The 56,836-nt window shown below is 67.0% G+C and carries 48 protein-coding genes; 12 read left to right on the top strand and 36 right to left on the bottom strand.

Features of this window, described 5'->3' with window-relative positions:
• Positions 1–343: 343 nt before the first annotated feature.
• Both AC3WOB_RS10980 and AC3WOB_RS10975 read left to right on the top strand, forming a co-directional pair.
• Complete coding sequence (locus tag AC3WOB_RS10980; RefSeq protein ID WP_013393619.1) at positions 344–1,246, top strand: dihydrodipicolinate synthase family protein; 903 nt, start codon at positions 344–346, stop codon at positions 1,244–1,246.
• A 16-nt stretch (positions 1,247–1,262) separates the two neighbouring features.
• Positions 1,263–2,228 carry a Bug family tripartite tricarboxylate transporter substrate binding protein gene (locus AC3WOB_RS10975; RefSeq protein ID WP_013393618.1) on the top strand — a complete coding sequence of 322 codons (966 nt, stop codon included), beginning with the start codon at positions 1,263–1,265 and terminating at the stop codon, positions 2,226–2,228.
• Positions 2,229–2,292: 64 nt separating this feature from the next.
• Here the strand turns inward: AC3WOB_RS10975 and AC3WOB_RS10970 are convergent, their stop codons facing one another.
• The 3 genes from AC3WOB_RS10970 to araD are packed head-to-tail and all read right to left on the bottom strand — an operon-like array spanning position 2,293 to position 5,839.
• Positions 2,293–3,282 carry a Bug family tripartite tricarboxylate transporter substrate binding protein gene (locus AC3WOB_RS10970; RefSeq protein WP_492274989.1) on the bottom strand — a complete coding sequence of 330 codons (990 nt, stop codon included), beginning with the start codon at positions 3,280–3,282 and terminating at the stop codon, positions 2,293–2,295.
• A gap of 58 nt (positions 3,283–3,340) precedes the next feature.
• The gene (locus AC3WOB_RS10965) at positions 3,341–4,051 is read right to left on the bottom strand and encodes a ribonuclease activity regulator RraA (protein WP_013393616.1); all 711 of its coding nucleotides are present in this window, start codon (positions 4,049–4,051) and stop codon (positions 3,341–3,343) included.
• 57 nt (positions 4,052–4,108) lie between these two features.
• Positions 4,109–5,839 carry an L-arabinonate dehydratase gene (araD, locus tag AC3WOB_RS10960; RefSeq protein ID WP_013393615.1) on the bottom strand — a complete coding sequence of 577 codons (1,731 nt, stop codon included), beginning with the start codon at positions 5,837–5,839 and terminating at the stop codon, positions 4,109–4,111.
• Between the two features lie 123 nt (positions 5,840–5,962).
• Between araD and AC3WOB_RS10955 the strand changes: the two genes are divergently transcribed.
• The gene (locus tag AC3WOB_RS10955) at positions 5,963–6,652 is read left to right on the top strand and encodes a GntR family transcriptional regulator (protein ID WP_013393614.1); all 690 of its coding nucleotides are present in this window, start codon (positions 5,963–5,965) and stop codon (positions 6,650–6,652) included.
• A 119-nt stretch (positions 6,653–6,771) separates the two neighbouring features.
• Positions 6,772–7,326, top strand: coding sequence for a surface-adhesin E family protein (locus tag AC3WOB_RS10950; RefSeq protein WP_013393613.1), 555 nt, complete (start codon positions 6,772–6,774; stop codon positions 7,324–7,326).
• A gap of 54 nt (positions 7,327–7,380) precedes the next feature.
• On the opposite strand, the gene AC3WOB_RS10945 is transcribed toward AC3WOB_RS10950, so the two are convergent.
• From AC3WOB_RS10945 to AC3WOB_RS10865, 17 genes are all read right to left on the bottom strand, one after another.
• Complete coding sequence (locus AC3WOB_RS10945; RefSeq protein ID WP_013393612.1) at positions 7,381–8,673, bottom strand: O-acetylhomoserine aminocarboxypropyltransferase/cysteine synthase family protein; 1,293 nt, start codon at positions 8,671–8,673, stop codon at positions 7,381–7,383.
• A 114-nt stretch (positions 8,674–8,787) separates the two neighbouring features.
• Positions 8,788–9,504, bottom strand: coding sequence for an SDR family NAD(P)-dependent oxidoreductase (locus AC3WOB_RS10940; RefSeq protein WP_492274988.1), 717 nt, complete (start codon positions 9,502–9,504; stop codon positions 8,788–8,790).
• Between the two features lie 124 nt (positions 9,505–9,628).
• Entirely contained in the window at positions 9,629–10,051 is a 423-nt protein-coding gene (gene ubiT / locus AC3WOB_RS10935) for a ubiquinone anaerobic biosynthesis accessory factor UbiT (RefSeq protein WP_492274987.1), read from the bottom strand.
• Complete coding sequence (locus AC3WOB_RS10930) at positions 10,048–10,941, bottom strand: U32 family peptidase (RefSeq protein ID WP_492275340.1); 894 nt, start codon at positions 10,939–10,941, stop codon at positions 10,048–10,050. Before AC3WOB_RS10930 ends, ubiT begins: the two co-directional genes overlap by 4 nt.
• Complete coding sequence (gene ubiU, locus AC3WOB_RS10925; protein ID WP_041653498.1) at positions 10,938–11,954, bottom strand: ubiquinone anaerobic biosynthesis protein UbiU; 1,017 nt, start codon at positions 11,952–11,954, stop codon at positions 10,938–10,940. The genes AC3WOB_RS10930 and ubiU overlap by 4 nt, the downstream gene beginning before the upstream one ends.
• A gap of 78 nt (positions 11,955–12,032) precedes the next feature.
• Positions 12,033–12,704: a response regulator gene (locus AC3WOB_RS10920; protein ID WP_013393602.1), complete on the bottom strand. Its 672-nt coding sequence runs from the start codon at positions 12,702–12,704 to the stop codon at positions 12,033–12,035.
• An 11-nt stretch (positions 12,705–12,715) separates the two neighbouring features.
• On the bottom strand, positions 12,716–14,656 hold the full coding sequence (locus tag AC3WOB_RS10915; protein ID WP_492274986.1) for a type IV pili methyl-accepting chemotaxis transducer N-terminal domain-containing protein: 1,941 nt from the start codon (positions 14,654–14,656) through the stop codon (positions 12,716–12,718).
• Between the two features lie 79 nt (positions 14,657–14,735).
• Positions 14,736–15,233 carry a molybdopterin-guanine dinucleotide biosynthesis protein B gene (gene mobB, locus AC3WOB_RS10910; RefSeq protein ID WP_492274985.1) on the bottom strand — a complete coding sequence of 166 codons (498 nt, stop codon included), beginning with the start codon at positions 15,231–15,233 and terminating at the stop codon, positions 14,736–14,738.
• Complete coding sequence (locus AC3WOB_RS10905; RefSeq protein ID WP_013393599.1) at positions 15,230–15,889, bottom strand: carbonic anhydrase; 660 nt, start codon at positions 15,887–15,889, stop codon at positions 15,230–15,232. Before AC3WOB_RS10905 ends, mobB begins: the two co-directional genes overlap by 4 nt.
• Position 15,890: 1 nt before the next feature.
• A complete protein-coding gene (moaA, locus tag AC3WOB_RS10900; protein WP_492274984.1) occupies positions 15,891–16,889 on the bottom strand; it encodes a GTP 3',8-cyclase MoaA in 999 nt (332 codons plus the stop codon).
• Positions 16,886–17,647: a peptidylprolyl isomerase gene (locus AC3WOB_RS10895; RefSeq protein WP_492274983.1), complete on the bottom strand. Its 762-nt coding sequence runs from the start codon at positions 17,645–17,647 to the stop codon at positions 16,886–16,888. The genes moaA and AC3WOB_RS10895 overlap by 4 nt, the downstream gene beginning before the upstream one ends.
• A gap of 28 nt (positions 17,648–17,675) precedes the next feature.
• Complete coding sequence (gene narI, locus AC3WOB_RS10890; RefSeq protein WP_013393596.1) at positions 17,676–18,359, bottom strand: respiratory nitrate reductase subunit gamma; 684 nt, start codon at positions 18,357–18,359, stop codon at positions 17,676–17,678.
• A gap of 18 nt (positions 18,360–18,377) precedes the next feature.
• The gene (gene narJ, locus AC3WOB_RS10885) at positions 18,378–19,025 is read right to left on the bottom strand and encodes a nitrate reductase molybdenum cofactor assembly chaperone (RefSeq protein ID WP_013393595.1); all 648 of its coding nucleotides are present in this window, start codon (positions 19,023–19,025) and stop codon (positions 18,378–18,380) included.
• A gap of 15 nt (positions 19,026–19,040) precedes the next feature.
• Positions 19,041–20,606, bottom strand: coding sequence for a nitrate reductase subunit beta (narH, locus tag AC3WOB_RS10880; protein ID WP_332010986.1), 1,566 nt, complete (start codon positions 20,604–20,606; stop codon positions 19,041–19,043).
• Positions 20,603–24,343, bottom strand: coding sequence for a nitrate reductase subunit alpha (locus AC3WOB_RS10875; RefSeq protein WP_492274982.1), 3,741 nt, complete (start codon positions 24,341–24,343; stop codon positions 20,603–20,605). The genes narH and AC3WOB_RS10875 overlap by 4 nt, the downstream gene beginning before the upstream one ends.
• A 154-nt stretch (positions 24,344–24,497) precedes the next feature.
• Positions 24,498–25,886 (bottom strand): NarK family nitrate/nitrite MFS transporter, encoded by a 1,389-nt coding sequence (locus AC3WOB_RS10870; protein ID WP_424242985.1) that lies wholly within the window; start codon positions 25,884–25,886, stop codon positions 24,498–24,500.
• A gap of 10 nt (positions 25,887–25,896) precedes the next feature.
• Entirely contained in the window at positions 25,897–27,174 is a 1,278-nt protein-coding gene (locus AC3WOB_RS10865) for an MFS transporter (RefSeq protein WP_013393591.1), read from the bottom strand.
• Positions 27,175–27,406: 232 nt separating this feature from the next.
• Between AC3WOB_RS10865 and AC3WOB_RS10860 the strand changes: the two genes are divergently transcribed.
• Positions 27,407–28,657, top strand: coding sequence for an NnrS family protein (locus tag AC3WOB_RS10860; protein ID WP_492274981.1), 1,251 nt, complete (start codon positions 27,407–27,409; stop codon positions 28,655–28,657).
• A gap of 8 nt (positions 28,658–28,665) precedes the next feature.
• On the opposite strand, the gene AC3WOB_RS10855 is transcribed toward AC3WOB_RS10860, so the two are convergent.
• From AC3WOB_RS10855 to AC3WOB_RS10830, 6 genes are all read right to left on the bottom strand, one after another.
• Positions 28,666–29,481, bottom strand: a complete 816-nt coding sequence (locus tag AC3WOB_RS10855) for a hypothetical protein (protein WP_492274980.1) — start codon at positions 29,479–29,481, stop codon at positions 28,666–28,668.
• 178 nt (positions 29,482–29,659) lie between these two features.
• A complete protein-coding gene (locus AC3WOB_RS10850) occupies positions 29,660–29,866 on the bottom strand; it encodes a hypothetical protein (protein WP_013393588.1) in 207 nt (68 codons plus the stop codon).
• Positions 29,867–29,950: 84 nt separating this feature from the next.
• The gene (locus AC3WOB_RS10845; RefSeq protein ID WP_332014869.1) at positions 29,951–30,217 is read right to left on the bottom strand and encodes a hypothetical protein; all 267 of its coding nucleotides are present in this window, start codon (positions 30,215–30,217) and stop codon (positions 29,951–29,953) included.
• A 39-nt stretch (positions 30,218–30,256) separates the two neighbouring features.
• Positions 30,257–31,339, bottom strand: coding sequence for a flavodoxin family protein (locus AC3WOB_RS10840; RefSeq protein WP_492274979.1), 1,083 nt, complete (start codon positions 31,337–31,339; stop codon positions 30,257–30,259).
• Positions 31,336–31,926: a low affinity iron permease family protein gene (locus AC3WOB_RS10835; protein ID WP_492274978.1), complete on the bottom strand. Its 591-nt coding sequence runs from the start codon at positions 31,924–31,926 to the stop codon at positions 31,336–31,338. Before AC3WOB_RS10835 ends, AC3WOB_RS10840 begins: the two co-directional genes overlap by 4 nt.
• Before the next feature lie 59 nt (positions 31,927–31,985).
• On the bottom strand, positions 31,986–33,209 hold the full coding sequence (locus AC3WOB_RS10830) for an FAD-dependent monooxygenase (protein WP_492274977.1): 1,224 nt from the start codon (positions 33,207–33,209) through the stop codon (positions 31,986–31,988).
• Positions 33,210–33,347: 138 nt separating this feature from the next.
• Here AC3WOB_RS10830 and AC3WOB_RS10825 point away from each other — a divergent pair, with 138 nt between their 5' ends.
• Positions 33,348–34,265 (top strand): LysR family transcriptional regulator, encoded by a 918-nt coding sequence (locus AC3WOB_RS10825; protein WP_492274976.1) that lies wholly within the window; start codon positions 33,348–33,350, stop codon positions 34,263–34,265.
• Positions 34,266–34,304: 39 nt separating this feature from the next.
• Here AC3WOB_RS10825 and AC3WOB_RS10820 read toward each other — a convergent pair whose 3' ends face one another.
• From AC3WOB_RS10820 to AC3WOB_RS10795, 6 genes are all read right to left on the bottom strand, one after another.
• Positions 34,305–36,176 carry a PepSY-associated TM helix domain-containing protein gene (locus AC3WOB_RS10820; RefSeq protein ID WP_492274975.1) on the bottom strand — a complete coding sequence of 624 codons (1,872 nt, stop codon included), beginning with the start codon at positions 36,174–36,176 and terminating at the stop codon, positions 34,305–34,307.
• Positions 36,177–36,246: 70 nt separating this feature from the next.
• Positions 36,247–38,700 carry a TonB-dependent siderophore receptor gene (locus AC3WOB_RS10815; RefSeq protein WP_237710007.1) on the bottom strand — a complete coding sequence of 818 codons (2,454 nt, stop codon included), beginning with the start codon at positions 38,698–38,700 and terminating at the stop codon, positions 36,247–36,249.
• A gap of 136 nt (positions 38,701–38,836) precedes the next feature.
• On the bottom strand, positions 38,837–39,859 hold the full coding sequence (locus tag AC3WOB_RS10810; protein ID WP_237710006.1) for a FecR family protein: 1,023 nt from the start codon (positions 39,857–39,859) through the stop codon (positions 38,837–38,839).
• Between the two features lie 38 nt (positions 39,860–39,897).
• Positions 39,898–40,566 (bottom strand): RNA polymerase sigma factor, encoded by a 669-nt coding sequence (locus AC3WOB_RS10805; protein WP_013393579.1) that lies wholly within the window; start codon positions 40,564–40,566, stop codon positions 39,898–39,900.
• A gap of 107 nt (positions 40,567–40,673) precedes the next feature.
• Positions 40,674–41,141 carry a hypothetical protein gene (locus AC3WOB_RS10800; protein ID WP_492274974.1) on the bottom strand — a complete coding sequence of 156 codons (468 nt, stop codon included), beginning with the start codon at positions 41,139–41,141 and terminating at the stop codon, positions 40,674–40,676.
• A gap of 172 nt (positions 41,142–41,313) precedes the next feature.
• Complete coding sequence (locus AC3WOB_RS10795) at positions 41,314–42,171, bottom strand: DUF4189 domain-containing protein (RefSeq protein ID WP_492274973.1); 858 nt, start codon at positions 42,169–42,171, stop codon at positions 41,314–41,316.
• A gap of 370 nt (positions 42,172–42,541) precedes the next feature.
• On the opposite strand from AC3WOB_RS10795, the gene AC3WOB_RS10790 reads away from it, so the two are divergent.
• From AC3WOB_RS10790 to AC3WOB_RS10770, 5 genes are all read left to right on the top strand, one after another.
• Positions 42,542–43,105, top strand: coding sequence for a hypothetical protein (locus AC3WOB_RS10790; RefSeq protein WP_492274972.1), 564 nt, complete (start codon positions 42,542–42,544; stop codon positions 43,103–43,105).
• A gap of 13 nt (positions 43,106–43,118) precedes the next feature.
• A complete protein-coding gene (locus AC3WOB_RS10785; RefSeq protein ID WP_492274971.1) occupies positions 43,119–43,865 on the top strand; it encodes a hypothetical protein in 747 nt (248 codons plus the stop codon).
• A gap of 148 nt (positions 43,866–44,013) precedes the next feature.
• Positions 44,014–45,186 (top strand): efflux RND transporter periplasmic adaptor subunit, encoded by a 1,173-nt coding sequence (locus AC3WOB_RS10780; protein ID WP_492274970.1) that lies wholly within the window; start codon positions 44,014–44,016, stop codon positions 45,184–45,186.
• Positions 45,183–48,263 carry a multidrug efflux RND transporter permease subunit gene (locus AC3WOB_RS10775; protein ID WP_492274969.1) on the top strand — a complete coding sequence of 1,027 codons (3,081 nt, stop codon included), beginning with the start codon at positions 45,183–45,185 and terminating at the stop codon, positions 48,261–48,263. The genes AC3WOB_RS10780 and AC3WOB_RS10775 overlap by 4 nt, the downstream gene beginning before the upstream one ends.
• Positions 48,260–51,349 (top strand): efflux RND transporter permease subunit, encoded by a 3,090-nt coding sequence (locus AC3WOB_RS10770; RefSeq protein ID WP_492274968.1) that lies wholly within the window; start codon positions 48,260–48,262, stop codon positions 51,347–51,349. Before AC3WOB_RS10775 ends, AC3WOB_RS10770 begins: the two co-directional genes overlap by 4 nt.
• A 21-nt stretch (positions 51,350–51,370) precedes the next feature.
• Here AC3WOB_RS10770 and AC3WOB_RS10765 read toward each other — a convergent pair whose 3' ends face one another.
• The 4 genes from AC3WOB_RS10765 to AC3WOB_RS10750 all read right to left on the bottom strand — a co-directional run bounded on the left by AC3WOB_RS10765 (position 51,371) and on the right by AC3WOB_RS10750 (position 55,600).
• On the bottom strand, positions 51,371–52,351 hold the full coding sequence (locus tag AC3WOB_RS10765) for a Bug family tripartite tricarboxylate transporter substrate binding protein (RefSeq protein ID WP_492274967.1): 981 nt from the start codon (positions 52,349–52,351) through the stop codon (positions 51,371–51,373).
• Between the two features lie 33 nt (positions 52,352–52,384).
• Entirely contained in the window at positions 52,385–53,371 is a 987-nt protein-coding gene (locus AC3WOB_RS10760; RefSeq protein WP_492274966.1) for a Bug family tripartite tricarboxylate transporter substrate binding protein, read from the bottom strand.
• A 2-nt stretch (positions 53,372–53,373) separates the two neighbouring features.
• A complete protein-coding gene (locus AC3WOB_RS10755) occupies positions 53,374–54,570 on the bottom strand; it encodes a CaiB/BaiF CoA transferase family protein (protein WP_492274965.1) in 1,197 nt (398 codons plus the stop codon).
• Positions 54,571–54,661: 91 nt separating this feature from the next.
• On the bottom strand, positions 54,662–55,600 hold the full coding sequence (locus AC3WOB_RS10750) for a hydroxymethylglutaryl-CoA lyase (protein WP_492274964.1): 939 nt from the start codon (positions 55,598–55,600) through the stop codon (positions 54,662–54,664).
• Positions 55,601–55,800: 200 nt separating this feature from the next.
• Here AC3WOB_RS10750 and AC3WOB_RS10745 point away from each other — a divergent pair, with 200 nt between their 5' ends.
• The gene (locus AC3WOB_RS10745; RefSeq protein ID WP_492274963.1) at positions 55,801–56,529 is read left to right on the top strand and encodes an IclR family transcriptional regulator; all 729 of its coding nucleotides are present in this window, start codon (positions 55,801–55,803) and stop codon (positions 56,527–56,529) included.
• The last annotated feature ends 307 nt before the right edge of the window (positions 56,530–56,836 follow it).

Genomic DNA, 56,836 nt, shown 5'->3' with positions numbered 1-56,836 from the left:
CCGGGGGTAGCGGCCGGGGGACGGGACTGCGGAGAAGCGGAAAGCGGCGAATTCTGGGACACGTATAACCTGCCTGGTTGAGCCGCCGGGCGGGAGCCGCGCGGCGTCGGGTTGCCGGAACCGGCCCCGTCCATGCCCAGGAAAACCCCGAGAGACAGCCGGTGCCCGCAGCCCGTTTAATGTGAGTATATTGGATCCATGATCCAGTTCAAGCCGCCACTCCCTGAGCGACGGTCCGAGGCCCCAGCCTCGTTTTTTTAAACCCCATATTTTTGGATCCAATATCCAATAACCAACATCCAACCGGAACCAGCCGGATGGACCACGCATCAGGAGCCGCAGCATGAGCATTCAATGGCAAGGCGTATTCCCCGCCGTCACCACCAAGCTGAAACCCGATTTTTCGCTGGACCTGGAGGCTATCCGCCAGGGACTGGAACGCCTGATCGAGAACGGCGTGGGCGGCGTGGTGATGATGGGCATGGTGGGCGAAAACGCCCAGCTCTCGCCCGAAGAGAAGTTACAGGTGCTGCGCACCGCCGTGGACACCGTGCGCGGCCGGGTGCCGGTGGTCTCGGGCGTGGCGGAAACCGGCACGGCGCGCGCCGCCGCCTTCGCCCAGGAAGCCGCGCGCATCGGCGTGAACGGCCTGATGGTGTTCCCCGGCCTGACCTACAAATCCGACGGCCGCGAAACCGTGGCCTTCTACCGCACGGTGGCGCGGGCCAGCGCCCTGCCTATCCTGCTCTACAACAACCCGCGCGGCTACGGCGTGGACCTGACCCCGGACCTGGTGGCTGAACTGCTGGAAGAGCCGACCATCGTCGCCATCAAGGAGGAGTCCTACGACACCACCCGCGTGACCGACCTGATCACGCGCTTTGGCGACCGGCTGGCCGTGATCTGCGGCGTGGACGACCTGATCCTGGAAAGCGCCGCGCTGGGCGTGACCGCCTGGGTATCGGGCATGGCCAATGCGGTGCCCAAGGCGTCCGTCGACCTGCTGAAGCTGGCCGTCGAGGGCGATTTCGTGCGGGCCCGCAAGCTCTATGCCGCGCTGACGCCGCTGTTCCACCTGGACACCGTCGTCAAGCTGGTGCAGCACATCAAGCTGGCAGAACACCTCATCACCGGCAGCGCCGAAACCGTCAAGCCGCCGCGCCTGGACCTGGCCGGGGCCGAACGCGAACGCACCATCGCCATCACCAAGCAGACGCTCGCGGACCTTTCCGCCCTGGGCTACTGATACCGGAGCCGCCACCATGCGCCCCTACCGCCTGTCCGCGCTGGCCATCAGCGCCCTGTCCGCAGTTTCCGTCCTGTCCGCCGCGCATGCCGCGGACTACCCCGCCCGCTCGATGGAACTGGTGGTCGCCTACCAGCCTGGCGGCGGCAGCGACAACACCGCGCGCGCCATCGCCGAGGCGGTGCGCCCGCCGCTGCTGGCGCAGCCCACGGTGGTGATCAACAAGCCCGGCGCCAGCGGCTCCATCGGCTGGGCCTACGTCGCCAATGCGCAGCCCGACGGCTACCGGCTGGTGCTGATGACGCCTGAAATGCTGGTGGTTCCCTTGATGGGCATAGGCAAGACCACGGTCGGCGACTTCCAGCCCATCGCGCGCTTCACCGACGATCCCTCGTCGGTCACGGTGCGCGCCGATGCGCCCTGGAAGACGGTGGAGGAATTCCTGGCGGACGCGAAGAAGAATCCCGAGCGCGTGGCGGTGTCCAACGCCGGCATAGGTACCGTGCCGCACATGGCGGCGGCGGCGCTGGGCGAGCAGGCCGGCGTGAAGTTCGTGCACGTGCCCTACCAGGGCTCGGCCCCGGCCATCATGGGCTTGCTGGCAGGCGACGTGCAGGCCACCACGGTCGCCTACGCCGAACTGCAGCAGCATGTCGAGACCGGCAAGCTGCGCACCCTGGCCGTCATGGCGCCCAAGCGCCTGGACAACCTGCCCGCCGTGCCGACCATGAAGGAGAAAGGCGCGGACCTGCAATTCAGCGTCTGGCGCGGCATCGGACTGCCCAAGGCCACGCCCGCGGACGCGGTGGAGAAATGGCGGGCCGCGGCTCGCCAGGTGGCGCAATCGCAGGACTTCCAGGCGCTGATGCGCAAGCAGAACCTGACGCCTTCGTATGCCGACCTGCCGCAGTTCACGGCCGACGTGGCGCGCCAGGAGGAGGCGTTCAAGGCGCTGGTGCCGAAGCTGAATCTGAAGCCCTGAGTTTGAATCCCTGAACGGCTGCGGGCGCGGTCGCAATGCACCGCGCCCCGCAAGCCCGGCCCGTCTACTCGACCGTCGCGCCCGACTTCTTCACCACTTCCGCCCAACGCGGAATCTCGGTCGCCATCAGCTCGCGCAACTGATCCGGCGTGCTGCCGACCAGTTCCATCCCCATGGTCTTGCCCAGCTTTTCCTGCACGTCAGGCTCTTTCAGGATTACCGCGATTTCCTGCGCCAGCTTGTCGAGAATGGGCTTGGGCGTGCCCTTGGGCGCGTACACGGCCTGCCAGGACGCCATCTGGAAACCGGGCACCCCGGCCTCCTGCATGGTCGGCACCTCGGGCGCCAGCGCGATGCGGTCCTTGGTGGTTACGGCCAACAGCTTGAGCTTGCCGGTCTGCAGCAAAGGCAGGGCAGCCGTCATCTGGTCGAACATGAAAGTCACCGCGCCGGAGGATACGTCGACCATGGCGGGCGGCGTGCCCTTGTAAGGAACATGCGTCAGCGGCACGCCTATCATGCTGGAGAACAATTCCCCGGCCAGGTGCGTGGAGGTGCCCGCGCCCGAGGACGCGAAGGTGCGCTTGCTCGGGTCGCGTTTCAACAGGGAGATCAGGTCGGCCACGGAATTCACGCCCAGGTTGGGATCCACCAGCAGCACGTTGGGCAGGTAGGCGATCAGCGAGACCGGCTCGAAATCCTTGACCGGGTCGTACTTCAGGTTCTTGTACAGGCTGGCGTTGATGGCGTGCGTGCTGATGGTGCCGCCGAACAGGGTATAGCCATCGGGCGGAGCCTTGGCCACATAGGTCGCGCCGATGCCGCCCGCCGCGCCAGGCTTGTTTTCGACGATGACGTTCTGGTGCAGGCGGTCGCCCAGCTTCTGGGCCAGCACTCGGCCCACCACGTCGGTCGAGCCGCCCACGGTGAACGGCACCACATAGGAAATCGGCTTCTGCGCGGGCCAATCGGCGGCCTGGACGGGCGCTGCCAGCGTGCCCAGCATGGCGGCGGCCAGCAGCGCGGCCAGCGCGCCGCGTCGTTGCGTATTCATGGTTGTCTCCTGCCTCTTGTTTGGCTTATGGGGTTGCCGGCTGCGCCGGCGGCAAGGCTCAGCGGCCCTGTTGCTTGCGCCACGCGGCGAATTTGTCCTTGGTGCCCGGATCCGTAGGCGGATACAGCCCCAGGATGGATGCGCCCTGCTGCACCTCGCTGGTCACGAAGTCCTCGAAGGCCGTCATTTCCACGGCCTCGATGGCGATCTCGTCGGCCAGGCCGGCGGGTATCACCACCACGCCCTCGCGGTCGCCCACCACGATGTCGCCCGGCCACACCGCCACGTCGCCGCAGCCGATGGGCGCGTTGATGTCCAAGGCTTGATGCAGGGTCAGGTTGGTGGGAGCCGAAGGCCGCTGGTGATAGGCGGCATAGCCCATTTCGGCGATCTCGGGCGAATCGCGGAAACCGCCGTCCGTCACCACGCCAGCCACGCCGCGCTTCATCAGCCGCGTGACCAGGATAGAGCCTGCCGAAGCCGCGCGCGCGTCCTTGCGGCTGTCCATCACCAGCACCGCGCCTTGCGGGCAGGTCTCGACCGCAACACGCTGCGGATGGGCGCGGTCCTCGAACACCTTGATGGTGTTCAGGTCCTCGCGGGCGGGAATGTAGCGCAGGGTGAAAGCCGGGCCGACCATATTGGGCAGCGTGGCGTTCAGCGGACGCACGTCCTGGATGAACTGGTTGCGCAAACCGCGCTTGAACAAGGCCGTGCACAGGGTGGCGGTGCTGACGCCAGCCAGGCGGGCACGGGTTTCGGGATTCATTGGGGACACGATGGCTCCGGGGGGCTGAAGACTGTGGGGATGAGGCGCGCGCGGCGCCTAGAAGATCTCGGGCTCGGGCACGGGCGCGCCGAAGCCGGTTTCCAGGAAATCGAAGTCGCAGCCGTCGTTGGCTTGCAGGATGTGCTTTGAATACATCCAACCATAGCCGCGCTCGTAGCGCTTGGGCGGCGGCGTCCAGGCGGCGCGGCGCGCGGCCAGCTCGTCGTCGCTGACGTTCAGGTGGATGCTGCGCGCGGGCACGTCCACGGTGATCAGGTCGCCCGTCTGCACCAGGGCCAACGGGCCGCCGATGTAACTTTCCGGCGCCACGTGCAGGATGCAGGCGCCGTAGCTGGTGCCGCTCATGCGCGCGTCCGACAGGCGCAGCATGTCGCGCACGCCCTGCTTCACCAGCTTGGTCGGGATCGGCAGCATGCCCCATTCCGGCATGCCGGGGCCGCCTTGCGGACCGGCGTTGCGCAGGATCATGATGTGGTCGGCGGTGACGTCCAGGTCTTCGTCGTCCACTGCCGCCTTCATGCTGGGGTAGTCGTCGAACACCAGGGCCGGGCCGGTATGGCGCAAGTACTGCGGCGCGCAGGCGCTGGGCTTGATGACGCAACCGTCCGGCGCGATATTGCCGCGCAGCACGGCCAGTGCGCCTTCGTCGTAGATGGCCCGGTCCAGCGGACGGATCACGTCGTCGTTGTAGACCTCGGCGCCGGCGATGTTCTCGCCCAGCGTCTTGCCGGTGACGGTCATGGCGGACCTGTCCAGATGGTCGTGCAAGCGCGACATCAGCGCCGGCAGTCCGCCCGCGTAGAAGAAGTCTTCCATCAGATAGGTGTCGCCGCTGGGCCGGATGTTCGCGATGACCGGCACCTTGCGGCTGGCGGCGTCGAAGTCGTCCAGGCCCACGGCGCAGCCGGCGCGGCGCGACATGGCGACCAGGTGCACGATGGCGTTGGTCGAACAGCCCATGGCCATGGCCACGTTGATGGCGTTCTTGAAGGACGCCAGGCTCAGGATGCGTTGCGGCGTCAGGTCTTCCCAGACCATCTCCACCACGCGCCGGCCGCACTCGGCCGACATGCGCATGTGGTTGACGTCCGCCGCCGGGATCGAGGACGCGCCCGGCAGCGTCATGCCTATGGCTTCGGCGATGGCGGTCATGGTGCTGGCGGTGCCCATGGTCATGCAGGTGCCGTAGCTGCGGGCGATGCCGCCTTCGACCTCGGTCCATTGCTCCTGCGTGATCTTGCCGGCGCGGCGCTCGTCCCAGAGTTTCCAGGCATCCGACCCGGACCCCAGGATCTTGCCCTTCCAGTTGCCGCGCAGCATGGGGCCGGCCGGCACGTAGACACAGGGCAGCCCGGCGCTGACCGCGCCCATGAGCAGGCCTGGCGTGGTCTTGTCGCAGCCGCCCATGAGCACGGCGCCATCCACCGGATGGCTGCGCAGCAGTTCCTCGGTTTCCATGGCCAGGAAGTTGCGGTACAGCATGGTGGTCGGCTTGACGAAGGATTCCGACACTGAAATCGCCGGCAACTCCACCGGAAAGCCGCCCGCCTGGAACACGCCGCGCTTCACGTCCTCGACGCGCTGCTTGAAGTGGCTGTGGCAGGGATTCAGGTCCGACCAGGTATTGATGATGGCAATGATGGGGCGGCCCGCCCAGTCGTCGGGGCCGTACCCCATCTGCATCATGCGGGAGCGATGGCCGAAGGAGCGCAGGTCGTCCTTGGCCATCCAGGCGGCGCTGCGCAGGCTTTCGTAGGAGCGTTTCATAGGGGCGTGAAGGTGTTTCGTGATGGCCACCCGGTCATTTAAACACTAATACATTAGTGCGTCAGCTAGGTAAAAACCCGCTAAACTCCGTTACTCTTCAGGCCCCACTCCGCACGCGACCCGATGCAAAGCACCAAGCTCAGACTGGACCGCTCGCGCCACGCCGCGCCACAGGTCTTCGAACACCTACGCGAACAGATCTTGTCGCTGGAACTCGCGCCCGGCGCGCCGCTGTCGCGCATCACGCTGGCGGAAACCTACGGCCTGAGCCAGACCCCGATCCGCGACGCACTGATGCGCCTGGCCGAGGAGGCGCTGGTCGAGATCTACCCGCAGCACACCACGGTAGTCAGCCGCATCGACGTGGCCGCCGCCCGCGAGGCGCATTTCCTGCGCCGCTCGCTGGAACTGGAGATCGTGCAGATGCTGGCGCAGCGTCCGGACCCGCAGCTGTTCCAGCGCCTGCAAGCCAGCATCGACCTGCAGCGCGCCAGCCATGCCAGCGCCCAGTACCAGCGTTTCATCGACGCCGACCAGGCCTTCCACCGCGACATGCACGAGGCCGCGGGCGTGATCCGGCTGTGGGAACTGGCGCAGCGCTACAGCGGCCACCTGGATCGCCTGCGCCGCCTGCACCTGCCCGAAGCCGGCAAGGCCGAGCGCATCCTGGACGATCACCAGCGCCTGCTGGACGCCATCGCCGCGCAGGATCCACAGCGCGCCCAACAGGTACTGCGCGAACACCTTTCGGGCACCCTCAGCCAGGTGGCCGAGATCTGCAAGCGCTATCCAGAATATGTGCTGACGCCTTAGGAGGCGTCGCCCCTAAGGCATTTGCGCGCCGCGCGTACCCGCCCTGCCCGGTATGATCGGGTACACGCCATGGCCACAAGCTTGGCGACGGCGCGCCGCGCCACCACCGGAAAACACCAATGACCGCAAGGCACGCAACCCTGATCGCCCTGGCCGTGACCGCCTGGGTCCACCCCGCGCAGGCGGCCCCGCCCGACGCCTGCGCAACCATTACGGTGCGCGAAGGCGATCCCGTGCCCGCCGACGCCTGCGCCGTGAACATCGTGCCGCGCGATCCCGGCCCCGGCGGCATGCTGTCCGCCGAACCCGACTGGCTGCCCGTAGACCCGCAAGCCATGCCGGGCGTGTTCTACGACAGCGCATCGATCAAAGTGGTATCGGAGCGTCCGGCCGTCATGGCCGTGAACGTGGCCTGGTTCTACGCCCAGCCCAAGATCTCCGCGGCCAATGGGCAACCCTACCGCTCCGTGACCCAGCCGGTCACCATGAACTGCACCGCCGGCACCTATACCGCCAGCCAGGTCGTGCACCATGCAGGCGAGAACGCGACCGGCCCCATTGTGGAGTCGCTGCCCCCGCCCACCATCCGCAATGCGCCGATCGCGCAAGACCCCGTGCAGCGCAAACTGCGCGAGATGGTTTGCCCGGCCAATGGCAAAGGCGCGCGCAAGTAAGGCGCCGCCGACGCGGGCAATCCCGCGGGTGGCTTCAGCACATGGCCAGGCCGGTCACACCTGCGCCAGAGCCTGATCCAGATCGGCCAGCAGGTCGTCGATGTGCTCGATGCCGATGGACAGGCGCACGGTCTCCTCGCGCACGCCGGCCTTCTGCAGCTCTTCGGGATTTAGCTGGCGGTGCGTGGTGGACGCGGGGTGCGTGGCCAGCGACTTGGAGTCGCCGATGTTGACCAGGCGGGTGAACAGCTGCAGCGCGTCCTGGAAGCGCGCGCCGGCCTCGCGGCCGCCCTTCACGCCGAAGGTGAACAGGCCAGGCGCCTTGCCGCCCAGGTACTTCTGCGCCAAGGCGTGGTCGGGATGGTCCGGCAGGCCCGCATAGTTGACCCATTCCACCTTCGGATGTTCGCGCAGGTAGTTGGCGATCTTGACGGTGTTCTCGACGATGCGGTCCACGCGCAACGCCAGGGTCTCGATGCCTTGCAGGATCTGGAACGAGTTGAAAGGCGAGATCGCCGCGCCGGTATTGCGCAGCGGCACCACGCGGGCGCGGCCGATGTAGGCGGCCGGACCGAAGGCTTCGGTATAGACCACGCCGTGGTAGCTGACGTCCGGCGTGTTCAGGCGCTTGAAGCGCTCTTTGTGCTCGCCCCAGGGGAACTTGCCCGAGTCGATGATGGCTCCGCCCAGGCTGGTGCCGTGGCCGCCCAGGTACTTGGTCAGCGACTGCACCACGATGTCGGCGCCGTGCTCGATGGGGCGCAGCAGGTAAGGCGACGGCACGGTGTTGTCGACGATCAGCGGCAGGCCGTGGCGGTGCGCCAGTTCGGCCAGTGCGGCGATGTCGGTGATGTTGCCCAGCGGGTTGCCGACGGATTCCGCGAAGATGGCCTTGGTGCGGTCGTCGATCTGGGCCTCGAAGGCGGCCAGATCGGACGGATTGGCGAAACGCGTGGTGATGCCGTACTGCGGCAGCGTGTGCGCGAACAGGTTGTAGGTGCCGCCGTACAGCGTGCTGGACGAGACGATGTTGTCGCCCGCTTCGGCGATGGTCAGGATGGCGTAGGTCACCGCGGCCTGGCCCGAGGCCAGCGCCAGCGCGGCGATGCCGCCTTCCAGGGCCGCCACGCGCTGCTCCAGCACGTCGGTGGTCGGGTTCATGATGCGGGTGTAGATATTGCCCGGCACCTTGAGGTCGAACAGATCGGCGCCATGCTGCGTGTCGTCGAACGCATAGGCCACGGTCTGGTAGATGGGCACGGCCACGGCGCGCGTGGTCGGATCGGGGCGATAGCCGCCATGCACGGCAATGGTCTCTAGCCGCCACGGCTTATTCGATTGGGTCACGCGTGTCTCCTTGTTGATGCTGATGGCGAGGTATGCAGTCCAGGCCGGATTGTAGTTATGCGGGCGGAATATGGATACCGCTCGGGGCTCATAACCATATCACCGCGCGGCGCATCAGAACCGCTCGTCCATCAGCGCCGGCATCACGATCTCCCGCACGAACGAGGCATCGGACAGATTCAGCAGCGCGCGTGTCATCGCCACCACGTCGTGCACCGGTATCAAACCGCCCTCTCCCCGCACGCTGGCCGCGTCGCGCGGCACGTCCAGACCGTCTTGCGTATTCAGGTAGCCCAATTGCAAGCAGGTCACCGCCAGCCGGCGCGACCTGAAGCTTTCGCGCAAAGCGTCGGCGATGCCACGCAGCGCGTGCTTGGACGCGCCGAACGTAACCTCGGGACGGCCGCTGCCGGCCAGCGCGGAGGTCGAGCCAGTCAGTATGACTTGCGGCCTGCGCGCGCCCAGGACGCGCGGTATCAGGCGTTGCAGCAACAGGATGGTCGCGGTGACGTTGATGTCGACCATCCGCGCGATCTCTGTCGGCGTATCCGCCAGAAAGTCGTAGTCCTGGCTGAACGCATGCTCTTCCCACACGCCCAGGTTGTAGAGGACGGCGTCCAGTTCATCCGGGGCTTGCGCGGCGATCTGCTCGACGGCCGCCTCGGGCTGCGACAGGTCCGCTTCGATCCAGCGCAGTTCGCAGCCCGGCGGGACGACGATGTCCGACCGCGCGCGGCGGGCCACGCCCACGATCAGCGAGGCATCCTGGCCCAGCCCCTCGACGAATGCCCTGCCCAGCCCCTTGCTGGCGCCCACAACCATGACCCGCATTGCTACCTCCGTTCGATCGCGCCCGGGAATGCGGCAACGCTTCCCGCAGCAAAGACGCCCGGTATAGCACGATCCGTGGTGGATTCCCGCAATGCCCGCAGGCGCTGGCGGACAATGCTCGCCGCTAGCGCACCGCGCCTTGCAGCCACGCCGGCCGTGGCGCGGCATCCAGCCAGTTCTTGACGATCAGGCCCAGCTCGGTATCGCCCGAGATCCGCAGCCGGCGTTGGAAGAACAAGGTGTCGGCGTCCGTCTCGGAACGCATCAAGGCCAGCAGATCGGCCAGCCTGGCGCCTAGTTCCAGCTCAGCGGCGGCGCCGTTCCATATCGGGCGAAAGGCGCCCTGGCGCACGGCGAAGCTGCTGCGCAGGCCCAGGTCCTCGACGGTGATGGCGAAGCTGCGGCCTTCCAGTTCTGCTGGCGGCGTCAGCCACTTCAGCCGCCGCGCCAGTTCCAGCCCCGCGGTGAAATGCAGCGAGACGAACGGCGCGGGCAAGCGCCGGCCCAGCCTGGCGAACACGCCGGGCACTTGAATCGCTGCGCTCATGCGGCGGCCTCCAGCAGATCGATGCCGGGCTTGCCGTGAAAATAGCCGTTGCAGCGGGCCATGCCCGCCGGCGGTTGCACCTCTGTCGGCGCCAGGCCGCGCCGCGTCGCATCGAGCGCGGCGATCGCTTCCAGCGTGCCGGCCGATTGCGGGCTCACCCGCAGCACCTGCACCCCCATGGCAGCAAGCTCCGGCGCCTGCGACAGCAGATCCAGACAGGCGCCCGACTGCACCTGGATGCCGTTGATCGCCAGGAAATCGCGCGATTCCCGCGTACGCATGTCCAGCCCGTCCGGATGTTCGATGCAGCGAAAGCCGCAATCGTCCTTCTTCAGGCGGAAATGCCGCGCCGTGAAGCAGCGCGCCGAGAACGCCAGCGCCATGCGGCCCCACACCATGACTTCCGCTTCCAGGCCCACGGGCTTTTCGGCCATCAGGCGTGCCAGCGTCTTGCTGTCCATTTCCAGCGGCGCGACGAAGCGTGCCGCTCCGCGCCCGGCCAGCCATTCCAGGGTGCCGCCGTGATAGGCATTGATATGGGGACCAGCCACGAAGAAGCGGCCGTTCAGGTGCCGCACCGCGCCCAGTTCGCCAGCCTCGACCATGAAGTCGTCCTGTCCGCAAAGCTTCTTCAGCGCGCTGGCTTCCGCGCCGGTCTCGATCAGGGTGCGGCCCGACAGCACCACCGTCTTGCCCGCGTCGCGCAGGTCGCGCGCCAGCTCCAGCCAATCCTCGGCGCGCAGTTCGTGCCTGCGGCTGCAGACGGTTTCGCCCACGTAGATGATGTCGGCGGGGCTGTCGGCCAAGGCCGCGTAGAAATCCAGCGTCTGCTGGCGCGGCCAGTAGTACTGCAACGGTGCAACCGATATCTGGTATGCGCTAGGTTTCATTTCCATGGACGTTCGAATGCGCCTTGCGTGACTTGGGAACCCTCGGAATGGCGCGCCAGCATGGCGTTCCATTCGGGACGGGGCGAAAAACGGGAGGCGTCCGCGTGCGCGCCATCCAAGGCCGCGCGCAGCGTCGACACCACCTGGGTGACATAGGCCGGGCTGCGCTGCCGCCCTTCGATCTTGATGGCCGACACGCCCATCTCCGCCAGGCGCGGCAAGAGGCCGATGGCGTTCAAGCTGGTCGGCTCCTCCAGCGCGTGGTCGGCCTGGCCATCCACGTCGAAACGGCCCTTGCACAGGGTGGGATACGCCGCCGGTTCGCCCGGCTCGTAGCGGTCGATCAGGATGCCGTTCAGGCGCGCGTCCATGCGGCCGTTCTCTTCCGACCAGCGCACCGCATGCGCGGGCGAACAGACGCCCTTGTTGTTGGGGGAATCGCCGGTGGCGTAGGACGACAACAGGCAACGGCCCTCAGCCATGACGCACAGGCTGCCGAAGCCGAACACCTCGACCTCGACGCTGACGTTGGCGCAGATGCGCGCGATCTCGGCCAGGGTCAACACGCGCGGCAGCACCACGCGGCGGATGCCGAACTGTTCCTTCATCAGCTCGATGGCGTCGGCGTGGGTGGCGGACCCCTGCACCGACAGGTGCAGGCGCAGGTCGGGATAGCGGTCGCTGGCGTAGGCCAGCAACCCGGCGTCGGCCATGATGACGGCATCGGCGCCCAGCCCGTGGGCCGCATCCACGGCGGCGCGCCACTCCGGCGCCCTGCCCGCCTGCACAAACGTATTGATAGCGAACAGCACTTGGCGCCCGCGGCTGTGGGCCAGCTCCACGCCTGCGCGGATGTCGCTTTCGGTGAAGTTGAGCCCGGCGAAGTTGCGGGCGTTGGTGGCGTTCTTGAGCCCGAGGTAGACGGTGTCGGCGCCGGCGTCGATGGCGGCCTTCAGCGCGGCCAGGCTGCCGGCGGGGGCCACGAGCTCCATGGGAGAGGTTCGAGTTTCCATGCCGGCCAGTCTATGGGGCCGCCACGCCCCTGGCCTTGTCGCAGATCAAACGGTGCATGCTGAGCGCCGCGCGCGGACCTATTCTTCGGTGTACAGCCCGTGCTCCACGGCGTACACCGCGACCTGCACGCGGCTGGTCAGGTTCAGTTTCTTCAGCACGTTCTGCACGTGGATCTTGACCGTGCTTTCGCTCACGTCGAGTTCGCGCGCGATGACCTTGTTGCTGGCGCCGCGCGCCAGCCATTGCACGATCTGGGTCTCGCGCGCGGTCAGACGATGGCGCTCGGCGCTGCCTGCCGCCTGCGGCGCCTGCGCCGCCAGGCTGGCCTGGCCGCGGAACTGCTCGACCAGCTTGGCGGTCATGCTCTCGGCGATGACCGGCTCGCCGCCCGCGGCGCGGCGGATCGCTGCCGTCAACGCGTCGGCGTCGATGTTCTTGACCAGGTAGCCGCGCGCGCCGTCGCGCAGCGCCTGGCCCAGTTCGTCGGCCTCTTCCGACACCGTCAGGATGATGACCGCACAGGCAGGAAGTTCCTGGGTCAGCAGCTGCAGGGTTTCCAATCCGGACAGGCCCGGCAGGTTGAGGTCCAGCAGGACCACGTCGGGCTTGAGCTCCTTGGCACGCTTCAGGCCTTCGACGCCGTCGCCGGCCTCGGCCACGACCTCGAAATCGGGCTGGCGTTGCAACAGCAGGCGCACGCCCGAGCGGAACAGGGTGTGGTCGTCGACGAGGAGGATACGGATGGGCATGGTCGGAAGGTTCAGGCGGCCTGGCGTTCGCTGCCGGGCAGGGTCAGCGCGACGCGCGTGCCGGCGCCGGGCTGCGATTCAAGTTTTATCACGGCGCGCATGCGAGCGGCGCGCTCGCGCATGATGTGCAGGCCCACATGCGATTCGCCGCGCTCCGCGACCTCGGCGGGATCGTAGCCCTGGCCGTCGTCGGCGATGACCAGGCTGAAGTCGCGGTCATTGGCGACATCGATGCGCACATGGCTGGCTTCGGAATGCTTGCGCACATTGGACAGCGCCTCTTGCAAGATGAACAGCACCTGCAACTGCTCGTCAGGCGGCAACGGCGCGCCCTCGCCCCGTCCGAAGCGCAATTCGGTCTCGATCCCGGTCTGGCGCCGGAAACGCGCCACGGTGTCTTCGATGGCGGCCTGCAGGTCGCCCTGCGACAGCTTGGTGCGGAAGTTGGTCAGCAGCTCGCGCACGTCCTGGTAGCTTTCGTCCACGCCAGTGCGCAGCAACGGCAGGATCTCGTCGATTTCCGCCTGGTCGCCGCGCTTGACGGCTGCGTCCAGCATCTGCAACTGCAGGTTCAGGAAGTTCAGGCCCTGGGCCAGGCTGTCGTGCAGCCCCTGCGCCACCAGCCCGCGCTCGCGCACCACCGCCAGCTGCCGCGCCTGGGCGCTCAGGCGGCGGTTGTCCAGGGCCACGCCCAGATGCTGGCCCAGCGTTTCCAGCAGCTGCGATTCGGCCGGCGACAGGCGGCGTTGCTGGCGGAAATGCAGGGAGTACGACCCCAGCACCTCGTCGCGCGTGACGATGCGGAACACGGCCACGCTGGCAAAGCCGTCGCGCTGGCAGTTCAGTTCCATCGCCGGCGGCGACTCGCGGAAATCCTGGATGACGATGACCCCGGCCTGCCGCGTGGCGACGCCGCAATAGCAGTCGTTCACCCGCATGCAATGCTCGGATTCGACCAGCTCGTCCGACAGCCCGACCGACACCATCAGATTGAGTTGCTCGTTGTTGGGATCCAGCGCCCGGATGCTGCCGCCTTCGGCGTCGAATTGCAGCATCACGCGCCGCAGAAAGCCGTCGCACAGCGCTTCGATCTCGTTGGGCTGGTTCAGGAAGGCGGCCATGTCGTAGAGCGCGCCGATATCGCGGTTCTGCGCGGCCAGCTGGGCGGTCTTCTCTTCGACACGCCGTTCCAGGCCGGTGTACAGATCCTGCAACTCATCGGCCATGCGGTTGTAGCCGCGCGCCAGCACGCCGAACTCGTCCTGGCTTTCCACCGGCAGCCGGGTGCTGAATTCCCTGGCAGCCATGCGTTGCAGGCCGTCGCGCAGCCGCAGCACCGGCGAAATGATCCAGAGATACAGCAGGTAGATCATCGCCAGCGTGCCGGCGCTGGCAATCGCGGCCAGCACGCCCTGCGACAGCCGCAGCGAGGTGGTCTTGCCGGCGTTGTCCTGTTCGATCATGCGCACCAGCGTATCCGCCCGGGCCACGAACTCCGGCAAGGTTTCCAGATAGGTCGCGGCGTCCGGCTGCGCCAGGGCGCGCCTGGCGGCCGGCTTCATGATGTCGTACCAGTAGGCGGCCACGTCATGCCATTGCTTGCGGATCGCCTCGTCGTTGGGAATGAATAGCGGGCGCGCCGGATTGCCGCGCGCCAGCCGGGCGATGGTGTCGTCCATCAGCTGGACCTGCTCATTGGTGCGGAACTCGCGCCCTGCCTGCGGACGCATCAGTTCGACCGCCACGCGATTGGCCCGCATGCGCAGGCTGCCCGTGTCGTTGATGGCCGCGCCCGCGCCTTCCAGCTGCCAGGACAGCCACAGCGTCCAGCTGACCATGGACAGCACCACCACCAGCGCCACCAGGGAACTGATGACGATGCGCGTGGACAGGCGATGCCGGGGCGAAGGCAGGCCGTCGGGTCCGGCGGCGGCGGTATCGGTAGGCTTCATGGCTTTCAACGCGGTCTTGCTTGAGGAATGCGGCGGGTTCCAGTGTAGCCGCTGCGCCTCCAGCGCCGGCCGCGGGCCGTCAAGCCAGCCCAAGGCTGCGGCAAATGAAATCCGCGACTTGCGCCGGCTCGTTGACCGGCAGGCAAGGCAAGCCGGTGGCCAGCTGCGCATCGGTGGCTACCGCCAGGAAACTGCTGTCCTCCGCATGCAGGGGCGGCTTGCCCAGGGCGGGCCGGTACACCTCGATGCGCGGGATCGCGGCCTGTTTGAAGCCTTCTACCAGCACCAGGTCGGCCGGCGACAGGCGCGCCAATTGGTCCTCCAGCGCGGGTTCGGGCGCGTCGCGCAGCTCGTGGACGATGGCGTAGCGGAACGGCGACGCCACCATCACCTCCAGCGCGCCCGCCTGCCGGAAGCGCGCACTATCCTTGCCCGGCGGCTCCATCTCGAAGTCGTGGTGGCTGTGCTTGATGACGCTGACCCGCAGGCCGCGCGCGGCCAACAAGGGCAGCATGGCCTCGATCAGGGTGGTCTTGCCGCTGCCGGAACGGCCGGCGATGCCAAAAACTGGGGTCATGCAAGCTCCGTGAACAAAGGGCATACGATGGGCAGGAAGGCATCCGCCCGCGCCGAGTATGCCAGCAAAGCGCCCGCCACCAGGTCGAAATACCAGCCATGCAGGGTCAGGCTGCCCGCCTCCACCGCGCGCCGCACGAAGGGCAGTTCCTCCAGGTTGCGCAGCGAAATCAGGATGGACGCCTGCTCGCAAGCCCGCCTGCGCTCGGCGGCCGTCGCCTCCGGCATCTGCTGCAGCACCTGCTTGCGCGCCGGTTCGGCGATGTCCATCCAGCGTTCCAGGTAGTCGGTCTCGCCGTCGCCCCGGGTGCGCCGGTCCATCAGGGCGCGAATACCGCCGCAATGGGCGTGGCCCAGCACGATGACGCGGCTGACCTGCAACTGCTCGACCGCGAACTGTATCGCGGCCAGCACGCCCTGCAAGCCACGGTCGGTGCTGGCCGGCGGCACCAGGTTGGCGACGTTGCGCACGGTAAAGATGTCGCCGGGGTCGCAGCCCAGCAGCATGGCCGGATCCACCCGCGAATCGCAGCAGCCCACCAGCAAAGTGCTGGGGTGCTGGCCTTCGCAAAGATTGCGGTAGAGCGACGGCGCGTCCTCGTAGTACTGCTGCTGGAAGCGTTGGAAGCCGTCGACCAGACGTTCGATGTCGCGCATCTCAGCCTCCAGTCTGCGCCATGAAGCGCACGATGCGTTCCGGACGAGCCACGAAATCGTGGCGCTCCGGCTTGGCGGCGATGCCGGCCTGGATCGCCTGAATCAGACCGGCATCGCTGGCGCCCGCGCGCAGCAGGCGGCCCAGCGGCACCTGGTCTTCCTGGCCCAGGCACAGGTACAGGGTTCCGTCCACGCCCAGCCTTACGCGGTTGCAGGCGGCGCAGAAGTGGCGCGACATGGGCGTGATCACGCCCAGCACGGGCGTTCCGTGGCCCGTGGTCCAGTAGCGTGCCGGCCCCGCTCCCGTCCCGCCCAAGGCCGGCAGCAGGCCGGCGTCGGCCGCCAGCCGCGCGCCCATGGCGTTCAGATCGGTATGGGCGTAACCCTGGCCGCAGCTGCCCATGGGCATGGGTTCGATCAGGCGCAGCACGAAGCCCTGTTCCACCGCATAGTCCAGCAGCCTGCGCACCTCGGCCTCGGGCGTGGCCGCGTGCACCACGCTGTTGAGCTTGATGGGCGCAAAACCCGCGTCCTTGGCCGCGGCCAAGCCCGCCAGCACCGATTCCAGGCAATCCCGCCCGGTGATCTGGCTGAAGGCGGCTGCGTCCAGCGTGTCCAGGCTGATGTTCAGACGGTCCACGCCGGCGGCGCGCAGGTCCTGCGCGTGGCGCGCCAGCTGAGTGCCGTTGGTGGACACGGACAGGTCCCGCAATCCGGGCATCGCGGCGATGACGCTCGCCAGACCGGCCACGCCGCGGCGCAGCAGGGGTTCGCCGCCGGTCAGCCGGACCTTGCTGACGCCCAAACCGACGAACAGCCCCACCAGCCGCGCCATTTCCTCATGGCGCAGCCAGTTGGCGGGGGTTTCGAAGCCCTTGAAATCCTTGGGCAGGCAGTAGCTGCAACGCAGGTCGCAGCGGTCCGTGACGGACACGCGCAGATAATCGATGCGGCGGCCGTGGCCGTCCACCAGGGGTCCCGCAGCCGGCTCGTCCATCATGCGGCGCTCCCGCTGTAGACGCGCTCCGGCTCCCCGCCCTGCAAGTCTATGCCCTGGATGTCGGCGCGTTCGACCAGCAGCTTGGCGTACTGGCGCCAGGCGGTATCACGGCTCATGGACGACAGCGCCGTGGCGATCTGTGCGGCCACGTGCTCGTAGGGTTGCATGCGGCCTTCTATGCGCCGCGTCACCCGCACGATGTGCAGGCCGTGACGGGTTTCCAGCAATTGCGGCAGCAGGCCGCCAGCGGGCAGCGCGAACACCGCGCGCTCGAATTCCGGCACCGTGTCGCCGCGGCCCAGCTGGCCCAGGCTGCCGCCCAGGGCGGCCGAGGGGCAGTTCGATTGCTCGCGCGCCACCTCGGCGAAGCGCGAGGGATCCTCGAGCAATTCGGCCAGCACCACATTGGCGTGCGCCCGCAGCATGTCCAGATTCACGCCGGGCGTGACCTGGAACAGGATGTGGTCGGCCTCGATCAGCTCGCCCGCCATGAAGCGTTGCGGGTGCATCTGGTAGTAGCGGCGGCAGGCGGCCTCGTCGGCCTCGGGCGCGGGCGCCTCGCGGGCCAGCAAGGCGCCGATGGCGCCCTCCTCGTCCGCGGCGTCCAGGCCCAGCCGGCCGGCCTCGTCCAGCAGCACGCGGCGCAGCACCAGGGCGGTGATCGCTTCGCGCATGGGATTGCCGGCCTCGGCATGCAGCGGCAGTTCGCGTTCCAGATCCGCGTCGTTCAGTTCGACGCCATTGACGATGACAGGCATGTTCGGCTCCTAGTCCTGGTGCGTGGAATCAGCGCGGGCGGACCAGCTGCCAGGCGCGGCCCAGGTAACCCACCGAGGCAAAGCCGCTCCAGACGTGGACCAGGCGGGTGAACGGGAAGATCACGAACAGCGTCAGGCCCATGAACAGGTGCGCCTTGAACAGCAGCGGCACGTCGGCGATATGGCTGGCCGCGTCGCCCTGGAAGGTGACGATGTGCTGCGCCCAGGTCATCAGGCGCACCATCATCTCGCCGTCCATGTGGCCGGCCGACAGCACGATGGTGGACAGCCCCAGCAGCAAGGTGACCAGGATCCACAGCAGCAGCAGCTTGTCGCCCGGCCGCGTGGTGGCGCGGATGCGCGGATCGCTCAGGCGGCGATGGATCAGGATCAGCAGGCCGATCAGGCACAGGCCGCCCATGACGCCGCCGGCCACCATGGCCACGGTCTGCTTGAGCGTGTGCGACACGCCCAGCGTGTCCCACACCACCACCGGCGTCAGCAGGCCCGCCAGGTGCCCGAAGAACAGGCCCAGGATGCCGACGTGGAACAGGATGTTGCCCAGGCGCAGTTGCCCGCGGTGCAGCAGCTGCGAGCTGTCCGTCTTCCAGGTGTATTGCTCGCGCTCGAAGCGCACCAGGCTGCCCAACAGGAAGATGGTCAGCGCGATGTAGGGATAAATGCCGAAAAGAAACTGATTCAGGGAGTTCATGATGCGTCGTCCTGAAGATTAATGAGCCGCGGGCGCACGGGGATAGAAGCGCACGGTCTGCGCGCCATCGCCCGAAAACGGCCGCAGCAGCGGTTCCACGCCATCCGGTCCGGTGCCGAAGGTCTCCATCGCCTCGTCCATGTCGCGCACGGGCGCCTCGGTCTGTTCGCGCGGAATCACGCGGGACTGCGCGCGCAGCACCGCGAAGATGCAGGCGTAGGGGCTTTCGCCCTTGGCCAGGCGCGCGCCGATGGCGGCCAGTACGTGGATCGCCTCGTCGAGCAGGTCCTGCGCCTGGGCGGGGTCGATCACGCCCAGGAATTCCAGGAACAGCGGCACATGGTCCGGCAGCTCGGACACCACCGGCTCGAAACCGTGTTCGCGGTAGGTGTCCAGCAAGTCCACCATGGCCTGGCCGCGGTCGCGGCTTTCGCCGTGCACGTGCTCGAACAGGTGCAGCGAGTGCGAGCGGTTGCGGTCGAAGGTGGCGACGTAGTTTTCCTGCAGCGCGATGAGATCGTTGGTGGCCAGGTAGGCCACCAGCGGCTGCAGGGTTTCCTCAGCGTCGGGATAGTCGGACAAGGCGGCTTCGACCTCGCCCAGCGCGTCCAGCAGCTCGGGCTCGGGGTAGCACAGCAAGGCGGAAAGCAGGCGGTACAGACTCATGGTTATTCTCCTTTCCTAGGCCGTGGCGGCCTTCTTGCGGGATTTCGGCATCTCGATGAAGATCTCGCTGCCCTGGGGCTTGCGTCCGAACAAAGTGCCTTCCGACACCCCGCCCGAGCAGCCGTTGCCGAAGGTGAAGCCGCAGCTGCCCTTCTCGTTGAAGCTGTCCTCGACCACTTCCTTGTGGCTGCTGGGCACCACGAAGCGGTCCTCGTAGTCGGCGATGGCCATGATCTTGTACATGTCCTGCACGGTCGCCTCGGACAAGCCGACCTGCTCCAGCAAGGCGGTGTCGCGTTCGCCGTGCACGGTTTCCGAGCGCTTGTAGGCGCGCATGGCCAGCATGCGTTCCAGCGCCTGCACCACCGGCGCTTCCTTGCCCGCCGTCAAGAGGTTGGCCAGGTAGCGCACCGGGATGCGCAGGCTGGAGACGTCCGGGATCATGGCGCTCTTGCCCACCGTGCGCTGCGGCATCTGGCCGGACTCGGCGGCCGTCTGGATGGGCGACAGCGGCGGGATGTACCAGACCATGGGCAAGGTGCGGTATTCCGGATGCAGCGGGAAGGCGACGCGCCACTCCATCGCCATCTTGTAGACCGGCGACTTGCGGGCGGCTTCCAGCCACGATTCGGGGATGCCCTGCTCGCGCGCGGCGGCGATCACCTCGGGCGAATGCGGATCCAGGAACAGGTCGAGCTGCGACTGGTACAGGTCCTGCTCGTTGGCGGTGGACGCGGCGTGTTCGATCTGGTCGGCGTCGTACAGCATCACGCCCAGGTAGCGAATGCGGCCCACGCAGGTTTCCGAGCACACGGTCGGCTGGCCGGCCTCGATGCGCGGATAGCAGAAGGTGCACTTCTCGGCCTTGCCGCTGCTCCAGTTGTAGTAGATCTTCTTGTACGGGCAGCCGGAGATGCACATGCGCCAGCCGCGGCACTTGTCCTGGTCGACCAGCACGATGCCGTCGTCTTCACGCTTGTAGATGGAACCGGACGGGCAGCTGGCGACACAGGCCGGGTTCAGGCAATGTTCGCACAGGCGCGGCAGGTACATCATGAAGGTGTTCTCGAAGGTCGAGTACATCTCCTTCTGCACGCCCTCGAACAAGGCGTCGCGGCTGCGCGCGCTGAATTCGCCGCCCAGGTCGTCTTCCCAGTTCGGGCCCCAATGGATCTTGTCCATCTTCTTGCCGGTCAGCACCGACACCGGACGCGCGGTGGGCGGGGTCTGCGACAGCGGCGCCTTCTGCAGGTGTTCGTAGTCGAAGGTGAAGGGCTCGTAGTAGTCGTCGATCTGCGGCAGGTTCGGGTTGGCGAAGAGGTTGGCCAGGATGCGCAGCTTGCCGCCCTGGCGCGGTTCCAGCTTGCCGGCGGCGGTACGCTTCCAGCCGCCCTTCCACTTCTCCTGGTTCTCCCATTCCTTGGGATAGCCGATGCCGGGCTTGGTTTCCACGTTGTTGAACCAGGCGTATTCGACACCGTCGCGGCTGGTCCAGACGTTCTTGCAGGTGACCGAGCAAGTGTGGCAGCCTATGCACTTGTCCAGGTTCAGCACCATGCCGATTTGGGCGCGTATCCTCATGATTGCTTCTCTTCTTGTTGCGTTTCGACCAGCGGACCTTCCAGCCAGTCCACCTTCTTCATCTTGCGCAGCACCACGAACTCGTCGCGGTTGGCGCCCACCGTGCCGTAGTAGTTGAAGCCGTAGGCCTGCTGGGCGTAGCCGCCGATCATGTGCGTGGGCTTGAGCACCGTGCGCGTGACCGAGTTATGGATGCCGCCGCGCTTGCCGCTGGTTTCCGCGCCAGGCACGTTCACGATCTTTTCCTGCGCGTGGTACATCAGGCACATGCCGACCGGCACGCGCTGGCTGACCACCACCCGCGCAGTCAGGGTGCCGTTGACGTTGAAGACTTCGACCCAGTCGTTGTCGACCAGCCCGGCCTGCTTGGCCTCGGCCTCCGAGATCCACACGTGGGGACCGCCGCGGCTCAGCGTCAGCATGCGCAGGTTGTCCGAGTACGTGCTGTGGATGCCCCACTTCTGGTGCGGCGTCAGCCAGTTCAGGACCAGTTCCTTCTCGCCGTTCGGGTAGCGGCCCAGCATGGGCGCAACCGTCTTGGTGTCGATGGCCGGCTTGTACACGCAGGAGCCTTCGCCGAAGTCCAGCATCCAGCGATGGTCCTGGTAGAACTGCTGGCGGCCCGTCAGGGTGCGCCATGGGATCAGTTCATGCACGTTGGTATAGCCGGCGTTGTAGCTGACCTCTTCGCTTTCCAGGCCCGACCAGGTGGGCGCGGAAATGATCTTGCGCGGCTGCGCCTGGATGTCGCGGAAGCGGATCTTGTCGTGCTCGCGGCCGATGGCCAGGTGCGCGTGCTCACGCCCCGTGATCTTGCCCAGGGCTTCCCAGGCCTTGACCGACACGTGGCCATTGGTTTCGGGCGCGAAGGTCAGGATCATCTCGGCCGCGTCGATGGCGGTGTCCAGCTTGGGCCGGCCCTGGCTCACGCCGGGCTCGCTCACGGCCTCGTTGATCCCGGCCAGCTCGTGCACTTCGTGCTCGGTGTTCCAGTTGATGCCCTTGCCGCCGTTGCCCAGCTTGTCCAGCAGCGGTCCCACCGAGGTGAACTTGCGGTAGATGTCGTTGTAGTCGCGTTCGACCACGGTCATGTTGGGCGCGGTCTTGCCCGGCACCAGATCGCATTCGCCCAGTTTCCAGTCCTTGGGCTCGAAAGCCTGGCCCAGCTCTCCCGGGGTGTCGTGCATCAGCGGCGTCAGCACTACGTCGCGGCGCTTGCCCAGGTAGGGGCCGCCGATTTCGCTGAACTTCTTGGCCAACAGCTTGTAGATCTCCCAGTCGGTCTTGCTTTCCCACAAGGGCTGCACGGCTTCGCTCAGCGGATGGATGAACGGGTGCATGTCCGAGGTGTTGAGGTCATCCTTTTCGTACCAGGTGGCCGTGGGCAGCACGATGTCGCCGTACAGGCAGGTGGTGCTCATGCGAAAGTCCAGCACGGTCAGCAGGTCCAGCTTGCCTTCGGCAGCGTCTTCCTGATAGGTCACCTCGGTAGGCTTGATCGCATCGGCTTCGTCGCCGAAGACCGCGTTCTGCGTGCCCAGGAGGTACTTCAGGAAGTACTCGTGCCCCTTGCCGCTGGAGCCGAGGATATTGGAGCGCCACACGAACATATTGCGCGGGAAGTTGGCCGGATCGTCCGGGTCCTCGCAAGACATGCGCAATTCGCCCGACTTGAGTTGTTCGGCGACATACGCCACCGGATCCTTGCCCTGGCTTTCCGCTTGCGCCACCACGTCCAGCGGGTTGGTGCGCAGTTGCGGCGCCGACGGCAGCCAGCCCATGCGCTCGGCGCGGGCGTTCAGGTCGATCATGCTGAGGTCGCCGTAACGGCCGCGGTCCGCCGTCGGTCCCAGGATTTCCTGGACGTTCAGCTTCTCGTGGCGCCACTGGCTGGTGTGCGCGTAGAAGAAGGAGGTGCCGTTCATCTGGCGCGGCGGGCGGACCCAGTCCGAAGCAAAGGCCAGCGGCGCCCAGCCGAATTGCGGACGCAGCTTTTCCTGGCCCACGTAGTGCGCCCAGCCGCCGCCGCTCTTGCCGACGCAGCCGCACATCATCAGCATGTTGATGATGCCGCGGTAGATCATGTCCATGTGGTACCAGTGGTTCAGGCCGGCGCCGACGATCACCATGGACTTGCCTTCGGTGTCGTGGGCGTTCTGCGCGAACTCGCGCGCCACCTGGATCACCTGCGCGCGCGGCACGCCGGTGTGCTTTTCCTGCCAGGCGGGGGTGTACGGCACGTCGTCGTCATAGGAGCTGGCGACGTTGCCGCCGCCCAGGCCGCGATCCAGGCCATAGTTGGCCATCTGCAGGTCGTACACCGTGGCCACCAGGGCCTCGCTGCCGTCGGCCAGGCGGATGCGGCGCGCCGGCACGTTGCGCACCTGCAGTTCGCCATGCTCGCTGCCGAAGTACGGGAAGCCCACGCCGATCACGGCGTCGGACTGGTCCAGCAGGCTGAGCGTGGGTTCGATCTCGCGGCCGCTGCCGCCGTCCTTGGACTCCAGGTTCCAACGGCCGACCTTTTCGCCGCCGTTGACCGCGCCCTCGCCCCAGCGAAAGCCGATGCTGCCATTGGGCGCAACCAGGTCGCCGCTCTTGGCGTCCAGCACCAGCGTCTTCCAATCGGGGTTGTTCTGCTCGCCCAGGGCGCCGTCCAGATGCGAGGCGCGCAGGAAGTGGTCGGGCGCATAAAAGCCGTCGCGCTCCTGCAGCAGCACCAGCATGGGCATGTCGGTGTAGCGCCGCACGTAGTCGCGGAAGTAGTCCGAAGCGCCCGACAGGTGGAATTCCTTCAGGATCACATGGCCCATGGCCATGGCCAGCGCGGCATCGGTGCCCTGCTTGGGCGCCAGCCAGATGTCGCCGAACTTGACCATTTCGCCGAAGTCGCTGGACACGGCCACGGTCTTGGTGCCCTTATAGCGGACCTCGGTGTAGAAGTGCGCGTCCGGCGTGCGGGTCTGGGGCACGTTGGAGCCCCACACCATCAGGTAGGTCGAGTTGTACCAGTCGGCCGATTCGGGCACGTCGGTCTGTTCGCCCCAGATCTGCGGGCTGGCGGGCGGCAAGTCGCAGTACCAGTCGTAGAAGCTCAGGCAGGCGCCGCCCAGCAGGCTGAGGTAGCGCGCGCCGGCGGCATAGCTGACCATGGACATGGCCGGGATCGGCGAAAAGCCGATCACGCGGTCGGGGCCGAACTTCTTGATCGTCAGCGCATTGGCGGCGGCGATGATCTCCATCGCCGTGTCCCAGTCGGCGCGCACGAAGCCGCCCAGGCCGCGCACCGCCTTGTAGCGCTTGGCGCGCGTCGGATCCTGGCTGATCCATTCCCAGGCCGCGATCGGGTCCATGGTCTTGCGGGCCTCGCGCCACATTTCCATGAGGCGGCCGCGGATCATCGGGTACTTCACGCGCTGCGCCGAATACACGTACCAGCTGTACGAAGCGCCTCGCGGACAGCCGCGGGGTTCATGGTTGGGCAGGTCGGGCCGCGTGCGCGGGTAGTCGGTCTGCTGGGTTTCCCAGGTGATCAGGCCGTTCTTGACGTAGACCTTCCACGAGCAGGAGCCGGTGCAGTTGACGCCGTGCGTCGAACGCACCACCTTGTCGTGCTGCCAGCGGGCGCGGTAGGCGTTTTCCCACTTGCGGTCCTCGTTGACCGTTACGCCGTGACCGTCCGCGAAGGTGGACTTTACCCGCGACATGAACTTCAAGCGGTCCAGGAAATGGCTCATTCTCTATTCTCCAAGAGCGCCGGTCCGGCCGGCGCGTACTGCGATCAATGCTGTTGAATCCATTGTGGGCGCGGCCCGCCCGCCGGACCATTCGCCGGTGGCACAGGCCGGGCGCGGCAGAATGACTAGTCACTCCGACCGCGTCCGTTTTGCGCTAGCAAGGCACCGGCGCATTGCGGCGGGCGTAGTACCACCAGGTGATGACCATGCAGGTGGCGTAGAAGCCGATGAAGCAATAGAGGGCGGCCTGCACGCTGCCCGTCATCTCCAGCGAGGTGCCGAAGCTGCGCGGGATGAAAAAGCCGCCGTACGCGCCGATCGCGCCCGAGAAGCCCAGTACCGCGGCCGATTCCTTGGCGGCGTCCGCCTGGGCCTGCTTCTGCGCCGCGGCGCCCTTGCCCTCGGCCGCCTGCGTGCGTTCGCGCAGGAAGATCACGGGAATCATGCGGAAGGTCGAGCCATTGCCCACGCCGGTCAGCGCGAACAAGACGATGAACATGGTCAGGAAGCCGGTGAAATTCCCGGCCTGTCCCGCCACCGGCAGGAACGTCACCACGCCCAGCACCGCCGCGATCATGGCCGCGAAGGTGAACAGCGTGACCCGCGCGCCGCCCAGCTTGTCCGACACCCAGCCGCCGAACGGCCGCGTCAGCGAGCCCAGCAGCGGGCCGAGGAAGGCATAGGCCATGGGATCGACCTGCGGGAACAGCGTCTTGGTCAGCATGGCGAAGCCTGCCGAAAAGCCGATGAACGAGCCGAAGGTGCCCACGTACAGCCAGCACATCAGCCAGTTGTGCTTGCGCTTGAAGATGACGGCCTGGTCCGCGAACGAGGCGCGGGCGTCGGCGATGTCGTTCATGCCGAACCAGGCCGCGATGGACGCCAGCGCGATGGGGATCACCCAGATGAAACCGGCGTTCTGCAGCCACAGGTTCTGCTGCGCGCCATTGGCGGTGATGACCTGGGGCTCGCCGCCCGCCACGCCGAACACGCCAATGGAAATCACCACCGGCACCACGAACTGCACCAGGGATACGCCCAGGTTGCCGATGCCGGCGTTCAGCCCGGTGGCCAGGCCCTTCTTCTCCTTGGGAAAGAAGAAGCTGATGTTGGCCATGCTGGAGCTGAAGTTGCCGCCGCCCAGGCCGCACAGCAGCGCCAGGATCAGCAGGGTCGGAAAGGTGGTGGTCGGGTCGCGCAGGGCGAAGCCCATGCCCAGCGCCGGAATCAGCAGTGAGGCGGTGGAAATGGCCGTCCACTTGCGCCCGCCGAAGACTGGCACCAGGAAGGAGTAGAAGATGCGCAGGGTCGCGCCCGACAGCGCCGGCAGCGCCGTCAGCCAGAACATCTGGTTCTTGGACAGCATGAAACCGGCGCGGTCCAGGTTGACCACCACCACGCTCCAGAGCATCCAGATGCTAAACGCCAGCATCAGCGCAGGAATCGAGATCCAGAGATTGCGGTTGGCGACGCGGGCGCCGGTCTGCTTCCAGAAGCCGGGATTATCCGGCTCCCAGCGCGCAAGGACTTGAGTGGAAGACATAGGGATACTCTCAGGAGGTGGTGGAAGGAGCGGCAGCGTGTTGCCGGGCGACGGCCGCGCTTTCCGGCCGGAAACTGAAGTGCATGAAGATGAGGGAGACGCAGACGGTGCCGTACAGCAGCATGAAGGCGCTGGAGCGCACGCCCGTCAGGTCCAGCAGGATGCCGAACATGATCGGCAGCACGAAGCCGCCCAGGCCGCCGGCCAGGCCGACGATGCCGGAAACCGCGCCGATGTTTTCGCCGAACTCGTCCGAGATGAACTTGAAGACCGAGGCCTTGCCGATGGCCATGGCGATGCCGACCACGAACAGCAGCACGGTGAAGGCGACCGGTCCCAGCGCGATGCCGAAGCTGCGCGGGCCGTTGGCGGTCGCGACGGTGAATTCCGTTTGCGGATAGCTCAGCAGGAAGAACGCCACCCAGCACACCCACATCACCCACCAGGTGGTCTTGTAGGCGCCGTAGCGGTCGGAGATCCAGCCGCCGAGGGCCCGCAGCACGCCGCCAGGCAGTGAGAAGCAAGCCGCCAACAGCGCCGCCAGCTTCATGTCGAAGCCGTATTCGCCGATGTAGTACTTGGTCATCCACAGCGCCAGCGCCACGTAGCCGCCGAACACCACCGAGTAGTACTGGCAATAGCGCCAGACGCGGGGATCCTTCAGCATGGCCATCTGGGCCGACAGGCTGGCGCCGCTCTTGACGCGGTGCGCCGGGTCGGAAGCAGAGAACAGCCAGAACAGAATCGCGGTGACCAACAGCGCCACGGCATAGACCTGGGGCACGATGACCCAGGCGCCACCCGCCGCCGCGATCAACGCCGGGGCCACGAACTTGGTGATGGCCGAGCCCGAATTGCCCGCGCCGAACACGCCCATCGCCAGCCCCTGCTTATTGCGCGGGAACCAGCGCGCCACATAGGGCGTACCGACCGAGAACGAACCGCCCGTCAGGCCGACGAACAGCGCCAGTACCAGGAACTGCCAATACTCGGTGGCATAGGACAGCAGCCAGATCGGCACCACGGCCAACAGCATCAGGATGAAGAACACCGGCCGGCCGCCGTAACGGTCGGTCCAGATGCCCAGCGGCACCCGCACCAGCGAACCGGTCAGCACCGGCATGGCGGCCAGCAGGCCGAACTCGGTTTCGGACAGGCCCAACTGCTGCTTGATGGGTATGCCCAGCACCGCGAAGATCATCCACACCGCGAAACAGATGGTGAAGGCGAATGTGCTTGAAATCAGGACCCGCATCGGCGCGCCTGCCGAGGAATGACTTGCTGCCATGGTTACTCTCGCTTTACTCACGAAGACATGTGGCTAGCCTAGGCATCGCGAGCCTTGCGGACCATTCGCCAGCCGACCAGAAGCCCCTTGCCGATGTGACTAGTCACCCCTTTCTTGCCGGCCCGGCTTGCGCTGGATCAAGCCGCCGCGCTGGCGGCGACGCGTTGGACGCATTAATATGTATTTCAAATACACCTTTAAACGCATGCCGAAACGGCACCGCACAGACCTCATGAGCACGCTGCTTAGCATCGAAGAACCCGCCGCTGCACCGCCCCGTCCGCGCCCCCAATGGCGCTCCTTCACGGAAATGGGCTTCCGGCCGCTGTACCTGGCCGGCTGTTTCTGGGCGCTGGCGTCCGTGCTGTTGTGGGTGCATGCCCCTGCCCGCCTGACGGGCGTGTTGAATGGCATGTTCTGGCATGCGCACGAGATGTTGTGGGGCTTCGTCGCCACCATCGCCGTGGGATTCCTGCTGACGGCGGGCGCCAACTGGACCGGCAAGAACCCCTTGCGGGGCACGCCCCTGGCGGCGCTGTGCGCGGTCTGGATCGTGGCGCGCGCGGGCTATCTCGTGCCCGGACGCACGGCCTTCGTGGTGGCCGCTGCGGCGGACCTGCTGTTCTTCCTGTGGGCCGCGGGCGCGCTGGGCCGCGCCGTTGCCGTCACGCGCAACCAGCGCAATTACGGCATTCCCTTTCTGCTGCTGGGCCTGGCCGCGACCAACGCGCTCTATCTCTGGGCCTCGGTCCAGGGCGACTACTTCGCGCTGATGCGCTACTTCAATGCCGGCCTGCTGTGCATGGCGGTGCTGACGCTGCTGATCGCGCGCCGCGTCATCCCCTTCTTCGCCAAGCGCGCGGTGGCCGGGCTGGACATTCCGCCCCACACCCGCAGCGGCCATTGGCAGTTGGGTACCGGCATAGTCGCCATCGCCTGCCTGCTGGCGGGCCAGCCGCAGGCGGCCGCGCTGGCGCTGGCCGCCACCGGACTGATCGCCCTGGCGCAATGGATATCGTGGAAGCCCTGGGCGGTGCGAAAGGTGCCGCTGCTATGGATCCTGTACGCGGGTTATGGCGGCCTGGGCATAGGCCTCTTGGTGGGCGCGGCGCAACTGGCCGGCTATGTGCTGCGGCCGGCCTGGCCCGCGCACGTGATCGGCGTGGCCGGTTTCTCGGTGTTGATCCTGGGCATGGTCACGCGCACCGCGCTCGGCCACCTGGGGCGGCCGCTGCAGACTGACCGCAGCATGGTCTTGAGCTATGCGCTGATGATATTGGCGGCGTTGCTGCGCCTGGCCGCCCTGCTCCCGACCGCCGCCACCATCGGCTTGCTACATGCCTCGGCGACGGCCTGGGCGCTGGCGTTCGGGCTATACCTGTGGCGCTTCTTCCCGATGATGATCCGGCCGCGCGCCGATGCGGGCAAGAGCGCGGCGCCTGTCATGAAGGTGGTGCCCGTCGCGCGGCGTCCGGCGGCCTGATCCTTACTTTAGCCGCGCCCTTCGCGGCGACGCGTGGCGGCGAGCTGCTGCTTCATGGCCTTGAGCCAGGCCTTGACCTGCTGCATGTCCGCGAACTGCGATAGTTCGAATTCGAGTTCGCCTATGTATTCCTGGGCGTCGGCGATCTCCGCGTCCAGGTCTTCCATCAGGTCCGCCGGGTCGATGGATTGCGCGGGATCGAAGTGGTACCGGGCTTTGAAGCCATCTTCCTCGGCCGCGATGTCGCCGGCCAGGATGGCGAGCTGCGCTTCCAGCGCCTGGTTGTACTGCGCGTAGCGGTCCTCACCGATGTCGGCCAGCCGATCGGGGCCGGCAGCCACCAGCGCCTCGATTTCCGCGAGCGCCTCGGGAGACGGTGCGACTCCCGGCAGCGCCGCTTCGTCTGCTTCCCCGTCCTCATCGTCCTCCAGCCCGGCGTCGTAGTCCGAGCCGCCATGCTTGAGATACAGGGCCTTCAACCTCTCCACGTCGCATTCCGCCGGCGTGCCGTCCAGCACGATGGCGTCGAGCGTCTCCTCTGCCAGCTGCGCCGCGATCTCGGACGCCAGGGCGCGTTCCGCCTTGGTCAGTTCCTTCTGTTTGCAGGCATGGTCAAAGCAGGCCACCAGCCTGGCCTTCAGTTCGACCTCGTCCGTCTCCAGCGGCGCCAGCGCGTCCTCGTACTTCTTCTGGTATTCCGGCTGTACGGTCTGCCACCGGCGCAGGCGGGCGCGCTGCGCCTCCAGCGTCTGCGTGAGCGACTCGAATCTCTGGCGTTGCGGCGTTCCGGATGCCGACGGCGCGGCGGACGTGTTTTCTTGCATGGGGAACCTGGGCAGGCGGCGCCATGGGCGCCTTGAAATGATCGGAGCGCCATTTTAGACGCGGCAGCGCCTGCCGAGGCCTCGATGCCTCGTTGCCTTGGCCCGGGCATGCGCCCTCGCGACTTGCTGCCGCTCCTGCGCGCCGGCTTTGCGCGGGCGCGCAGTCCGGGTCTCGAGGCTATCGGTCAGCCGAGCCTTCGGCGGCGTTGTCCTCGGACGTCGTGTCGGCGGGCTCGATGTCCTCGTCTGGCACTTCGTCGCCCTGAGCGCTGTCGCTGGCATCGTCCGGGTTCACCGGCGGCGGACGATGGGCCGCAGTCCCGGGTGGCGGCACGGACGCCATCGTTATCGGATGCAAGGCCAACTCGAATTGGATCTGGGGCATCGCAGCACCTATCAGGAAGTGCGGCGAAATCCGCCGCAGCCGGGAATCAGCAAGCGCCATGCCACCAAGCCAGCGCAAGAGGCTTCAGAAGCGCGGATTCTTGCCGAACGGCACTTCCGTATCCGTCGGTTTTTCGAACGCCGCCGTGTCGCCATTCAGATCCGCGACGTGGATCTGGGCCAGCCGTGTCGCCTCATCGATGGCCACCTGGGCCGAAACGAAACGTTCCTCGATGGCTATCCGCTCTTGCGGCGCACCTGCGAGCGGTGGCACCAGCACGTATCCTATGCTCCAACTGCCCTGGTCCTCGATCGGACGCTCAAGCTCGAAATCCCATTTGGCGTTTTCCATGGGGCCTCCTGTCGAATCCTGCTTTCATGCTACTGCGGTTTACTTGGGCCGGGGATTGCGTATGCCCTGGTCCTGCGCCGCGAATTCGCCACGGCGCAAGCGCGGCAGGAAATTGGCCATGGCCCGAGCCACATTGCGCACTTCCTGCTGTACCGCCAGATCCTGGTCCAGATCGTCGTGGCTGGTGGCGTACGGGCGGTAGTAGCTGATGTAGCGGTCCAGCCGCGAAGCCGCGCCCGCGTCGATCAGCCCCATCCAGTCCAGCCAGTCGGCCAGCCCGCGCCGCTGCGATTCGATCCCGGCCACGTCCCCATGCACCACCAGGCCGTAGGCGCGGCCGGCCAGATGCTTGGGGTACGGCCAGCCGGCCAATTCGACCTGCTTGGCCTTCAGCGGATCCTTGCCGCCGGTCAGCGTGGGATCGGGATTGCCGCCATCCGCGCAGACCAGCCTGTCTATCATCAGCTTCAAGGGGCTGGGCGATTGATACCAGTAGGTGGGCGCAATCAGGATCACGCCGTGGGCCGCGACCCACTGCTCATAGATGCCGGCCATGGCGTCGTTGTCCTGCCCCAGCGAGTGGTTCGGGTAACAGCTGCACGGCCAATGGCATAAAGGCATAGCGGTCGACACGCAGCCTTTGCAGGGATGGATCTGGTATTGGTACTCGGACGTCAGGCGGCTGAGGTCCAGCATGTCGGTCTGCATGCCAGCCGTCTGCAATTCGCTCAGGACGATGCCCGCCAGCCGCCAGCTCTTGGAGACTTCGCCCGGACAGGTGCCGTCATTGCGCGCGGCGCCTACGACGACCAGGACTCGCGATGCCGCGCCCGGATCCCGCTGCGCCACGGCGGCGCGCTCCAGCCGGTCGCGCGTTTCCTTCCATTCGACCGACAAGTCGTAGTCGGGATCAGCGTAGCCCGCCCCGGCCTTGACGGTGACGGGCGACTTGCGGCCCTCTTCGTAGGCGTTCCAGGCGATCGCTTCCAGGCGTTCCAGCGCCTCGCGCTCAACCAGGAAGGCGGGATCGTAGAAGCGCCGCATGAAGCGCAAGCGGAACTCCTCGCGCGTAAGCGGGCCTGCGTATTGCCCCTTGCGCACCATCGGTTTGGTTTCGGTCATGGCTTTCTCCGGCTATGCATGCGCTGGCGTCGTTCCTTCCTGGCGCGCGCCGTGCAGGCGGCGGCCAGGGCCAGCAGCTTGTCTTCGTCCAGGCGCTCGGCGTCGACCAGTCGTTCGTCCGCGCCCTTGAGCGCGATCAGCAGTTCATCCAATTTCAGATGCAGCGCCTCGCTGTCCTTGTTCTGGCTTTGCTGGATAAGGAAAACCATCAGGAAGGTCACAATGGTCGTCCCCGTATTGATCACCAACTGCCAGACTTCAGAATAGGCAAAGGCCGGCCCGGACGCGCCCCAGATGATCACCGTGATGAGCGCCAGCCCGAACGCGATCGGCGACCCCGCCCACCTTGTCACATGGGCGGCGAAATGATCGAAAAAGCGGGATATTGGATTGGTGCGGCCGGCTGAGGTGCGGCCGGCTGAGGCGCGGCGGGCTACGGCTCGGCGGGCTTTGCCACTGCCGACTTTGGCACTGCCGGCTTTGGCGCGGCCGGCTGCGGCATGGCCGGCTGAAGCTCGAGCAATACCTTCGGCGCGGTCCGATCGCTTACCGGGTGACTGCCGTTTGAAAATGCGGGTGCTCGGCATGGTGGTGTTCCAGTCCAACCGGACATGACACTCAGCAAGCCGCGTGCCCGCGGTCCCCTTCAGACGCGATACAGGCTGCCGAAGCCCATTTCCTCTTCCACCGATACATCCAAACCGCCGGGCATCGGCAAGTCTTGAGCCCATCCTCGCGCCAGGGCTTGCGCGTCGCGCACGGGATCGGACGCCTTGGCGCGCTCGTCCCGCATGCGGCAGGTTGCGGGATCGGTGGCGAACAGGCCGCGCGCAACCCCCCGCGCCTGTTCGATCAACTGCGTGGTCTTGGGAACGCGTATCTGGGCAAAGTCCCGCAGGGCTGCATCCAGCCCCGGGTCCGCGCCGTCCAGGCATCGGGCCAGATGCCAGGCATCCTCCAGCGCCTGGCACGCGCCCTGCCCCGATGTCGGCAAGGGCGCATGCGCCGCATCGCCCACCAGCAGCACATTGGCCCGGCTCCAGGTTTTCAGGGGCTCCAGATCATGCACGGCGATCAGGTGGATGGCGTGCGCCGGCGTTGCGCGGATGATGCGGCCGACAGGCTCGGGCCAGCCGCCGAACAAGGTCTCGACCTCCTGGCGCAGGTCGGCGGCAGAAGCCGCCGCGAGCAAGGGCCGCGCCTGCGCCCCCGCCCAATAGACCAGCCCCGGCCGCACCGCCACGGCGCCGAAGCGCTCGCCCGCGCCCCAAGAGTCCTGGATGGCGATTTCATCGACCAGCGCGCTGTCCGCCTGCGCCACGCCTATCCAGTTCACGAAGCCCTGATACACCGGCTTGCTATCGCCCGCAACGAATCGGCGAGCCACCGAATCCATGCGGCCATCGGCGCCGATGAGCAGGTCCGGACGGATACTCAGGCCATTCTCGAACCGCGCCACGGCCCGGCCATCGTCGCCCAGATGGATCGCCAGCGCCCGATGCCCATATTCCACCGGAATGCCGGCGCGCGACACGTGGTCCAACAGCACTGCCAGCAGGTCCCGGCGCAGTATCGTGTGGCTGGGATATCCCATTATCCGATCCAGCAACGCGATATCAAGGCCGCCCAAGGGATTGCCTGCGGCATCCTGGCGGCGCATCGCAACCGGCCGCCCGCCCACCGCCGCGATGTCCTGCAGCAACCCCAGTTCCTCCAACACAAAGCCGGCATTGGGCCAGAGCGTCACGCCAGCCCCCATGGTCGCCGGCCCTGCCCGGCGCTCGTAGACCCGCGGCTTGTGCCCCTGCTTGCGCAAAGCCAGCGCCACGCTCAAGCCCGCAATGCCGCCCCCCAACATTCCGATTTCCACGCTGCAGCGCTCCAGTAAAGACCGCCCGCACGCACCACCGGCGGCGGCACGTCAAACGATGACAACATCTTAGGTTTCGCCACTGAAGAGAACTAGCGTGTAAAAATGGGGCGGTTTAATACCTCAAATGGGATAATCATGCGCGACGCCCTGGACCTGAACACCGTCCGCGTCTATGCCGCGGTCGTCGACGAACAGAGCTTCGCCGGCGCAGCCCGGCTGCTGGCCTTGCCTTCGTCCAACGTCAGCCGCCACGTCGCCTCCCTGGAACGCAAGCTGGGCGTGCGCCTGCTGGAACGCAGCACCCGCCATCTGCGCATGACCGAGGCCGGCAGGCTGCTGTACGAACGCGCCAAGCCCTTGCTCGACGTCCTGCTCGCCACCGAGGAAGAACTGGGTGCGGCGCAACGCGAGCTGCGCGGCCCCCTGAAGATGTGCATGCCCGGCGAAGCTCCAAGACTCTTGGCTCCCATCCTGGCCGAATTCTGCAGCCTGCACCCCGGCGTGGAACTGGAATGCGACACGCGCATGAACGGCCTGGAGGCGCTGCGGGAGGAAGACGTGGATCTCGCCATCGTTTTCCATCGGGGCCGCCAGGACGACAGCGCCTTCATCACCCGCGAATTGGCCACCCTGCCCAGCGTCGTCGTCGCCGCGCCTGGCTTGCTGGCCAAGACCGGCACGCCGCGCCACGCGCGGGAACTCAAGTCGCTGCCTTGCATCACCACGCTGAACGCGCTAAAAGGCCAGCCCTGGCAATTTGTCGACGCCGCCGGCGCGATCATCAAGGTGCCGGTCCGCAGCCGCTATCGCGTCAATAGCGGCGAACTCGCGGGCGCTGGCGCGCGGCAAGGCATAGGCTTCGCCATACTGGCGGCCTTTGGCTGCCAGGAAGACCTTGCAGCAGGCCGCCTGGTAGAAGTGCCGCTGGACCTGCGGCCGGCTCCGCTGCAATTGCTGGGGGCTTATAGCCACCGGCATTCAGCCACCGCGCGGGTGCGCGGGCTGCTCGAGCTGATGCAGGCGCGATTGAGAGGGACAGGAAACGATTCCTGACCTCTCCCCCTTCCGGGTTGCGGATAGAGCCATTCGTCTCTATGCGCGCAGACCGAGCACGACCACACCAGACATCAGGCAAGCCACGGCGATCAGCGTCCACGCTCGTCCCGCGCTACGGGCGCCGAACACGCCCACCCCGATCGCGGTGTACACGACAAAGCTCAAAAGCGTTGCAGCCAGCACGCCGACGGCCGGCGATGCGCCAGCCACGGCCGGCCACGTCAGCGCCAGCGCCGACATGGCCAGGGCGGACAGCAGATAGCCGCCTGCGGCTGCCGCCAGCACGCGGCTGACGATCCCCCATCGATGCGCCGCGGCGGCGCCGCTGGCGGCCTGCGCCTTTCGTGACGGCTGCGCGACACCTGCCGGCGCATCCTTCCAGTGCCGCCGCAACGCGCGGACCATGTATGCCAGCAGCAGGCCGGATGCGAGCGCGGTGAGTTCCACTGCCGCCGGCAGTTGCTCTCCGCTGGCGGCATAAGTCCACAAATGACGGCCCGTCGTAGCCCAGTTCAATATCGGCAACCCCAGGCAGAGCACGGCCGCCGCGGCCAGTTGCTCGATCCAGGCCAGGCGCGGCGCGCGCCAGAAGGCGTGGACCAAGGTGGCCGCCCACACGGCAAAGAAGAAGCGGATCTCCCAGGCGCTGCGGTCCGGCCAAGCCGCCGGGATCAGCCGGTTGCCATAAAAGTATGCAATGCTAGCCAAAGCAATGCCCGCCAGCGCCGCAACGTTCAAGGCCTCGACGCAGCGGTAGACCCGCGCCGTGGCCGCGCCGAACTCGTGCTCGCTCTTCTTGCGCCGCTTGATGGAAAACAGCAGCGTACCGATGGCGATCATGGCGGTGCCCATCAGGCCGCTGAAGAAATACAGCCACTTGATGGTCCATCCGCCGAAGTCCGCCTTGTGCAGCGCTTCGATCGTTTCGTGGACCTGCTTCGCCGCCAGCTCCTCGTGATAGGCGGGCACCAACTGCAAGACCGCACCGCTGTCCGCATCGAATGCGACCCGGCTGCTCTCGGTGAGCAGGCGCGGCGCCGCGCCGGCCAAGGGCTTGCGGCCGGACACCAAGACGACGCTGCGCGCGTCGCCCGGATGATCGATGGTGATCCGCGCCGCGTCCTGTCCCGTCAGCTCGCGTGCCCTCGACAACAAGAGGTAGAGATCCGGAACTGCGCCAACGCCCTGCCCTGCGATGCGAGGCGCAGGCGGGGTGGGCGCAAGCTCCGCCTGGTAGCGGCGATAGGCGCCGGCGTCACCGCCATATGCCGCATGCAGCGGCCAAGGCATGTAGCTGGTGTAGAAGAATGCCAGCCCGGTGTAGCCGATCATGAACAGGAACGGCAGCGTGAGCACCGCCGTGGCATTGTGCGCGTCGAGCCAGCTGCGCAGTCCCTTGCCCGGCCGGAAGGTGAAAAAGTCCTTGAAGATGCGCTTGTGCACCACCACGCCGGAGACCAGTGCGACCAGCATGCACATGGATATCCAGCCCACCAGCCAGTAGCCCGGGAGGCCGCCGTGCAGGGTGTAGTGGAAGGACATGAAATGCCGGCCGCCCTCCGTCTCGCGCACCTGGGGCGCAGGCTGCACCGCGCCCGTCCGCGAGTCCAGCCAGACCTCATGACGAACGCCATCGCCCGTGCGCCAGGACAGCTGCACGGACCAGCCTGGCTGAGCCGGCAAAGAGATATCCCAGGCGGAAGCCGCCGCTGCCCGGGATGACAGCTCCTGCGTAGCCCGCGCCAGCCACTGTCGCGCGTCGGCGGCCCCGGCGGCGGGAGCCGGCGGCGGCCCCGCTTCCATCCAGCGCGTGATGGGCTCCCGGAACACGCTGAGCGTGCCGGTCAGGAAAATCGCGCACAGCAGCCAGCCACAGGTCAGGCCGCACCAGGTGTGCAGCCAGGACATGCTCTGGCGGAATCCCCCCTTCACGCCGACGCCCGCTGGCCGCTGCAATCACCGGCCCGCGCATGGCCGGTCACAGCGTACCCCGCAAGGTCAGCATCACGTTGCGAGGTTCGCCATAATGGTTGCCGCGACGGATCTGGCTGACCATGCCGTAATAGTCCTTGTCGAACGCGTTCGCCACGTTCAGGCTGGCGGACCAATGCTTGTTGATGCGATAGCCCGCGCGCAGATCCCATACGGCGCGGCCGGGCGCGCCCATCCGCACCGACTCGTCGTCGTAGGCATCGTATGAGTAGCCGCTTTGCGCCGACACGCCGCCGCCGACGCTGAAGGCATTCCAGCGGCCCGGCAGTTGGTACGTGGTGGACAGGCGGAACAGATGGCGCGGAGTCTCCGCGCTGATCGTCCCGCCCTCGTCGTCGCGGCTGGTGACGTAGGTGTAGCCGGCCATTACCTGCCAGCCCGGCGACAGTTCGCCGCTGGCTTCCAATTCAAAGCCCTTGCTGCGCAACGTGCCGCCGTTGCGATAGCAATTGGGCGAAGCCAGCGAGCCCGGGCAGCTGCCCGTGGCCGCCATGTCTTCCACCGCAATGCCGGACTTCTTCACAGCGAACACCGCCGCGGACACGTTCAGGCGTCCGTCGTAGAGTTCGCCCTTCACGCCCGCCTCGTAGTTGGCGCCGATCGACGGGTCCAGCGGCTTGCCCGAAGACGTTACGTAGGTGCTCTGCGGCTGGTAGGTGTCCGCATAGCTGGTGTAGACGGACCATTGCTGGTCCAGGTCATAGACCAGTCCGGCGTAGGGCGTAAATTCATGCTTCTGCTCATAGTCCCGGGTCATCCTGCCCGTCAGCCCATCGTTGGACCGGTACTTCAGCCAGCTGAACTTGCCGCCCAGCAGCAAGTGCAGCGGGTCCGCCAGTTGCAACCGCATGCTGCCGTACACGCTGGTCTGCTCCAGACGCGACGTTTCCTTGCTGTCCCAGGCCGGACGCGTCGGTTCGGGGATGGAGGAATGGTCAGGATCGTACACGTTGATGGGCGTATCTGTGTCCAGATTCGCCGTCTTCTGGTTGACGCGCTGGCGCGACCAGCTGGTGCCGAGCAGGATCTGGTGCGTGCCGCCCAACGCCCGGAAACTGCCCGTGGTGTTCAGGTCCATGCCATCGTTCTTGACGCGCGCATTGTTGAAATAGATGGTGTAGAAGCGCGAGCCCACGCCGGTCGCCCGATCCACGCCGCCGATCGGAATGGCCACGCGTTGATCCAGGTCGACCTCGGTATGGTTGAGCGACAGGCGCGCCTTCCAGTCCTGGTTGAACCGGTGCTCGGCTTCGGCGAACACTTCATTCACCTGGCCCTTCTGCCGGTTCCAGTCCTGGAGCAACGAAGTCGAACGCGAAACGTCCAGCGCGCCGCCGTCGGTATAACGCGGCAAGCCGAAAATCCAGTAGCCATCCGTGTCGGTGGCTTGGTGGCGGGCGCCGAGCGTCAGCGTCGTGTCGCTCCCGAGATCGGCGTCGATCACGCCGTAGACCAGGGGCGATTTCGACTTGGTGCCGTCGTAGAAGTAATGGCGGTCCTGATAGGCGGTGACCAGGCGGCCGCGCACCGTGCCGGACTCGTTAAGCGGGCCGCCGCCGTCGAGTTCCATGCGGTAGTTATCCCAGGAACCCACCGTCGTGAATCCCTCGAAATGGCCTTCGCCGCGCGGACGCTTGCGCACCATGTTGATCGCGCCGCTGGGATCTGCCGAGCCCAGCATCAAGCCCGCCGCGCCGCGCAACACTTCCACCCGGTCGAAAACGGCGGTATCGATGGGCAGCCAGCCCACCGGGGCGTAGACCACGCCAGCCACGCCGTCGACCAGGTAGTTGTTGTCGTCTACCGTGAACCCGCGTATCGAGAACTTGTGGTTGCCAAAGTTTCTTGCGGACTTCGTTACGCCAGTCGTCTGCGCCAGCGCCTCGTCCAGCGTGGTCAGGTTTTTATCGGTGAGCAACTGGCGCGTGAGCACGCTGACCGACTGCGGCGTCTCCCTGACCGACTGCGTCATCTTGCTGATCGTGATGGCATCGCTGGTGTACGAGCCGGTTCCTTCGGTGGTCGGACCACCCATGCCGCTGCCGGTGACCGTCACCGATTGCAGCATCACCGCGTCGGACGAGGATTGCCCGACCACCGTCAAGGTGTACACGTTCGGCCTGGCGCTATTGACGCGCACATTCGTGCCGGCCAGCAGTTGGTCGAGCGCTTCCCGCGGCGTGTAGCGGCCATTGACCGCAGGGGCGCGCTTGCCCGCCACCACCGCCTCGTCGAACAGCACCTGATGCCGGGATTGCTCGGAGAACAGTCTCAAGGCATGCTCCAGCGGCTGCGCCGGAATGCTGAAATCCGCCTGCGCCTGCTGCGCCTGCACTGCGACGGGCGACGCCAGAACGGCAAGCGCGCACGCCACCATCACCGGCATGGCCCTGAGCTGCATGCCCGCCGTCAACGCGCCGCCAGCAAGCGCGTCTTTCAACAATCCCCGTCCCATTCCCACTCCCATTGTTGTTGGCCGCTACCGGCCTTGCGGGAGTAAACGGATTCCGGGACGGGATTGGGAACCCGCGCACCGCATATAAACAAAAATAATTTTCAGCTAGATTTCCGGACGCTCAGCGGTCCAGGATGAGATAGCCGCCGTCAGGCGCGCGCTTGACCTGCACCGGCAGCAAATCCGGCAAGGCTTCCAGGAATGCGGCGGGCGCGTTGGTCGCGGCGAAGCCCGAGACGGGCAGGGATTTCAGGCCCGGGCTGGCCAGCGCAACCGGCTTGCCCAGGTACTGCGCGACTTCCTGGGCCACCTCGCCCAAGGGCGTGCGCCGGTACACCAGACGGCCATTGCGCCATCCGCCGACGCCGTCCGGCACCGCGGCCACCGCCTGATAGGTGGCGTTTCGCGCATCCACGGTCACGCCTTGCTCCGCGCCCAGCGACAACTCCGACCCAGCCTTGCCGCGATCGGGCTGCACCCGCACACGGCCGTGCGACACCTTGACGATGACTTCATCGGGCGTGTTGCGCACATTGAAGGCCGTGCCCACCACGGTGATCCGGCTCTGGCGCGCATCGACGGTAAATGGCCGGCCTGTGTCCGGCGCCACGTCAAAGAACCCTTCGCCCTGGTTCAGCACCAGTTCGCGGCGCCGCGGATAGTAGCGGACCTCGAGCGTGCTGCCGAAATTCAGCGCGACATGGGAGCCGTCGGGCAGGTCCAGCTGACGCACCTCTCCCGCCGCCGTGCTCACGCTCAGCACATAGCCGGGCGTGTTGTCCCAGCGATACCAGCCGTAGCCGCCGCCCACGACCAGCGCCGCACAGGCGGCGGCGAAAGCCTTCGAGAAGACGGGTTGCCCCAGCAACGCCCCCCAGAATTCTGGCTGGACGGCTCGGCGGCCGGACGCATTTCCCGGCGCTTTTCGCGGCGAGGATCTGGTTGGACTTGCGGTGGCCTGCCCGTCGGAGGCCAGCGCAGGCCGCGGCGCCTGCGACAAGTCCTGCCAGGTTCGCGACACCCGCGAATACGCCTGCCGATGCGCGGGACGGGCGGCAAGCCAGGCATGCAGTTCCTGCTCATCCGCGTCCGACCAGCTGGCGTCCTGGCGACGCACCAGCCACTCGGCGGCCGCCTCATGCAAGGCGAGCCTATCCGGCGAGGCTGAGGAAGACGTATCGGTCATGACGAGGCGGAGTCGCTATTGTTGTTATTGTCCAGGCCGGCGTCATCGCCGACGGGCCGATGCAATTGCTGCATTTGCGCAACCGTAGCATAGTGCACCCGGACCTCGCAGTAGGCGATGGCGCGCGCCAGATGCTTGACCACCATGCGCCGCGAAATCTGCATGCGGGCGGCGACTTCGTCCTGGGTCAGCCCATCGAAACGGCTCAGCACAAAGGCTTCGCGCTGGCGCTCGGGGAGTTCCTGCAAGGCAGCGCCCAGCCGCTCCAGACGCTGTTGATGCGCCGCCGCGCGCATGGGACATGAGGCATCGCCCGCCGCCAGCGCCTGCACGCCCACTTCGGCCTCGTCGAACGACACCGTCTGCAGCCGCCGACCCGCCTTGCGTTCGCGGAACTCGTCGGCCACGCCGTTCAACACCGTCCTGCGCAAGTAGGCGCCCTGCTCATCCGTGGAGTCCAACGCGGGACTGGCCGCCACCCATTTGACGACCCCATCGTGCAGCGCATCTTCGGCGCTGCCAATGCTGCCCTTGAACCGGGCCAGGCCACGCATGAGCGGCAGCCGCCAGCGCGCGTAGGCTTTGGCGATCGCGCTGGCGTTCCCGTTCGTGTCGTCGGCGGATGCGGGCGTCGTGTTGGACGCCAGCAAAGGGTTGCGGCTCATGCGGCGCAGGTCGTTTGAAAGTGGCCGAATTGTACTGAGATCTATTCTCAATCGCAACTCAAAGCCGCCCCGCGCCGTTCATCGGTCAGCCCTGCAACCCTCGCGGATCACGGCGCCACTTGATACCCGCGCTGCTGCATGCAAGTGCTATACGTGGAGGCGGCTGCCGAATTCTGCTGCGACGCTTCAGCTCGATCCTGACGGCGGTCCTGGCGTTGCCGCGAACCGCCCACGACCATCCCTGCCGCCGCCGCGTCCTTGGCCTGGTTCTGCCGGTATTGCTGCTTGGCGTCATCGCTCATCCGATCGTAGACCTCCTCGTGCTGATTGCCTCGCGCGCCGGCTACCGCCGCACCCGCTGCCGCGCCGGCTGCTGCGCCACGGACGCGCCCGCCGGATTTAGGATCGTCCGTGCTGGCGCTGGCGCCGCTACCTGCTAGAGCCTGGCATGCGCTGATGTCTTGCTGGGTGGTTTGGGGCGACTGCCCTTTGAGCGGAGTGACGGTCTGTGCGGCGGCGCACAGGCAGAACAGGGAAAGAAGCGTCGCGGTACAGGGGTGTATGGACTTTTTCATGAAAAACTCCATCGGTGGCGAGAGACCCCGGAGCTTGCAGTGTAGCGCCGTGTCCCTCGCCTGAACCACCTGTCTTTGCCTGTTGAGGCGTAATTACATAAGGCCCGCATTACGCGACAGCAGGCCATGCTACAGGCGCAATCCACGCCCGAGAGTCGCCAGAAGGCCTCCCTCAGTTGGCCTTCTCGTCCTCGCCCTTGTACCCGCTGATATATGCGCGCCCCGAGCAGCGCACGAAGGCCACGCAGGTCAGGCCGCCGCTCTTGGCGTTGCAAGTGGCGCGCGCTTCGTTGCGCGCGGCCACGGGGTCCGGGTTCTTCGCGGTGAAGCTGGTGCCGCGGCCCTCGCTGCCCTTGCCCCAGGCCATGCCGACGCAGGTATCGGTGTAGGTGAGCACCGTGCGGCAGCCGACGCAGTCTTCCCACTTGAGCAAGGCGTCGACCGCTTCCTTCTCGCTCGGATAGCCGTCGGCGTAGGTCAGTTGGCCCGACTCCTTCTCGGCCACCGAGCCCCAGTAGCCACGCGAATCCAGCTTGGCCGACAGGGCTTCGAGCTGGGCGGGCGTGGCGGTGTCGGGCGCCTTCAGTTCGGCTTCGCTGTAGCCGGGACCGGCGCACAAGGGCATGACGGCAAGCTTGCACTTGCCGTCGGCGCTGTCGTTGGTGCAGGTGCGGATCGCCTTCTTCGCGGCAACTTCCGACGACACGCTGGTGCCCCAGAAAAGGTCATTGCGCGAATTGCGCGAGAACGCCACGCAGCTGTCCGAAAACGAGGTGACGCTCTTGCAACCCTTGCCGCCAGCTTTGTTGCACTTGGCCAGCGCGGCGTCCTGCGCTTCCTTGGTGGAGGTTTCGGGCATGACCCAATACAGCTTGGCGTGCGCTTCGTCGGTGGCCACGGCGCCGTACAGCGTATCGGCATGCGCTGCGGGCGCGGCGGGCGCGGCGGCGAGGCCCAGTGCCAGCGCGCCTGCGCCGGCCAGTGCGGCCACTGTGGAACGGAACTGAAGCAGCAATCGCGCGAGCATCATGGGTGTGCAATATCCAGTGGTTTGGGCGCCGCGCAGCCCCGCGATGCCTGATCGCCAAGGCGCCCCGGGGCGCAGAACGCGCGGATCGTAGCACGTTACAGTTTGTCTTCCGTGAGCCGGTTTGGCGCGTTTCCAGGTATTACGTAACCAATTTTGCCGCGCCTGAAAACTGATGTGCCACTATTTTTTCGGTAACATCGGCCCCTTCCGGCGCAGCGTTGCGCGGGCGCTTGCAGGTTCTCCGCTGCCTTGTCAGCGTTGCGGCCGAACGATACGACTCGTCACGAAACGAAACCAAAACAAGACAAAATCTTGCGGTCGCTGAATTATGTTGCGGCACGCCGGATCTTTGAGGGAGCTTGGGCTCAGCATGAATACATCGCGACTCCGTTCGACCTGGTGGCTGGGCCGCGCCCTGCCGGTGTCGCTGGCCCTGGCTGCCTTGGGCGGCTGCGCGCCGATGCCCACCGGAGGCAGCTCGACGCTGCCGTCGCTGACCAATATCTTCTCGTCGGGGCTCTCGCTATCGCCCAGCGTGAACGTGGCCAAGAACATGAAGGGCCATCCGGTGGCCGATGCCATCACGGCGCTGGGCGAACCGTCGAAAAAGCGCGGGGTGGGCAACACGATGGAGCTGATCTGGTCGGACTACCAGACCGCACCCTATACCGAATGGGTTTCGACCGGCACCTCGCAGCAGGTGGTCGGCATGATCCCGGCCACCTCGACCAGCGCCGCCACGCCAGTGTTCCAGAATACCAACCACGGCTACTACAGCGGCCGCACGAAGGTCTATGAATGCAGCGTGGTGATGCGCATGCAAAACAGCATCATCATCGACAGCCAGGTGGACGGCAACGTCTGCCCCGAGTTCATCGCCGCGCTGCGCAAATGGGCCGGTGAGCGCGAAGCCAACAACTACCGCAGCAAGTAAGGCGCAGACCCCCTTGTCGACCAAACCCGGAGCACGCCGCTTCCTCGCAGCGACGGCTGGCGCCATCCGCCTGCACGGCCGCGCCATGCTGGCCGCCGCGCCCTGGTCCTTGGCGGTATTCACCCTGTCGCTGCCCTTCGCCTTGTTGATTGCCAACCTGTTTCCGTATGGAGGCTGGTTGTTTCTCGCCTTGGCGCTGATCAATCTGATCGCCTTGGCGCGCATGACCTTCGCCTGGCATTGCGTCGTCGCTCTGCCAGCCTCGCCAGGCGCCGCCGCCGCCCGCGGCGGCGCGGCGCAAGCCCGCCATCTGGCGCTGCTCGGCATACTGGTCATCGCGGTGACGGCTGTGGCCCGCGCCACCGGGGACCTGCCCTATGTGATCTACATGGTGCTGGGCGGGTCGAACGACAATCTGTTCTGGGGCGCCCTGTTCGCCTCGCTGGCGCTGATCTGGCTGCCGGTGCTGTACGCGCTTGCGGTGTACGGTCTGGGACTGCCGCGCTCGGCGGCGACTGGCGAATACGGTTTTCGCGGAGCGCGGGGCGCGATGCCTTACAAGCGCTGGCCGCTGATGCTCGCGCTCTTGCTGCTGGTCGCGATGGCGGGCCACGCCGGCTCCAGCTTGCGCATGCTCGCGTATGACTACACGGCCACCGAGCTGGCGCAGAGCGCGGTGAGCGTGCTGCTTTGCATTCCGATCACGTTCGCGGTGGCAACGATGTATGCCGTCGCGTATCGCGATTCGGTCAAGAGGTAGGCACAAGGCGCCAGGGCGAGGCCCCGCCACCACATGGTCGATCACTCGCCGTCCACGGCAACCTGACGATCTCCTGACGCAAAAACGCGAATAGTTTTTATTCATATAGAATTCCGACTGTCCGTAACCCCCACGCTTGGCAGTCCTGATGTCCCAGCCCCCCTCCGCGGGCCCCGCTTCCCCACGTCAACGCCTGGTCCTGATTGCCGCTGCATTCGCGCTGGCAATCCTGGCCACCCTGGCGTTCTGGTACGCCGGACCCAAGGGTTCCCCCGCCGCGCGCCCCCCCGAGTACGGCCAGATTCCGGTTGCCGTCGCGATCGAGGCAGCCACCGCCGGTCCGCTGCAGCGCGATCTGCATGCGCTCGGAACCATTACACCGTTGGCGCAGGTGACGCTGCGCAGCCAGATCGATGGCGAACTGCTGAAGCTGCATTTCACCGAAGGCGAGGCCGTTGCGCGCGGCCAGTTGCTGGCCGAGATCGACGCGCGCCCCTACCTTGCGGCGCTGGCCGCGGCCGAAGGCGAACTGGCGCGGACCCAGGCGCTGCTGGATAACGCCGAGGCCGACCTGCAACGCTACCGCAAGCTGGCGCGGCAGGAAGCGGTGGCGGGCCAGCAACTCGATACCGCCGAAGCTCAGGTGCGCGCCTACGCGGCCCAGCGGCAACGCAACCAGGCCCAGGTGGCCGACGCCCGCCGGCTGCTGGATCACACGCGCATCGTCGCGCCGCACGACGGCCGCATCGGGCTACGCCGTGTCGATGCCGGCAACCACGTCCGCGCCGACGACGCCAACGGTCTGACCACGCTGGTCCAGACCCAGCCGACCTCGGCCCTCTTCAGCATTTCGGAAACGCGCCTGGACATCCTGCGCCAGGCCCAGGCGCGCGACGCCGCGCTACGAGTCCAGGCCTGGGATGCGGATGACCGCCGCCTGTTGGCCGAGGGCACGCTGGAAGCGCTGGACAATCGCATCCAGGCCGCCAGCGGCACGGTCAAGCTGCGCGCGCGCTTTCCCAATGCCGACGAATCGCTGTTTCCGAACCAGTTCGTGAACATCCGCCTGGCGGTGGTGCAGCAGGACCACGTCATCACCATTCCCACGGCGGCCATCCAATATGGATCCGAAGGCGCCTTTGTGTTCGTCATCGGCGAAGACAGTCGCGCCAGCCGCCGCGTGCTGGAGCTGGGCCCCGCCAACGCCGGCCGCATCGTCGTGCAATCCGGCCTGACCGAGAATGAGCGCGTGGTGGTCGAAGGCGTGGACCGCCTGCATGACGGCCGCGACGTGCAGATAGTCGAACCGCAGAAATCATGAGCCTGTCGCGCCCCTTCATCCTGCGCCCTGTCGCCACGTCCTTCCTGATGATCGCCCTGCTGCTGTCGGGCATCCTGGCGTGGCGCATGCTGCCCGTAGCGGCGCTGCCGCAGGTGGACTACCCCATCATCCAGGTGACCACGCAGTATCCCGGGGCCAGTCCGAACGTGACGGCGCGCACCGTCACCGCGCCGCTGGAGCGGCGCTTCGGGCAGATACCGGGCCTGAAGCAGATGTCCTCCACCAGCGGCAGCGGCATCTCGGTGATCACGCTGCAATTCTCGCTGGACGTGTCGCTGGGCGTGGCCGAGCAGGAAGTCCAGGCGGCCATCAGCGCCAGCGGCGCACTGCTGCCCAATGACCTGCCGACGCCCCCCGTGTACCGCAAGGTCAACCCCGCCGACGTGCCCATCCTGACGCTGGCGGTCACGTCCGATTCTCTGCCCCTGCCCCAGGTCTACGACTTGGTCGACACCCGCATGACACAACGCCTGTCGCAGTTGTCCGGCGTGGGCATGGTCAGCCTGGCCGGCGGCCAGCGGCCGGCGGTGCGGGTGCAGGTCAATCCCATGGCGCTGGCCGCGCGCGGACTGCAGCTGGCCGACGTGCAGGAAGCCATCTCCAAGGCCAATTCGAACCAGCCCAAGGGCAGCTTCGACGGGCCGGTGCGCTCGGTCATCATGGACGCCAACGACCAATTGCAGAGCGCCGAGGAGTACCGCGAGCTGATCGTGGCCTGGCGCAACGGCGCGCCGGTGCGGCTGGGCCAGGTCGCCACCGTCGAGGACGGAGCGGAAGACCGATACCTGGCCGCCTGGGTCGACAAGCAGCCGGCCGTGCTGGTCAACATCCAGCGCCAGCCGGGCGCCAACGTCATCGCCGTGGCCGACCAGGTCAAGGCCCTGCTGCCGCAGTTGACGGCCAGCCTGCCGGCCGCCGCCCAGGTCCGCGTGCTGACGGACCGCACCGAAAGCATCCGCGCGTCGGTGCGCGGCGTGCAATGGGAGCTGGCCTTCGCCGTGGGCCTGGTGGTGCTCGTGACCTTCCTGTTCCTGCGCAACCTGCCCGCCACGCTGATCCCCAGCCTGGCGGTGCCGCTGTCCCTGATAGGCACCTTCGGCTTCATGCACCTGGCAGGGTTCTCCACCAACAACCTGACCTTGATGGCGCTGACCATAGGCGCGGGCTTCGTGGTGGACGATGCCATCGTGATGCTGGAGAACATTGCGCGCTACCGCGAGCAGGGCCACAGCCCCATGGCGGCGGCGCTCAAGGGCGCCGGCCAGATCGGCTTCACGCTGGTGTCCCTGACGCTGTCGCTGATCGCGGTGCTGATCCCGCTGCTGTTCATGGAAGACGTGGTGGGCCGGCTGTTCCGCGAGTTCGCGGTCACGCTGGCGGTCGCCATCCTGATATCGCTGGCGGTATCGCTGACGTTGACGCCCATGATGTGCGCGCGGCTGCTGCCGGCGCATGAGCCGACGCGCCCCGGCCTGCTGGACCGCGTCCAGGCGCGCTACGCCGGCTGGCTGGACCTGACCTTGCGCCACCAGCGGCTGACCCTGGCGGTGATGCTGGCGACGGTGGCGCTGACCGGCCTGCTGTACCTGGCCGTGCCCAAGGGATTCTTCCCGCCCCAGGATGGCGGCACGCTGCAAGGCGTCACGCAATCGTCCCAAAGCACCTCGTTCGACGCCATGTCGCGGCGTCAGCAGGCGGTGGCCGCGGCGCTGCTGGCGGACCCGGACGTGGCCAGCCTGTCGTCCTTCATCGGCATCGACAGCATGAATACCACCCTGAACACCGGGCGGCTGCTGATCAACTTGAAACCCTGGTCGGAGCGCAGCGCGCCGCTGGCGGACATCATGGCGCGGCTGGATGCGCGCGCCCGCGAAGTCCACGGCATCTCGCTATTCCTGCAGCCGGTGCAGGAACTCAATATCGAGGACCGCGTCAGCCGCGGCCAATACCAGTTCACGCTGACCTCGCCGGACAGCGAATTGCTGGCGCGCTGGAGCAATGCGCTGACGGCGCGCCTGGCGCAGGCGCCCGAGCTGGCCGACGTCTCCACCGACCTGCAAGGCGACGGCCGCCAGGCCTATCTGCAGGTCTCGCGCGACGCCGCGGCCCGCCTGGGCGTGACGATGGACGACGTGGCGCAGACGCTTTACAACGCCTTCGGCCAGCGCCAGGTGGCCACGCTGTTCACGCAATCCAACCAGTACCGGGTCGTGCTGGAAGTGGATCGCAAGCTGGCGCTGAACCCGGACGCGCTGGAACGTATCCATCTGCAGACGGAAGACGGGCAGGCGATCCCCCTTTCGGCGCTGGCCACCATCAGCGAACGCGCGGTGCCGCTGGCCGTGAACCACTTGTCGCAGTTCCCCGCGGTCAACCTGTCCTTCAATCTGCCGGAGGACGGGTCGCTGGGCGAAGCCATCGCCGCGATCGAGTCGGCGCAGCAGGAAATCGGCATGCCGCTAAGCGTGGAGCTGCGGCTGCAGGGCGCGGCGGCGGCCTTCCAGGCCTCGCTGTCGAACACGCTGTGGCTGATGCTGGCGGCGGTGGTCACCATGTACCTGGTGCTGGGCATGCTGTATGAAAGCGCCATTCATCCGGTGACCATCCTGTCCACCCTGCCCTCGGCCGCGGTGGGCGCCTTCCTGGCGCTGCTGCTTACCGGGCGTCCATTGGACCTGATCGCGGTCATCGGCATCATCCTGCTGATCGGGCTGGTGAAGAAGAACGGCATCATGATGGTGGACTTCGCGCTGGAGGCCGAACGCTCGCGCGGCCTGGCGCCGCAGGCCGCGATCCGCGAGGCCGCCCTGCTGCGTCTGCGGCCCATCCTGATGACCACGCTGGCCGCGCTGTTCGGCGCGCTGCCGCTGATGCTGGCCACGGGTTCGGGCGCGGAGCTGCGCCAGCCGCTGGGCTGGGTCATGGTGGGCGGGCTGCTGGTCAGCCAGGTGCTGACCCTGTTCACCACGCCCGCCGTGTACCTGTTCTTCCATCGCCTGGGCCAGCGCCGCGGCGCCGCGGCCGCCAAGCCCGGGGTTGAAGGCCCGGCGCCATGATCCGCGCCTTGCTGCATCGCCCGACCGCCTGCATCTTCCTGGCGATCGCGCTGACCCTGCTGGGCGCGGTCGCGTGGCGGCTGCTGCCGGTGGCGCCGTTGCCCCAGGTCGACTTCCCCACCATCGAAGTACGGGCCGAGCTGCCGGGCGCCAGCCCCGAAAGCATGGCCAGCACCGTGGCCGCGCCGCTGGAACGCGCACTGGGCAGCATCGCGGGCGTCAGTTCGATGAGCTCGTCCAGCAACCAGGGCGCCACCCGCGTGCAGCTGCAGTTCGACCTGGACCGCGACATCAACGAAGCCGCCCGCGACGTGCAGGCCGCCATCAACGCCGCCCGCGCCGAACTGCCTTCGGGCATGCCCGGCAATCCCAGCTACCGCAAAGTCAATCCGTCCCAGGCGCCCATCATGGCGCTGGCGCTCAGTTCGTCCACCCGCCCCGCGGGCGAGCTCTACGATCTGGGCTCGACGGTGCTGGCGCAGAAGATCTCGCAGATCAACGGCGTGGGCGAAGTGACCATGGGCGGCAGTTCCCTGCCCGCGGTGCGGGTGCAGGTCAATTCCAACGCCCTGGCCCACTACGGCGTGGCGCTGGACGAAGTGCGCCAGGCCATCGCCGACGCCGCGCCCATGCGGCCGCAGGGCCAGCTGGATTCCGCCAGCCAGCGCTGGGAGGTCGGCACGCCCGAACAGCCCCGGGCCGCGCGCGACTACGAAAGCCTGATCGTGCGCCACCAGGACGGCGCCGTGATCCGGCTGTCGCAGATCGCGCGCGTCAGCGACTCGGTCGAGAACCGCTACAGCAGCGGCTTTCACAACCGCAACCCGGCCGTGGTCCTGACCATCAGCCGCCAGCCGGGCTCGAACATCATCGAGACCATAGGCGCCATCAACCAGGCCCTGCCCGGGCTGCGTGCGCTGATGCCGGCCGACGTGGACCTGACCGTGGCGCTGGACCGCTCGCCCGGCATCAACGCCACCCTGCGCGAAGCGCACATCACGCTGGCGCTGGCCACGGCGCTGGTGATCCTGGTGGTGTGGGCGTTCCTGGGCAATGCCCGGGCCGCCGCGATACCAAGCGTGGCGATTCCGGTGTGCCTGATCGCCACCTTCGCCGTCATGTACCTGTGGGGCTTCTCGCTGAACAACCTGTCGCTGATGGCGCTGATCGTCGCGGCCGGCCTGGTGGTCGACGACGCCATCGTGGTGCTGGAGAACATCTCGCGCCACATCGAGCGCGGCCTGTCGCCGCGCAAGGCCGCGCTGCGCGGCGTGCGCGAGGTGGGTTTCACGCTGGTGGCCATGACGGTGGCGCTGAGCGTGGTCTTCGTGTCCATCCTGTTCATGGGTGGTCTGGTCGAGCGGCTGTTCCGCGAGTTCTCCATCACCCTGGTCGCCGCCACCGTCATCTCGCTGGTGGTCTCGGTGGCCATCATCCCCAGCCTGTGCGCACGCTGGCTCAAGCCCGCCAGTCCGGCGGCGTCCGGCGCAGACATACGCCCGTCGCGCATGCAGGCGGCCTTCGCGCGCATCCACGCCTGGTACGGCAGCACCCTGTGGCGGGTGCTGGGCCACGCCAGGCTGACGCTATTGCTGCTGGCCGGCGTGGTGGGGCTCAATGTCTATTTGTACGTGCAAGCGCCCAAGGGCTTCCTGCCGGTGCAGGACACAGGACAGTTGGTGGGCTTCGTGCGCGGCGACGACGGCTTTTCGTTCCAGGTCATGCAGCCCAAGATCGACATGTACCGCCAACTGGTGCTCAAGCATCCGGCGGTGCAGGACGTCATCGGCTACAACGGCGGCAGCCTGGGGATCAGCAATTCCCTGTTCCTGATCCGCCTGAAGCCCGCCGCCGAACGCAAGGAATCGTCGACCGAGGTCATCAACTGGCTGCGCACCAACGCCCCGGCGGTGCCGGGCGGCATGTTCTTCCTGAACGTGGACCAGGACCTGCGCATGCCCGGCGGCTTCGGCAACTCCGGCGACCATGAGCTGGCCATCATGGCCAGCGACGTGCCGGCCTTGCGGCAATGGTCGCGCAAGATCTCCAAGGCCATGCAGGAAATACCCGAGCTGCGCGACGTGGACGCGCAAGGCGATGGCGCCACCCAGCAGGTCGTGATCGACATCGACCGCGCGGCCGCGCAGCGCCTGGGCGTGGACATGGGCACCATCAGCAGCGTGCTCAGCAACTCCTTCAGCCAGCGCCAGGTCGCGACTTTGTATGACGCCATGAATCAGTACCGCGTGGTGCTGGAGCTGGACCCGCGCTACACCGAGGATCCCGAGGTGCTGGAACAGGTGCAGGTGGTGGCGGCGGACGGCACCCGCGTGCCGCTGACGGCCTTCGCCACCTACGACTACGGGCTGGTGAACGACCGCGTGTTCCATGACGGCCTGTTCGCGGCCGTGGGCGTGGGCTTTTCGCTGGCCGAGGGCGTGTCGCTGGAGCAGGCCCTGGTGGCCATCGACGCCGCCATGGCCAAGCTGATGGTGCCCTCTTACATCCAGACCCGTCTGGGCGGCGACGCGCGCAACTTCCAGCAAAGCCTGCAGGACCAGCCCTGGCTGATCCTGGCGGTGCTGGTGGCGATCTACCTGGTACTGGGCATCCTGTATGAAAGCCCGCTGCATCCGCTCACCATCCTGTCGACCCTGCCCTCGGCCGGCGTGGGCGCGCTGCTGGCGCTGCGTCTGGCGGGCATCGAATTCACGCTGATTGCGCTGTTGGGGCTGTTCCTGCTGGTGGGCATCGTCATGAAGAACGCAATCCTGATGATCGACTTCGCGCTCAGCCTGGAACGGCGCGAAGGACTGACGCCCGAGCAGGCCATCCATCGCGCCGCCATGCTGCGGCTGAGGCCCATCGTCATGACCAACCTGGCGGGGCTGCTGGGCGCCCTGCCCTTGGTGCTGGGCATGGGCGAAGGCTCGGAGCTGCGCCGCCCGCTGGGCATCGCCATCGTCGGCGGCCTGCTGATCAGCCAGTTCCTGACGCTGTACACCACGCCCATCGTGTATCTGGCGCTGGAACGGCTGCGGCTGAAATGGAAGGCTGGCCGGCTGCGTCCTGGCCCCGAGGCCTGAAGCACGGGCCAGCCTGCAGGTTCAGTCCGGCAGTATTCCCGCCGCCTTGATGACCTGCGCCCACTTGCGCTGCTCGGCCTGCTGGAAATCCGCCAGCTCGCCCGGCGTGCCGCCCGCCGGAATCGCGCCCAGCTCGGCCAGCCGCTGCTTCACCGCCGCGTCGCCCAGCGCCTGGTTGATGGCCAAGGACAACTTCTGCTGCACCGCCTGCGGCGTGCCTGCGGGCGCATACATCGCAAACCAGGACGAGGCCTCGAAATCCGGCGCGCCCAAGGCCTCGGCCATGGTCGGCACCTGCGGATAGTCCGGCAGGCGCTGCGCCGTCGTGACGGCCAGCATGCGCAGTTTTCCGGCCTTCACGAAGGGCGTGCTGGTCAACAGCGTGTCGAACATGACCTGGACCTGGCCGGCCACCAGATCGGTCACGGCGGGACTGGAGCCCTTGTAGGGGATGTGGGTCATGGAGGTACCGGTCTTGTACTTGAAGTACTCCGGTACCAGATGGGAAGAACCGCCATTCCCTGCCGAGCCGTAGTTCACGCGGTCGGGGTGGGCCTTCAGATAGTCCACCAGCTCGCCCACGGTCTGCACCGGCATCTGCTGCGGATTGACCACGACCGCGATGGGCACGGTGAGGACCAGTGCCAAGGGCGTGAAGTCTTTGTTCACGTCGTAGGGAATGTCGGGATACAGGCCAGGATTGATCGCCATGGTGCCGATGCTGGCCATCATCAGCGTGTATCCGTCCGGCTTGCTGCGCGCGACGTCGCTGGCGCCGATGAAGCCGTGCGCGCCGGCCTTGTTCTCGATGACGAAGGGCGTGCCCAAACGGTCGGAAAGCGCCTTGCCGACCACGCGCGCGGCGATGTCGGTCGGACCGCCGGCGGGGAACGGAACAACCAGCCGGATGGAACGTTCGGGCCATTGCGAGCCGGTATTGCCCAGGGCAGGCTGCGCCGCGGCAGCGCAGGCGAGCGCGGCGACTCCTAGAAGATGCTTCATGAATTTGTCTCCTGGCATGTTTTTCGGGGCGCGTCAGGCGGCGGTCTGGATGCCGGCTTCGCGTATCAGGCGCGCCCACTTCTTCTGTTCTTCCTGGATGTAGCGCTGCGCGGCCTCCGGCGAGCCGCCCATGGCGGTGCTGCCCTCGGCGGTGAACATGGCCACGGTGGCCGGATCGGCCAGCACCTTCTCCACGACCGCATTGACGGCCTTGACGACCTCGGGCGGCGTGCCGGCCGGCGCGACCAGCGCCTTCCAGTCCAACGCCTCGAATCCCTCGTAGCCGGACTCGGCCACGGTAGGCACATCGGGCAGGATCGCCAGCCGCGCGCGGGAACTGACGGCCAGCGGCCGCAGCACCTTGCCCTTGAGCATTTCCTGGGCAGCCTGCGGCGTGGCGAACATGTAGTCGGTATTGCCCCCCAACAGGTCGTTGAGCGCCGGCGCAGCGCCGCGGTACGGCACGTTCAACACCTGGAACTTGCCCTGATAGGCAAGCAGTTCGCCGGCCAGATGCCCCACCGTGCCCGAGCCCGCCAGGGCTTGCTTGATGGCGCCGGGCTCGGCGCGCGCGTCCTTGATCAGGTCGGCCAGGGTCTGCCAGCGCGCGTTGGCCTTGACCACCAGCACCACCGGCAGCGAGGCGATCAGGGAGACGGCCGCGAAGTCCTTTTCCGCGTCGAAGGGAATCTGCGGCATCAGGGCGGGATTGATGGCCAGATTGGCCGTCTGGCCCAGGCCCAGCATATAGCCGTCGGGCTTGGCCTTGGCCACGAAGTCCATACCGATGTTGCCGCCGGCGCCAGGACGGTTTTCCACCACCACCGACCAGCCGGCCATCGCCGTGACCTTGGCCGCGATGGCGCGCGCCACCGAGTCCGTGCCGCCGCCCGGCGTGTAGGGAACGATTAGGCGCACGGGCCGGCCGTTGGGATAGCCGCCCGCGCTCTGGGCGCGCAGCGGCAAGGCGGCGGCGCAAAGCGCGGCGCCCAGGAAGGCGCGGCGAGATAGCGTGAACATGGTTAGTCTCCTTGTGTGATTTGCCTTGCTTTCAAGGCCGCGATTTCATCGTCGCGATAGCCGACGCCGCGCAGCAGCGCGTCGGTGTGTTCGCCCACCGCAGGCGGCTGCAGGCGTATTCCGGGCTGGGCGCCGCCCAGCGTGAAGGGCGCCAGCGGCACTCGCGATTCCCGGCCGTCTTCCAGCACGATGGGCGCCAAGCCGCCGGTGGCCGCCAGGTGGGGATCCTCGAACAGCTGCTCGGGCCGCGTGATCGGCGCGTAGGGCAGGCCTTCGCGCTCGAACACTTCCGCCAGCTCCGCCGCGCTGCGCTCCGCCAGATGCGAGCGCAACTGCGGCATCAACCAATCGCGTGCCTGCACGCGATCGTTGTTGCTGGCCAGGCGGGGATCGGCCAGCAGCTCGCCCAGCCCGAAGGCGCGGCAGAAAATGCCCCATTGCTTGTCGCTGACCACGGCCAGGAAGATCTGTTCGCCGCCCTTGACGGTGAATACGTCGTAGATGGCCCAGGCCGAAATGCGGCTGGGCATGGGCGCGGCGGCCCGGCCGGTGACGGCGTACTGCATCATGTGCTGGCCCACCAGGAAGACGTTGTTCTCGAACAGCGATGCCTGCACTTCGGTGCCCTCGCCCGTCTGTTCGCGCTGAGCCAGCGCCGCCATGGCGCCGATGGCGCCGAACATGCCGCCCATGATGTCGTTGACGCTGGCGCCCGCGCGCAGCGGATCGCCTGGACGCCCCGTCATGTAGGCCAGGCCGCCCATCATCTGCACCACTTCGTCCAGCGCCGTCCGGTGTTCGTAGGGACCGGGCAGGAAGCCCTTGTGGCTGACGTAGATGAGGCGGGGATTGCGCTGCTTGAGCGTGGCGTAGTCCAGGCCCAGCTTCTCCATCACGCCGGCCTTGAAGTTCTCGCTGACGATGTCGGCCGAGTCGATCAGGCGCAGCGCGGCTTCGATTCCCTCGGGCTGCTTCAGGTCCAGGGCGATGCTCTTCTTGTTGCGGTTGAACATAGGGAAGAAGCCCGCGCCCGACCCGAGCAAGCGGCGCGTGCTGTCGCCGCCCACGGGTTCAACCTTGATGACTTCGGCCCCCAGGTCCGCCAGCAGCATGCCGCAGGTGGGACCCATGACCATGTGGGTGAATTCGACGACGCGGATGTGTTCGTACGGAAGGCGCGGATGGGCGTGGCTGGACATGGGCGTGGATCTTCTGCAAGTCGCGGCGGTTCCGGCACAGGCCGGTCTAGCCGCATGTTTCTCGTGTGTAGGGCCGCAGGGGCATGGGCGATCAAGCCCGCCGGACGAATCCTTTGGGCAAGCCGGCGTCGGGGGTCATGCCGTACAGCGGCTCGCCAGGCAGGCCGGCGGCCAGCGGCGCGCGCGCGGCGACGATTCCATCCAGGTCGATGCCGGTGCGCACGCCCATGGCCTCGAACATGAAGACCAGGTCCTCCGTCACGACATTGCCGGACGCACCGGGCGCGTACGGGCATCCGCCCAATCCGCCGAGGGAACTGTCGAACGTGCGCACGCCCTCCTCCCAGGCCGCCAGGCAGTTGGCCAGGCCCAGGCCGCGCGTGTTGTGCATGTGGGCCGCGCCGGCCTTTTCCCCGAGTTCGGCGCGCAGGCGGCGGAACAGCCGGCGCACTTGCGCGGGGTTGGCGTAACCCACGGTGTCCGACAGTCCCGACTCATCGGCGCCCGCCGCCACGCACAGCGCGGCGAGGCGGATGACCTCGTCTTCGGGCACGCTGCCCTGCAAGGTGCAACCGAAGGCCGTCGAGATCCCGGCCTCCAGCTTGACCGCGGGAGCCAGCTCGTCGCGCAGCCGTGCGATGGCGCGCACTTCCTCCACCATGTCCTCGGGTGTTTTGCGCACGTTGGCCAACGAATGTTCGCGGCTCGCCGAGACCGGCATGGTCAGCTTGTGGACGCCGGCCCGCAGCGCCGCCTCGGCGCCGCGCGCATTGGGGACCAGGGCCATGACCGTGATGCCGGCATGCCCCGCCGCATGGCGCACCACTTCTGCGGCATCGGCCATCTGCGGCAGCAGGCGCGCCGGCACGAAGGAAGCGACTTCGATCTCGCGCACGCCGGCCGCAACCAAGGCGTCGATCCAACGCAACTTATCCGCCGTGGCCATCGTTGCCTTGACGGACTGCAAGCCATCGCGCGGGCCGACCTCGCTGATCAGGACGTCGGGGGTGCGGGCGTTGAATTGAGCCATGGTTTGATTTCCAAATAATTCTATCTAATAGAACGATATTCCTTAAGATAGAATTATTGAGTACACAGCTTTCCGCTGTCAAGCGCCACGCGCCCAGGGAAAACCACGAATCCAGCGCCAGACGCCGCCTACAATGCGGATGATTCGTTCTAAAGGATGGAATATGGTCCCGCCCATGATTCGACACGCCGGAGCGCAGGATGCCGCGTAAAGCCGCCACGGAATCGCTCGCCGACGCCGACGCCGCCGCAGGCGGCGTGGCGGCGGTGGATCGCGCGTTGAGCTTGATGTCGGTGTTTACGCCCCGCGACAAGGCCCTGTCCCTGGGCGAGCTGGCCGAGCGCACGCGCCTGTACAAGAGCACCGTCCTGCGGCTGCTGGCGTCGCTGGAACACGCCGGGTGGATCCAACGCCTGGATGACGGCCGATATGCCCTGGGCGGGGAAGTCGCGCGCCTGCACGGCATCTACGCTTCCTCGTTTTCGCTGGAGCACGCCGTCCTGCCGGTGCTGCGCGACCTGGTCGCGGCCACCGGCGAAAGCGCCGCCTACCACGTGCGCCAGGGCGATGCGCGCCTGTGCCTGTACCGTGTGGATTCACCGCATCCCGTGCGCGACCATATCCGCGCGGGCGATCTGCTGCCGCTGGATCGCGGCAGCGGCGGACGCGTGTTGACGGCCTACGACCCGGTGCTGGGCCACGCGCCCGGGCCTGAACAGGAGTTGTACGCCCGCATCCGCGCCGACGGCTATTTCGCCGCTATGGGCGACCGCCTGGCGGAAGTGGCGGGCATATCCGCGCCCGTCTTTTTGCTCAATGGCGAAATCGCTGCCGCAGTAACGCTGACTGCGCCTGTGCATCGTTATGTCCCCGCCCATCTGGCGGCGGTGCAGGAAGCGGCGCGGCGCCTGACGGGGAAAGTCGGTTAGCGGAACCGGGAATGGCGCAGGGCAGCCTCGGCGACTAAAGAACCCTGACATCCGCGAACTCGAAGCCCTGCGCCTCGCACTTCGGTTTTGTGAGGCAGGGTTCTTGAGTCGCCGGCGTCCGGACTGCGGGATTCCGATGATCGCCCCGCTGGGGCTGCGCTTCGGATCCCTCCGCCCGGCCACCGGCTCAAGGCATCTGCCCATGAGCAAGATCCAAAACCACCGCATTGGGCGACTACCAGCCGAGGACCCCGGAGCCATCCGAAGCGCAGCCCCACCGGGGCGAGCATCGGAATGGCGCAGGGCA

It is taken from the genome of Achromobacter sp. FW305-C-30-7, assembly GCF_058783105.1.
This window is presented reverse-complemented; position numbering and strand designations above follow the sequence as displayed.

What these genes read in the sequence shown, in the direction of transcription:
- moaA (WP_492274984.1), bottom strand. Translation starts at nt 16,889, where the DNA reads ATGATGGACGAGCCGGCTGCGGGACCCCTGGTGGACGGCCACGGCCGC.
- AC3WOB_RS10970 (WP_492274989.1), bottom strand. Translation starts at nt 3,282, where the DNA reads ATGAATACGCAACGACGCGGCGCGCTGGCCGCGCTGCTGGCCGCCGCC.
- AC3WOB_RS10805 (WP_013393579.1), bottom strand. Translation starts at nt 40,566, where the DNA reads ATGAGCCGCAACCCTTTGCTGGCGTCCAACACGACGCCCGCATCCGCC.
- AC3WOB_RS10920 (WP_013393602.1), bottom strand. Translation starts at nt 12,704, where the DNA reads ATGCCCATCCGTATCCTCCTCGTCGACGACCACACCCTGTTCCGCTCG.
- AC3WOB_RS10930 (WP_492275340.1), bottom strand. Translation starts at nt 10,941, where the DNA reads ATGAAACCTAGCGCATACCAGATATCGGTTGCACCGTTGCAGTACTAC.
- AC3WOB_RS10905 (WP_013393599.1), bottom strand. Translation starts at nt 15,889, where the DNA reads ATGCGCGACATCGAACGTCTGGTCGACGGCTTCCAACGCTTCCAGCAG.
- ubiT (WP_492274987.1), bottom strand. Translation starts at nt 10,051, where the DNA reads ATGAGCGCAGCGATTCAAGTGCCCGGCGTGTTCGCCAGGCTGGGCCGG.
- AC3WOB_RS10775 (WP_492274969.1), top strand. Translation starts at nt 45,183, where the DNA reads ATGAGCCTGTCGCGCCCCTTCATCCTGCGCCCTGTCGCCACGTCCTTC.
- AC3WOB_RS10895 (WP_492274983.1), bottom strand. Translation starts at nt 17,647, where the DNA reads ATGCCTGTCATCGTCAATGGCGTCGAACTGAACGACGCGGATCTGGAA.
- AC3WOB_RS10940 (WP_492274988.1), bottom strand. Translation starts at nt 9,504, where the DNA reads ATGCGGGTCATGGTTGTGGGCGCCAGCAAGGGGCTGGGCAGGGCATTC.
- AC3WOB_RS10865 (WP_013393591.1), bottom strand. Translation starts at nt 27,174, where the DNA reads ATGGCAGCAAGTCATTCCTCGGCAGGCGCGCCGATGCGGGTCCTGATT.
- AC3WOB_RS10835 (WP_492274978.1), bottom strand. Translation starts at nt 31,926, where the DNA reads ATGCCGAGCACCCGCATTTTCAAACGGCAGTCACCCGGTAAGCGATCG.
- narI (WP_013393596.1), bottom strand. Translation starts at nt 18,359, where the DNA reads ATGAACTCCCTGAATCAGTTTCTTTTCGGCATTTATCCCTACATCGCG.
- AC3WOB_RS10855 (WP_492274980.1), bottom strand. Translation starts at nt 29,481, where the DNA reads ATGCAAGAAAACACGTCCGCCGCGCCGTCGGCATCCGGAACGCCGCAA.
- ubiU (WP_041653498.1), bottom strand. Translation starts at nt 11,954, where the DNA reads ATGGAAACTCGAACCTCTCCCATGGAGCTCGTGGCCCCCGCCGGCAGC.
- AC3WOB_RS10980 (WP_013393619.1), top strand. Translation starts at nt 344, where the DNA reads ATGAGCATTCAATGGCAAGGCGTATTCCCCGCCGTCACCACCAAGCTG.
- AC3WOB_RS10875 (WP_492274982.1), bottom strand. Translation starts at nt 24,343, where the DNA reads ATGAGCCATTTCCTGGACCGCTTGAAGTTCATGTCGCGGGTAAAGTCC.
- AC3WOB_RS10840 (WP_492274979.1), bottom strand. Translation starts at nt 31,339, where the DNA reads ATGACCGAAACCAAACCGATGGTGCGCAAGGGGCAATACGCAGGCCCG.
- AC3WOB_RS10915 (WP_492274986.1), bottom strand. Translation starts at nt 14,656, where the DNA reads ATGAAGCCTACCGATACCGCCGCCGCCGGACCCGACGGCCTGCCTTCG.
- AC3WOB_RS10845 (WP_332014869.1), bottom strand. Translation starts at nt 30,217, where the DNA reads ATGGAAAACGCCAAATGGGATTTCGAGCTTGAGCGTCCGATCGAGGAC.
- AC3WOB_RS10825 (WP_492274976.1), top strand. Translation starts at nt 33,348, where the DNA reads ATGCGCGACGCCCTGGACCTGAACACCGTCCGCGTCTATGCCGCGGTC.
- araD (WP_013393615.1), bottom strand. Translation starts at nt 5,839, where the DNA reads ATGAAACGCTCCTACGAAAGCCTGCGCAGCGCCGCCTGGATGGCCAAG.
- AC3WOB_RS10795 (WP_492274973.1), bottom strand. Translation starts at nt 42,171, where the DNA reads ATGATGCTCGCGCGATTGCTGCTTCAGTTCCGTTCCACAGTGGCCGCA.
- AC3WOB_RS10870 (WP_424242985.1), bottom strand. Translation starts at nt 25,886, where the DNA reads ATGTCTTCCACTCAAGTCCTTGCGCGCTGGGAGCCGGATAATCCCGGC.
- AC3WOB_RS10820 (WP_492274975.1), bottom strand. Translation starts at nt 36,176, where the DNA reads ATGTCCTGGCTGCACACCTGGTGCGGCCTGACCTGTGGCTGGCTGCTG.
- AC3WOB_RS10750 (WP_492274964.1), bottom strand. Translation starts at nt 55,600, where the DNA reads ATGGCTCAATTCAACGCCCGCACCCCCGACGTCCTGATCAGCGAGGTC.
- AC3WOB_RS10800 (WP_492274974.1), bottom strand. Translation starts at nt 41,141, where the DNA reads ATGAAAAAGTCCATACACCCCTGTACCGCGACGCTTCTTTCCCTGTTC.
- AC3WOB_RS10860 (WP_492274981.1), top strand. Translation starts at nt 27,407, where the DNA reads ATGAGCACGCTGCTTAGCATCGAAGAACCCGCCGCTGCACCGCCCCGT.
- AC3WOB_RS10765 (WP_492274967.1), bottom strand. Translation starts at nt 52,351, where the DNA reads ATGAAGCATCTTCTAGGAGTCGCCGCGCTCGCCTGCGCTGCCGCGGCG.
- AC3WOB_RS10950 (WP_013393613.1), top strand. Translation starts at nt 6,772, where the DNA reads ATGACCGCAAGGCACGCAACCCTGATCGCCCTGGCCGTGACCGCCTGG.
- narH (WP_332010986.1), bottom strand. Translation starts at nt 20,606, where the DNA reads ATGAGGATACGCGCCCAAATCGGCATGGTGCTGAACCTGGACAAGTGC.
- AC3WOB_RS10770 (WP_492274968.1), top strand. Translation starts at nt 48,260, where the DNA reads ATGATCCGCGCCTTGCTGCATCGCCCGACCGCCTGCATCTTCCTGGCG.
- AC3WOB_RS10745 (WP_492274963.1), top strand. Translation starts at nt 55,801, where the DNA reads ATGCCGCGTAAAGCCGCCACGGAATCGCTCGCCGACGCCGACGCCGCC.
- AC3WOB_RS10965 (WP_013393616.1), bottom strand. Translation starts at nt 4,051, where the DNA reads ATGAATCCCGAAACCCGTGCCCGCCTGGCTGGCGTCAGCACCGCCACC.
- AC3WOB_RS10975 (WP_013393618.1), top strand. Translation starts at nt 1,263, where the DNA reads ATGCGCCCCTACCGCCTGTCCGCGCTGGCCATCAGCGCCCTGTCCGCA.
- AC3WOB_RS10955 (WP_013393614.1), top strand. Translation starts at nt 5,963, where the DNA reads ATGCAAAGCACCAAGCTCAGACTGGACCGCTCGCGCCACGCCGCGCCA.
- AC3WOB_RS10780 (WP_492274970.1), top strand. Translation starts at nt 44,014, where the DNA reads ATGTCCCAGCCCCCCTCCGCGGGCCCCGCTTCCCCACGTCAACGCCTG.
- AC3WOB_RS10760 (WP_492274966.1), bottom strand. Translation starts at nt 53,371, where the DNA reads ATGTTCACGCTATCTCGCCGCGCCTTCCTGGGCGCCGCGCTTTGCGCC.
- narJ (WP_013393595.1), bottom strand. Translation starts at nt 19,025, where the DNA reads ATGAGTCTGTACCGCCTGCTTTCCGCCTTGCTGTGCTACCCCGAGCCC.
- AC3WOB_RS10755 (WP_492274965.1), bottom strand. Translation starts at nt 54,570, where the DNA reads ATGTCCAGCCACGCCCATCCGCGCCTTCCGTACGAACACATCCGCGTC.
- AC3WOB_RS10790 (WP_492274972.1), top strand. Translation starts at nt 42,542, where the DNA reads ATGAATACATCGCGACTCCGTTCGACCTGGTGGCTGGGCCGCGCCCTG.
- AC3WOB_RS10850 (WP_013393588.1), bottom strand. Translation starts at nt 29,866, where the DNA reads ATGCCCCAGATCCAATTCGAGTTGGCCTTGCATCCGATAACGATGGCG.
- mobB (WP_492274985.1), bottom strand. Translation starts at nt 15,233, where the DNA reads ATGACCCCAGTTTTTGGCATCGCCGGCCGTTCCGGCAGCGGCAAGACC.